This window comes from Ochrobactrum sp. SSR, assembly GCF_030067775.1.
Taxonomy (GTDB): domain Bacteria; phylum Pseudomonadota; class Alphaproteobacteria; order Rhizobiales; family Rhizobiaceae; genus Brucella; species Brucella teleogrylli.
Map to the genome: position 1 here is coordinate 2,214,835 of NZ_CP125969.1, position 56,330 is coordinate 2,271,164.

Consider the following 56,330-nt stretch of genomic DNA (forward strand, 5'->3'; position numbering starts at 1 on the left):
CCGTCATCCGCAAGCTCTTTGAAGCCGGTGCCGATGTTTTCCGCATCAATATGAGCCATGCCGACCATGACCTGATGCGCACCCTCGTGAAGCGCATCCGCAATGTGGAAAAGGCCATTGGCCGCCCGATCGGCATTCTCGCCGACCTTCAGGGGCCAAAGCTGCGCGTCGGCAAATTCAAGGACGGAAAGGTCGATCTCGTTCCCGGCCAGACCTTCACGCTCGACAATAACGAAGCGCCCGGCGACGAAACCCGCGTCTTTCTCCCGCATCCAGAAATTCTGGAAGCGGTCGAGCCGGGCCACCGCCTGCTCATCGATGACGGCAAGCTGCATCTCGTGGCTGAAGCCACCGACGGCAAGTCCATCCGCTGTAAGGTCGTTTCCGGCACCCGCATCTCCGACCGTAAGGGCGTCAGCCTGCCGGACACCACGCTCGGTGTCGGCGCACTGACTGAAAAGGACCGCAAGGACCTTGATGCCGTGTTGAAGGAAGAAATCGACTGGGTTGCGCTGTCCTTCATCCAGCGCCCGGAAGATCTGGCCGAAGTGCGCAAGGTTTCGCGCGGCAAGGTCGGCATCATGTCGAAGATCGAAAAGCCGCAGGCGGTAACACGCCTTGACGAGATCATCGAGCTTTCCGATGCCCTGATGGTCGCCCGTGGCGATCTCGGTGTGGAAATGCCGCTTGAAAGCGTTCCGGGCATTCAAAAGCAGATCACCCGCCGCGCGCGCCGCGCCGGCAAGCCGGTTGTGGTGGCCACGCAGATGCTCGAATCCATGATCACCGCGCCGGTGCCAACGCGCGCCGAAGTGTCGGACGTTGCAACGGCTGTGTTCGAAGGTGCGGACGCCATCATGCTTTCGGCTGAATCGGCATCGGGCCAATACCCGGTCGAAGCGGTCGCCACGATGAACCGCATTGCCGAACAGGTTGAGCAGGAACAGACCTATTCGACCATCATCGATGCGCAGCGCGCAGCACCTGAACCAACCGGTGCCGATGCGATTTCGCTTGCGGCCCGCCAGATTGCCGAAACGCTGAAGCTCTCGGCCATCGTGACCTACACGGCTTCCGGCACCACCGGCCTGCGTGCCGCCCGTGAGCGTCCGCGCACACCGATCATCGCGCTGTCGCCGGTCGTCGACACCGCCCGCAAGCTGTCGCTCGTCTGGGGCCTGCATTGCGTCGTAACCGCCGATGCCCACGATCTGGAAGATATGGTCGATCACGCTTGCCAGATCGTCTTCGAAGAAGACTTCGGTAAAGCCGGTTCGCGCATCATCATCACCGCCGGTGTGCCTTTCGGTACGCCGGGTGCGACCAACATGCTCCGCATCGCCTATATAGGCGCCGACGGAAAGTCCGGCGTCTAAACTGGCGATATTCGGGCTCTGGTGGCCTGCAAATGGCACGTCTTTGAGCTTCCGGTGCTCACGTACTTTATGTACGCTCCGCTCCGGGTCTCAAAGCCCCATCATTTTCGGCACACCATCATCCCGAATCTCATCCAGTTTCGGTGCTCTTGCGTATAAGTAAAAAAACGCGCTCCTTCCGGGGCGCGTTTTTTTTTATGGGATAGGTCTGTTTGCAGACCGGCATCACAAAGAATGCAACTGTAGTGTTAGGTGCGCGTGTCGGCCAGCTCATCGGCTAGATCGCTGAAATTTTTCTGGGCGTCCCGCATCATCGGATAAACAATCAGCGCCTGCTCATAAGCCTTCATGGCCTGCTCCTTGAGGCCACGGACGCGCAGAATGGCCGCCATGCCCGTCAGGGCGCCGTAATGGCGCGGCTCCAGCTCCAACGTACGATTGATGTCATACATGGCGTGAGCATAATCTTTTTGCAGGAAATAAACCGTCGCGCGGCGGTTCCATGCTTCCGCATAATCCGGATTGAGAGCGATGGCTTCGTTCAGGAAATCGAGCGCTGACGTATAGCGATGTTCCAGCATGGCGGCGTTCGCCCATTGGACCAGAAGGTCGATGGTGGCGCTGCCGGATTGCGACCAGAGCGTATTGATCTGTGATGCGATGCGTCGTGCCTTGGCTTCGTCCGTTGTTTTGCGAAGCTCGGCAAACAGCTTGTCGAGACGCTCTTCCGGCGTCTGGGGCGCTGCCGCTTTGGCGGGGGCTGTTTGCGAGGAGGAGGGCTTCTGCTCGCTGTCTGCGCCGATCTGTACAGGCGTGAGCGGAGCAGTCAGCTGGGCGTTCAACGGCGCCTTATCGGGTGCCATCTCGGCGCGTGCGCCGTGAATGGTCAAAGTCGCCGCGCTGAATGCGGCAACCGTCGCAAAAATCTTCAGACATGCAAAAACGTTCCGCATATGCATAGATTTCCCTATGCACGGCGGAACGTCAAATGCAAAATCAAAAATAAGATTAGCCCTGACGAGCCTTGTAGCGCGGAGCAGTCTTATTGATGATGTAAACGCGGCCCTTGCGGCGGACCAGCTGGCAGTCGCGATGACGGCCCTTAAGCGCTTTAAGCGAGTTCTTGATCTTCATGTCAATCACCGGTCTGGTTGGCCCATCGACATGAACACGCCGCCGGGCTTCATAAAAACAGCGCCCAAGGCGCCAATTGATTACAGACACGGTATATGTGCCTGAAGGGTTGGCCGAAATACACAAGGTTTCGGGTAAATGTCAACTCCTGCGCGGCAGATTCACGGGCGGGAGCCTGAAAATCTTGTCGCAGCGGGCGGAGTCATCGGGAATCGTCCAGATTCCCGACAAAGCCTAGCGCGCGCGGGGCTTGATATGGGTCACATGGCCCATTTTCCGGCCTTCGCGAGCTTCCTTTTTGCCATAGAGATGCAGCACGGCATTGGGTTCCGATAGAATCGCTGGCACGCGATCAATATCGTTGCCGATCAGGTTTTCCATCAGGCAATCGGAATGCCGGTCCGTATTGCCAAGCGACAGCCCGGCAACGGCGCGGATATGCTGTTCAAACTGCGAGATCGCGCAGGCGGCTTCCGTCCAGTGGCCGGAATTGTGCACACGTGGCGCAAATTCATTGGCGAGCAGCGAACCGTCCTTGAGGACGAAGAATTCGAGCCCCAGAACACCGACATAATCCAGCGCATGCAAAAGCTTCTCTGCCGCCTGCCGCGCAGCATCCGCCGTCTGTGCGGAAATGCGGGCAGGAACGGTCGATGTCGAGAGAATGCCGTCCTTATGGACGTTTTCGGCGATGTCGAAAATGGCAACATTGCCGCTGCGGTCGCGCGCGGCGATGACCGAGACTTCACGATCGAAATCGACAAACCCTTCGAGGATCGCCGGGGCCTTGTTGATGGCGGTCAGCGCGTCATGGGCAGCTGTTTCGTCCAGCGAAGTCAGGCGCACCTGTCCCTTGCCGTCATAGCCGAGGCGGCGGGTTTTCAGGATACCGCGTTCGCCAAGCGCACCAAGTGCTGCGATCAACGTTTCTTCGTCATCGACCAGACGCCAGGGGGCGGTTTCGATGCCGCTTTCATTGAGGAACTGCTTTTCGTTGAAGCGATCCTGCGAAATTTCCAGCGCCGCTGGCGGCGGCAGGACGATTGCGGTCTCGGCAAGCTTGTCTGCGGCGCTGACCGGCACGTTTTCGAATTCATAGGTAATGACGTCGGACGCTGCGGCCAGTTCGGCCAGCGCTTTCGGATCGTCATAGGCGGCGACGATCTGGCGGTTGGCAACCTGCGCCGCCGGGCAATCTGCCTGTGGCTCCAGAATGACCGTCTGGAAGCCGAGCCGCGCTGCGGCCATGGCCAGCATGCGGCCCAATTGTCCGCCGCCGATGATGCCGATCGTTGCGCCGGATGTGAGTGCGGATTTTTCCATATCAGACCTCATTGGTAGGACGTTCAGCCACGCTCTCGGTCTGGGCGCTCCGCCACTCATCGAGACGGGCAGCAAGAGCATCGTCGTGCAGCGCCAGAACGGCGGCAGCGAGCAGGGCGGCGTTGACAGCGCCGGCGCGTCCAATGGCCAGCGTGCCGACGGGAATGCCAGCCGGCATCTGCACGATGGACAGGAGCGAATCCTGGCCGGAAAGAGCTTTTGACTGAACCGGCACACCAAACACCGGCAGTGGGGTCATAGCGGCGGCCATGCCGGGAAGATGTGCGGCACCGCCTGCGCCAGCGATCACAACCTTGAAGCCGTCGGCCTTCGCACCCTTGGCAAAGGCGACCAGCCGGTCGGGCGTGCGGTGCGCGGAAACGATACGGGCGTCAAAGCCGATACCGAGCGCCTCCAGCGTATCTGCGGCATGGCGCATGGTTTCCCAATCAGACTGGCTGCCCATGATAATGGCGACGTCGGCGGTAACGCTCATTGGTCTTTCCTGCTCCGTTTCATGCTTTCGCGGATGAGATATTGTGTGGGTAAAAATGATAAAGCCGGGCGGACCCCGGCTTTGCTTTCGATATGAGGCGCGATCAGGCGATGATGTCAGGAATGACCTGATCTTCCATTTCCTGAAGCTTGTCCTTGATCGCGAGTTTTTCTTCTTCATGCGCTGGACGCGCAACTGGTCGCAGCCGACGGCAATCATCGCATTAATTGCCGCATCGAAATCCGCGTGCTCCTGTTTCAGACGTGCGACGGCCAACCTGATCTCGGCCTGTTCCTGATCGGACATGCGAACCCCATTCTGTTGAATAGTTTTACGGGCTGCGCCGAACCTCGTTCAAGGCGCTGCGCAAGCCCGTTTCGGGCGAAGCCCTTATCACATTTTTCGCGATTGGAAAATGCTACCACGACAAATTCGACTTTGCACCAAACTCATGCCAAACTGTCATGGTTCTGTCATGGATGGCGGCTGTCGAAGGCGACAAATCAAAACCGCATGCATGGCAGCCGGGACTGCGTGTTGGCCCGGATAAACAGGAGGTGTGCCGGGCGTTCATGCAGTTAAGCAGATGGAACAACAGCACCTGCCGCAATGGTTGATCTGGGGTCGGTCTGGCTGTTCCGTTATCGTGTGGAAATCAACCAAAGGAGAACTGATGATGGCTATCGAGTCCCATCTTGCCACGCTTGAAAAGAAGCACGGCGCTCTGGAGCAGGAAATTTCCGATGCTTTGGCGTCACCGGCAATGGATGATCTTCACGTTGCGTCTCTCAAGCGCAAGAAGCTTATGCTGAAGGACCAGATAGAGAAGCTTAGATCTCAGGTAACGCGTCACTGACGCAAACCCAAGGGGCATGGACAGGGAAGCCGCAAAGGCGCTTCAAGCCATTTCATATCGGACGTGGAACAGACCGGCTTAAGCCGGGTGTTGCTGCAGCCTGATATAGCGATAAGCATCTCGGCCAGAACGGTCGATGGCGGCAGCGCCTTTGAGAGCGCATCTTGAAAACCGAAAAACGGTTTTCAGAAAAGATGTGCGTTGAAATAGACAGTTAGAGCGCCGATGTGATGAATCAGATCGAACCTCGCTCTCACGGCTGCACCTTGCCCGACCTGAGTTTAATATTGGCGGCTGTGCCACAGCCGCCGAACATTTTGATTCATGTTTTTTCTATCGGCGCGGTTTCAGCGCTATCCCGCTTCTTTCAATAGACGATCAGATCAGCTTTCCGTTTCGGCTCTCGGATCGAGGTTCATCGCTTCCGGTGTCGCACCACGTTCAGATGGCATGCTCTTGAACTGATCCTTCTCTTCCTTGGGCACAGCGGCGCGTTGGCGCGAGCGGAACAGCGCGTAGCCGGTAATCGAAATATGCGCCAGCATGGTTATGGCAAAGAGCCCGGACGGCCAGAATATATCCATGGCCGCAGCGGCCAGAAGCGGGCCGAGCATGGTGCCGAAACCGTAGAGCAACAGCAGGCCGCTGGAGACTTTCACAAAGCTTTCCGCCGTTGCATGGTCGTTGGCGTGCGCCACGGCGACCGGATAAAGCGCATACGCAAGTGCGCCGTAACAGCCTGTCATAACGATGATGACCGAGCCGTTCGACGGCCCGATGATGAATGCGACGAGGCCGACAAGCGCGGCCAGTGCGGCAACGCCCGCAAGTACAAAACGGCGATCCACCAGATCGGAAATGCGCCCGATAGGGATCTGCATCAATGCGCCTGCCGCAATGGTCACGCTGACCATGAGGGCGATTTCTGTGGTCGATATGCCGGATTTTGCGCCGAAGACAGCGCCAAGCGTGCCCCATGCGCCATTGGCGATGCCGATCAATATGCAGCCGACGAAGGCAGCGGGCGAGTTGCGGTAGAGCGCCTTTAGGTCGAGTTGCACTTCGGTCAGCGGTCTTGGGCTGACGGCTGTTGAAATGGCGGTCGGAATGAGCGCCAGACAGAAGAGAATGCCGCAAATCATGAACAGATGATCGGAGCGCACGTCGCCGCCCGCGACCAGCATCTGGCCGGTCATGGTCGCCCCGTAATTGACCATCATATAGAGGCCGAAAATCTTGCCGCGCGATTCGTTGGTGGCGCGCTCATTCAGCCAGCTTTCAATGACCATGAAGGCGCCGGCCATCGAAAAGCCGGTAAATGCGCGCAGGATCACCCATATGGTCGCATCGACGAATATGCCGGAGAGAAGTGCGATGACCGCCGCCGATGCGGCAAAGCAGCCGAAGGCGCGCACATGCCCGACACGGCGCACAAGGCGCGGAGCGAAAAGACAGCCCGCCACGAAACCGCCTGCCCAGGTGGTGCCCAGCATACCGAGCGAGGTGACCGAGAAACCTTCGGCACCGCCGCGCAGGGGCAAAAGCAACCCATGCAGACCCGATGCCATCAGGAGAAAGGCTGTTCCACAGAGAAGGGACAGGACCTGAATGTAAACGCGCACAACGACATTCCTATGTGATTGCCCCGCATTGATGCCGGGGATTTATGGAAGCCGCTGGCGTGGCTTCCACTGGCATTTTTAGCGAAACAAAGCTTCTGCCGCGGCGCGACTGTCGCCTTTCTTCAGTCTCTGGGTTTTCAGACGCTCGATTTCCGATTGCAACAAGACAATGCGCTGATCGATCTCCGCGACTGAAAGCAGCGACAATTCATCTTCGCTGAGCACAGCGCTGTCGCGTGGTTTTATCGCATCTTCTTCGAAACCGCTCATGGCCTTCCTCCGTGGTCAATGATGCCATAGTTACCGAGAAAAGATTTAACACCTTGAATCTTCGCATATACATTTGGGAAAATCGATTACGATTTCTCTAACGGAATTGCGTGTGGCCAGGATCGAACCCAGATCAGACCTTTTGTGAGGTATTTCTGCGACGGTGCGAAACTGTGTATGACGCATGCGCTTCCGGCTGCGTTGGAACAGGAGTTTTGATGATGATGGCCGATTTACCTTCACGGATGACTGCAATCGAGATTTCCGAACCGGGTGGCGCGCATATGCTGCGCCCCGTGCAGCGGTCCATGCCGGAGCCGGGGGAGGGACAGGTGCTGGTGCGTGTGCGGGCTGCGGGCGTCAATCGGCCCGACGTGCTGCAAAGGCAGGGAAATTATGCGCCGCCGACGGGTGCATCCGATATTCCGGGTTTGGAAATCGCAGGCGATATCGTGGCGGTTGGTGCGGGCGTGCAGCGCTTCAAGAAGGGCGATCAGGTCGTGGCGCTGCTGCCCGGCGGCGGCTATGCCGAATATGCTGTGGTGCATGAAACCAATGCGCTGCCGCTGCCCTCGGGCTATGGCTATATCGAGGCTGCGGCCATCCCTGAGACTTTTTTCACCGTCTGGCACAATGTTTTTCAACGTGGGGGCCTGAAGGAAGGCGAGACCCTGCTGATCCATGGCGGTTCGTCGGGCATCGGCACGACTGCTATCCAATTGGGCAAGGCGTTCGGAGCGACGGTGATCGTGACCGCCGGGTCCAAGGGTAAATGCGATGCCTGCGTGAAGCTCGGCGCCGATCACGCGATCAATTATCGTGACGAGGATTTCGTTACTGCCGTGAAGGAGCTGACTGGCGGGAAGGGTGCCGATGTCATTCTCGACATGGTGGGTGGCGATTATGTCGACCGCAATTATAAGGTTGCCGCCGAAGATGGCCGCATTGTGCAGATCGCGTTTTTGAACGGCGCCAAGGCGACCGCCAATTTCGCGCTGCTGATGACCAAGCGTCTGACCCATACCGGATCGACCCTGCGCGCCCGCCCGGTTGAATTCAAGGCAGAACTCGCACGCGAGCTGGAAGCAAAAGTCTGGCCGCTTCTGGCGGAGCGTCGTGTCGCGCCGGTCATGGATATGATCTTTTCCCTGAAGGATGCCTGGCGTGCCCATGAGCGCATGGAAGAGGGGCGGCATATCGGCAAGATCGTGCTCGATATCGCCTGAGAGTTTCGGCTCGTCATAGCCGCAATCGAGAAATCACGCACAGATTGTTGTGCGGGCTTCAGCGCATTCTTGCCCTGCTGCCAAAAAACCTATATATAGGCCGTGATTTCCCGGAAATTGTGGTTTTTTCCACGTCCCGCGCCACCGGAGCGGACGAACAGAAGGATTATATCTAATGGCCACTCAGCTTCTTATGCCGAAGGCAACGGCCGTCTGGCTTGTCGATAATACGGCTCTGTCGTTTGACCAGATTGCAGCTTTCTGCAAGCTGCATCCGCTGGAAGTGAAGGCGATTGCCGATGGCGAAGCCTCTCAGGGTATCAAGGGTCTCGATCCGGTCATTACAGGACAGCTTTCGCGCGAGGAAATCGCGAAGGGCGAAAAAGACCAGTATTACCGTCTGAAGCTTGCTGACCCGAAGGTTCGCGTTCCTGAAGCCAAGCGCAAGGGCCCGCGCTATACGCCGCTGTCAAAGCGTCAGGACCGTCCGAACGCGATTCTCTGGCTGGTGCGCAATCATCCCGAGCTGAAGGATGCGCAGATTTCGCGCCTGATCGGCACGACCAAGTCGACCATCGAACAGATTCGCAATCGTTCGCATTGGAACTCGGCCAATCTGACGGCGATGGACCCGGTCACGCTCGGCCTCTGCTCGCAGATCGATCTCGACATCGAAGTCGAACGCGCAGCCCGCAACCGTCCGGCTGCACCGGAATCCGACAGCACGCTGCTGCCGGCTTCGGCAACGGAAAACTTCGATTATCGCGACGAACCAGCTGCGGAAGAAGAACTCGACGCGGACAAGGTTTTCGCGAAGCTTTCGTCCCTCAAGGGCACGAACACCGACGAAGACGAAGAATAATCGTCAGGCATCCGCCTCTCGATATCTGTCAGTTGGCGCCCGGCTTTATGCCGGGCGTTTTCGTTCAGGCCGCCTTGTGTTCGGTTTTGTCCACGGGTGTTGCGTCTATCCAGCGCTCCAGAACCTGAACGTAGCGGCTTGCCGCGCTTTCGAGCGCATCCGGTGCCAGTTTGTCTGCTACATAGACGAAGAACGGCTCTGCCCATTCCAGCCCGCACCGATTGGCTGTGGCACGCAACGGAGCCATAAGATCATTCATTGGAAACAGGTTGCGTCCGCCGGGCGTATAGGCCTCGGGCACGTTGCCAGCGGTCGCGGCGATCATGATGGGCGTTCCTTCCAGTGCCCGGCCTTCCTGTTCATAAGTCACGTAAAACATGCGGGTCAGCACGGCATCCTGCCAGGCTTTTAAAAGCGGCGGCGTTGAATACCACTGGAGCGGAAATTGCAGCACGATGCGATCCGCCGCGAGAAGGCGTTGCGCTTCACGCTCGCCATCTTTGTAAAAGTCGATCCCGGTGGGATAGGCAGTCTGCATATCGACAATGTCCACTTCCGGCAGTTGGGCGGCTGCACCTGCCAGCGTGGCATTGGCTTTTGATTGCGACAAATCGGGATGAAAAAGCAAAATCAAAGTTCTGGACATCATCTGTTCCTTTCAACGGCTCCTTATGTTGGAAGGATGATGAAATCGATGCGGTAATTATTCCAATCTATTATTTATATATGTTATTATTGATTTTATGAATTTAAGGGCGCTCGATCTCAATCTTCTGGTCATTCTGGATGCACTTCTCGACGAGGCGCATGTCAGTCGCGCGGCGGATCGTCTGCATCTGACACAGCCAGCTGTGTCCAACGCCTTGCAACGCTGTCGAGCCGTCTTCGCCGATGAGTTGCTCGAACGCGGGCGCGGTTCGATGCGGCGCACGGCGCGCGCCGAAGCCTTGCGCGCGCCGTTGAAGACCTTGCTTTCCGATGTCATGGCGCTGGTCGACCCGCCGCATGTGCCATTGGCTTCGATCCGACAGACAATCAAAATCTGCATGGCCGATTATCCGGCCATCTTTGTGATCAAGCCGTTGTTGCAGGTCCTTGCTGCGGATGCGCCGGGCATCGATATCGTGGTGCAGCCGTGGCATGGCGCGGCGGCCGCAAAAGAAGCGCTGGTGAGCGGCGCAAGTGACCTTGCACTATCGGTGTTTCCAGATGCGGACGACGATCTTCAGCGCAAGCATCTGCTGGACGAGACGTACCGTGTCGTCATGCGCCGTGATCATCCAGCGGCCAGAGGGTTTACGCTCGATCACTGGCTGGCTTATCCGCACATACTGGTGTCGGGACGCGGCGACACCAACAGCCCGGCAGACAAGATTCTCGCTGAAAAGGGTTTGAAGCGGCGCATCGGTCTCGTGGTGCCCAATTTTGGCATGGTGCCGGATCTGCTGAAAAGCACGGATATGATCGCCATGCTGCCTTCGCATTGCGTTCTGGATGCGGATAGCGACCTTGTTGCCTTCCCGCCGCCTATCACAGTCAGCGGCTTTCCGTTGCATATTGCCTGGCACAAGCGCCGACAGGAGGATCAGGCGCTTCGATATATCGTGGCACAACTCAGTGCGATTCTGACGGAGCAATGAAGAAAAAACTCCGTCGAATGCAGAACATTCGACGGAGCAGAGGCTGCAGTCTTCTTGGGTGATTTCAATCCTTGAATGCGTTGTACTCGCTCATTTCCATCAGGCGGTAGAAATCGGCCAGCGTTTTGCCGCGCTCGGCGCGAAACCGGCGGCCCGCTTCGCTTGCTTCGACAATACGGTCGGTGCGGAAGGTGCGGAACGCATTGCGCAACTCGCACCAGCCGATGACGGTCCACACCTTGCCCCAGAACCACAGGCCGAGCGGGCGAATGTCGCGTTCGCTCTCGCGCGCTTCGAGGTCGCGGTAGCGGATATTGAGCACACTGCTTTCATCCACGGCGCGCTCGACAGCATCGATGATGCGGCGCTCGTCAATGCTGATTCTGGCAGTAGGGGCGTGGATCTGCGTGCCGGTGATCCGCGCACGTTCTTCCTTGGGCAGAACGGCTTCGATCTTGACCAGCGCTTCCTCGGCGCCGCGCGCCATGGATACGCCACCCCAGGCGCGGATGAGGCGCGCTCCTGCCACCAGCGCGACGATTTCATCCCGCGTGAACATCAGGGGCGGCAGCTCGAAACCCTGCCGCAATATATAGCCGACACCGGCCTCGCCATCGATCGGAACGCCGGTTGATTGCAGGTCGGATATGTCGCGATAGATCGTTCGTTCGGAGACTTCCAGCCGTTCGGCAAGCTGGCGCGCGGTGACAAGCCTGCCACCGCGCAGGTGCTGAACGATCTGGAAAAGACGGTCTGCTCTGCGCATTCCGGTTCACTCTCCGTTGCAATATTTTGTCTTGCGCTGTTCCAGATAGCGATCCGGCCAGCCCAAATCCTTGCGCAGATCTTTCGGTAAACCGTCCAGTGCCCGCTGGGTGCGGACAAAACGGCGGCGCTCATCATGCTTGCGCCGGTATTCCTTCAAGATTGCGATCAGCGGTGCGATTGCGAGTGCCATAGTTCATCTCCCTCATCCTTAGGGAAACACTATCGCACACCCCTCCTGACAGCTTTCTGTCAGGAGCAAAGCGATATTATTATGTCGCTAATATATGCCCACTGCAACAAGGGCGCGGGGTCTGCTTATGGTTTGAAGGGCGGTTCAGCCAGATAGCTGAGCGGCAGGCGACCGCCATCGGCATAGATCGTCTGGCCGGTGATGTAGCTTGCGTCCCGCGATGCGAGGAAGGAAGCGATGGATGCGATTTCCGCCGGATCGCCAATGCGGCCAAGTGGCGTTCGCGACAGGATCGTCTTTCGCGCCTCGGCGTCCGCATTCACTGCTGACAGCATATCGGTCTGGATCGAGCCGGGGCCGATGGCGTTGACGCGAATGCCCCATTTCGCCAGCGCCACGGCCATGGTGCGTGTCAGCTGACTGAGCCCGCCCTTGGAGACGGAATAGGCAAGCTGGTCCGGCAGTCCGAAAATCGCGTTGATCGATGACATATTGATAATCGTGCCCGCTTCGCCGCCAGCTTCCACACGCGCGACCATGCGTTTGGCGACGGCTTGCCCGCACAGAAATGCGCCCTTCAGATTGACGCGCATGACGCGGTCGAAATCCTCTTCCTTGAGGTCAAGAAAATCCGTCTTGTGAACGATACCGGCATTGTTGACGAGAATATCGATCTCGCCAAGATTGGTGACGGTATAGGTCATCAGATTATGGATATCGAGCTTGTCGCCGACATCCGCCGCCATGGCGCGCGCATCGCCGAATTGTTCGAGGTCTTTGACCGCCTGCAAGGTGGCCGTGTTGTCGATATCCGACAGAACGACGCTGGCGCCGTCCATGAGGAAGCGTTTTGCGATGGCATAGCCAATACCGCGGGCAGCGCCGGTGACGATGGCTACCTTGCCTTCAAGCTGCATGGTCTGTTCTCCGTTTCGCGCGGAGAGTGGACCGGCGAAAACCGCCGGTCAATAGTTTGGCTGATGCCGCTATAAAGCTCAGGCGAAGGCCATTCCGATATGGCGCTCCCGCAAAAGAGTGCTGATTTCATCGAGAACCGCCGGGTCTTCGATGGTGGCGGGCATTTTCCATGTCTCGCCATCGGCGATCTTCTGGATGGTTGAGCGCAGGATTTTGCCCGAGCGGGTCTTGGGCAGGCGCTTCACGGTCAGGGCCAGCCGGAAGGCGGCGACCGGGCCGATGGCGTCGCGAACCATGGCCACGCATTCCTTTTCGACTTCGTGCGGATCGCGGTCGATATTAGATTTCAGCACCAGAAAACCGCAAGGCGCTTGCCCCTTTACGGGATCGGAAATGCCCAGCACCGCGCATTCCGCCACATCGGGATGACCGGAAAGGACCTCTTCCATCGCGCCGGTGGACAGGCGATGGCCCGCGACATTGATGATGTCGTCGGTCCGGCTCATGATATAGAGATAGCCGTCGCTATCCATATATCCGGCATCGGCGGTTTTATAATAGCCGGGGAACTCCGCGAGATAGGCTTTCCTGAAGCGTTCATCGGCATTCCACAGCGTCGGCAGGCAGCCGGGCGGCAGTGGCAGCTTGATCAGGATATTGCCGAGCTGGCCGCGTTCCACCTCATGGCCTTCATCATCCAGCACGCGGATATCGTAGCCCGGAAGGCAGACCGCAGGCGATCCGTATTTCGTTTCCAGAAGGCCGAGACCAAGCGGATTGGCTACCATCGGCCAGCCGCTTTCGGTCTGCCACCAATGGTCAAGCACCGGGCGTCCGATCAGGTTCTCCGCCCAGTGGATTGTGTCCGGATCGGCGCGTTCGCCTGCCAGAAACAGCGCACGGAATTTCGACAGGTCATAGTTGCGGACGAAATTCCCGTCGGCATCTTCCTTCTTGATGGCGCGCAGCGCCGTCGGCGCGGTGAACATCACCTCCACGCCATGTTCGGCGATGATGCGCCAATAGGTGCCCGCATCCGGCGTGCCAATGGGCTTGCCTTCGAACAGGATCGTCGTGGCGCCTGCGAGCAGCGGCGCATAGACGATATAGGAGTGGCCAACCACCCAACCAACATCCGAAGCGGCCCAGAAGACCTGCCCCGGCTCCACGCCGAAGACGTGTTTGAGCGACCAGGCCAGCGCCACCATGTGCCCGCCATTGTCGCGCACCACGCCCTTTGGCTCGCCGGTGGTGCCGGATGTATAGAGCACATAAAGCGGATCGGTCGCGGCGACTGGCGTGCAGGGCACGTGTCGGCCCCGCGCGGCGTCCACAGCAGCCGTGTAATCGATGTCGCGCCCTTCAACCGGGGTATGGGCATGCTGCTCGCGCTGCAGAATGATGCAATGGCCGACCTTGTGGTGGGCGGATGCAATGGCTTTGTCGAGCATGTCCTGATAAGGCACCACGCGCGTCGGCTCGATGCCGCAGGAACCGGCAATGATCATCACCGGCTTGGCATCGTCGATGCGCGTTGCAAGTTCATTGGCGGCGAAACCGCCGAAAACGACGGAATGCACAGCGCCTATGCGCGCCGATGCAAGCATGGCAACTGCCGCTTCCGGCACCATCGGCATATAGATCAGAACGCGGTCGCCCTTCTTCACGCCATTGTCCAGCATGACGGCGGAGAGCGCCTCCACTTCCTCCAGCAATTCGCTATAGGTGAACTTGCGCACCTTGCCGGTGACGGGGCTTTCATAGATCAGCGCCAGTTGATTGCCGCGCCCATTGGCGACATGGCGGTCGAGCGCATTGTAACAGGTGTTGCATTCCGCACCGGTGAACCAGCGGCCATAGACGCCTTCGTCGCCTGCAAAAACCTGATCCCAGGGCTTGAACCAGTCGATCGCCTCTGCGGCTTCCGCCCAGAACCGTTCAGGATCGGCCTGCCATGCGGCATAGGTCTCGGCATATTTCGAAGTCATGCTGTTCCTCCCAGAAACACGCACCGCGCACCGCCCGCATGACGGACGTTCCAAGGTGCGATTTTTCATCCGATGTCAGCGCGAGCGCGGCCTCCTCAGACCGGCATCCTCCCGGATTTCTCCGTGCGCTTTCATCTCCTCCATCCTTAATTTACGCCGAGCCGTGAAGCTTCGTCCATGGGACTTAAGATGAAGATTGGAATAGAACAAGAAGACTTGCAGCTCGCAAGCGCCTGCGTCACAAGGAGGGGAGAGGTGTCGCCCGTGACCAAAGTTTTGCCTGTGCTGCTTGTCCTTTTGATGGGAATGCACATCATCAAACCGCTCGGCCTGCCGGGATTGAAGCGTCGCGGCGATTTCTGGAAAATTGCCGTCATCGCCATATTCGTCATGGCGCTGGCTGTCGGTTTTCATTTCCACGAATCATGAAAAAGCCCGGCCCAAAACCGGGCTTATCCTTTCTATCGCTGCCCTGAAAAAAATCAGGCTGCCTGTTCTAGTTCTTTTTTCCAGCCGCCGGTTGCGGCAAGGCCGTTCATGCGGGCGCGGTGGGTGAAGGCACGCTGACCGGCGGCGACGTTCTCCGGCTTGCCACCCCACGCTTCGAGGGCTGCCGCCTGCAAGGCGCGTCCGTAAGAAAATGTCATTTTCCACGGCATGTCGTAAGCTTCATTCATGGCCGAGAGATGCGCTGTCGCCTCTTCGCCCGTCTGACCGCCGGACAGGAAGGCGATGCCCGGAACTGCGGCGGGAACGGTGTTGAGGAAGCAACGCACGGTCTTTTCAGCCACTTCCTCGACCGACGCCTTGCGCGCATTCTTGCCATCGAGAACCATGTTCGGCTTCAGGATCATGCCTTCCAGCTTGACGCGGGCGTCATAAAGCTCGGCAAAAACCGTCTTTAGAACCAGCTCGGTCACTTCATAGCAGCGGTCGATGCTGTGATCGCCCGGCTTGCCATCCATCAGGACTTCCGGCTCGACAATCGGCACAATTCCAGCTTCCTGACAAAGCGCAGCATAGCGCGCCAGCGCCTGTGCATTCTGCCTGACCGCGCCCCATGTCGGCAAAGCGTCGGAAATTGATATGACGCCGCGCCATTTGGCGAAACGCGCCCCCAGGCCGTGATATTCGTTCAGGCGTTCGCGCAGGCCATCCAGACCTTCGGTGATAGTCTCCCCGGGGAAACCAGCCAGAGGCTTCGCGCCCGCATCGACCTTGATGCCCGGAATCGAGCCCGCATTGCGGATGATGTCGTTGAGCGGCGTGCCGTCCTTGGCTTTCTGGTGGATGGTCTCATCGTAAAGAATGACGCCGGAAATATAGTTCTTCATCGCATCGTCGGCGCGGAACAGCATCTCGCGGTAGTCGCGGCGCGTCTCTTCCGTGGATGCCAGATTGATGGAATCGAAGCGCTTCTTGATGGTTCCGGAGCTCTCGTCAGCAGCCAGAATGCCCTTTCCGGAAGCGACCAGGGCAATCGCAATATCTTCAAGACGTTCGGTCATTCGTAAGCTCCTCTTCAGAACCGGCCGACTGGAGTTCGCCTCGGTCGGCATCGGAAATTGATGACTTATCGCCGATGGCAGAAGTGTCCGGTAAAAAAGATGGCATGCGCAACTGATTGAAACGATTGAAAATTTTTTAAACGATTTAGACTGGACATGTTTTCTTGTCGCCAGTCGAACGAGGCCGGTTCAAGGTTTTTACGGTGAGGGGTTTCATCTGGGCGACAAGACCCCATGTAACGATAACCTGCCGTTCTCATCGCCCAACGCCTCCGAGGAGAAGACATGCGCGCCGCTCATCTTAGCCTGTTATTTGCTCTCGCCGCATCGGTTACATCTATTCCGATGCAATCCGCCTGGTCCGCCAGCATCAATGCGGGCGACCGCGAAACCAAGGCCGAAGCGCCATTCACCGTCACAAGTGTTGCGGAGTTCAACACGCCGTGGGCAATTGCGTTCCTGCCCGATGGCCGTCTGGTCGTGACGGAAAAACCCGGAAAGATTTTCATTGTCACAGAGATGGGTAGAAAGTCCGAAGTTGCGGGCGTGCCCAAGGTTGCCTTTGGCGGGCAGAACGGTTTGCTCGACATAGAGGCTGCGCCGGATTTCGCGAAGAGCAAGGCGCTTTATTTCACCTATAACGAACCTGCGGACGGCGGCAGCAGCGTGGTGCTGGCGCGGGCGAGACTGGCAGAGAGCGGCGACAAGGCCACGCTTGAAGACCTGACCACGCTGTGGAAGCAGGATGTGGTCGCCAAGGGCGGTCAGCCGGGCGGAAAGATCGCCTTCGCACCGGACGGCAAGCATTTGTTTCTCACGGTCGGGGACCGTATGCAGCCTGCCACAGCGCAGGATGACAAGGCCCCGATGGGCAAGATTCTCCGCATGAATCTGGACGGGTCCGTGCCGCAAGATAATCCCAATGCGGGGGAGGGTGGCATTCGCGGCCTGACCTGGACGACCGGTCACCGCAATCCTTATGGGCTGGCCTTCGCGCCCGATGGCACGCTGTGGGAACACGAGATGGGGCCGCGCGGCGGCGACGAGTTCAATCTGATCAAACCCGGCCTCAATTATGGCTGGCCGGTGGTTTCCAATGGCGACAATTACAGCGGCAGGCCGATCCCGCGCCACAGCACGCGCCCGGAATTCGAAGCGCCGCGGGTCTACTGGAATCCGGTGATTTCGCCGGGCGGTCTGACCTTCTACAAGGGTAATTTGTTCAAGGCGTGGGACGGTTCCGCCCTGATCGCCGGTCTTTCTTCGATGGCGCTGGTGCGTGTCGCTTTCGACAGCAAGGGCCAGCCGGACGAAGCCGAGCGCTTCGATATGGGCAATCGCATCCGCGACGTGGCCGTTGGTCCAGACGGCGCGATCTGGCTGATCGAGGATGATGATCCCGGACGCCTATTAAAACTGACGCCGAAATCTTGAACTGAAAAAGGCCCCGTTTCCGGGGCCTTTGATTTGTTCTTCCGCATTGTCCTGCGCATCGAAGCGGGATCAGAAATCAGTCTAGTGGACTGATTTCCCCGCGTAGGCGCTTCGCACTTTTGCTGGAAATGCTTTATTTCTTCAACACATCGACGCCCGGAAGCGGCTTGCCTTCCATCCATTCCAGGAAAGCGCCGCCTGCGGTCGAGATATAGGTGAAGTCGTCGGCCACACCGGCATGGTTCAGCGCCGCGACCGTATCACCGCCGCCGCCGACCGAAACGAGCTTGCCAGCCTTGGTGCGGGCCGCGACATGCTTGGCGGTCTTGACCGTCGCGGTGTCGAACGGGCGCAGTTCGAATGCGCCGAGCGGGCCGTTCCAGACCAGCGTTGCCGCATCGTCGATGGCCGAGGCGATCAGATCGGTGGACAACGCACCTGCGTCGAGGATCATGCCATCGCTTGGTACAGCGTCGACGCCATAGGTCTTGTTCGGCGTATCGGCGGCAAAGTGCCAGCCCACAACCGCATCGACCGGCAGGATGATGGCGCATTTGGTGGTTTCGGCCTTGGCCATGATTTCACGCGCCGTATGGGCGAGGTCATGTTCGCAAAGCGACTTGCCGACATCGTGGCCCTGTGCCGCGAGGAACGTATTGGCCATGCCGCCACCGATCACCAGCGCATCGACTTTTTCGATAAGGTTCGAAAGAAGGTCGAGCTTGGTCGAGACCTTGGCGCCGCCGACAATGGCGACAACCGGACGGGCCGGATTACCGAGGCCCTTTTCCAGCGCTTCCAACTCGGCCTGCATGGCGCGACCGGCAAAAGCAGGCAGGACATGGGCCAGACCTTCGGTCGAGGCATGGGCGCGGTGGGCAGCCGAAAACGCGTCATTGACGTAGAGATCGCCATTGGCGGCCAGCGCCTTGACGAATTCTGGATCGTTCTTTTCCTCGCCCTTGTGGAAACGGGTGTTTTCCAGAAGCAGAACGTCACCGTCCTTCAGCGCATCGACAGCGGCCTTGGCCTTGTCACCGATGCTGTCTTCCGCGAAATGGACGCCCCGACCAGAAATATGGGGCCCGAGCACCTTGGCGAGCGGCTTCACGACATGCTTCAGCGAATTTTCGTCGGAGGCAACGCCTTTCGGGCGACCGAAATGGGCGAGCAGAATGACCTTTGCGCCCTTCTTCGACAGTTCGGCAATCGTTGGAACGATGCGCTCGATGCGGGTGAGGTCGGTCACCTGTCCGTCGGCCATTGGCACGTTGAGGTCAACGCGGACCAGAACGCGTTTGGATTTGACGTCGGCGTCGTCGAGAGTGCGGAAACCCATAAGTTTTCTCCCTGGCTTGTTCCGGCGCGTGGTGAAGCCTTATCGCTCTGACAGTTTGGCTTAACCAGGCAGACGCTGGAACAGGGTTGGATAATCGGTAACAAGCCCGTCTTCATCGACGGGTAGATCGGCGGTGAAAGAGCGGTCCGCCGCCGCGTAACGATAGAGCCTGCCTTCTTCCAGACAGCGGTAACGCTGGCTGTCGCGGAGGGGCTGAAAACTGTCGAACGGCACATAAAGCATGTCCAGCTGAACGGTGCCGCTTTCCGGTGTCAGGCCAAGCCTGCGTATTGGCAGTGTGTTGGTGAAGGGCGTTCCTGCCAGATCGATGTCGATGCAGCCGTCGAATTCCGGCAAAGGCTCGCCAGTCACCGACTGCCAATGGCCCTCGCCATCGGAGGAGAATTCCAGCTTCTGGCCGGATGTGGTTTCGATAAGGAAATGAAGAACGCGCCAGGTGCTGTCGCAGTCGATGCTGTAGCGGACACCGTAAGCATCGCCGCCGCGATTGCCGATCACCACGCTTTCGGCATGAATATTGCGGCCCGCGGGCGCAAGATTCAAATGTTCGAGCCCTTCTCCTTCCAGCGGACGCCAGCGGGCGACAGTGGGGAGAAGGGCGCGAAACATAGTCAGGCCACGGGGCTTAGATCAGCTTGCCGAGAGCGACGGCGGTGTCGCCCATACGGTTGGAGAAGCCCCATTCATTGTCGTACCACGACAGGATACGAACCATGGTGCCGTCCATGACCTTGGTCTGGTCCATGTGGAAGACCGAGGAATGCGGATCGTGGTTGAAGTCGTGCGAGACAAGCGGCTCGTCCGTGTAGCCGAGGATGCCCTTGAGGCGGCCATTGGCGGCTGCTCGGATCGCGTCGTTGATTTCCTGCACGGTGGTCGAACGCTTGGCAATGAAGGTCAGGTCAACGACCGAGACATTCGGGGTCGGGACGCGGATAGCGACGCCGTCCAGCTTGCCCTTCAGTTCCGGCAGCACGAGACCAACAGCCTTGGCTGCACCCGTCGAGGTCGGGATCATGGAGAGCGCTGCCGCGCGGGCGCGGTAGAGATCCTTGTGCATGGTGTCCAGCGTCGGCTGGTCGCCCGTATAGGAGTGGATCGTGGTCATGAAGCCCTTTTCGATGCCGATGGCATCATTGAGGACCTGTGCCACCGGCGCAAGGCAGTTGGTGGTGCACGACGCGTTGGAGATGACCTGATGCTCTTTGGTGAGCTTGTCGTGATTGACGCCATAAACGACTGTCAGGTCAGCGCCGTCGGCAGGAGCCGAAACGATGACGCGCTTGGCGCCAGCTTCCAGATGCATTGCCGCCTTGTCACGCGCGGTGAAAATGCCGGTGCATTCCAGCGCGATGTCGACGCCTTCTTCCTTCCACGGCAGTTCGGTCGGGTTGCGAACGGCGTGCACCTTGATCGGACCATAGCCGACGTCGATGCTGTCGCCAGCGACCTTCACTTCCTTGGGGAAACGGCCGTGGACGCTGTCATAGCGCAGAAGATGCGCATTGGTTTCCACCGGGCCGAGATCGTTGATCGCGACGACCTGAATGTCGGTGCGGCCCGATTCCACGATGGCGCGGAGAACATTGCGGCCAATGCGGCCAAAACCGTTGATTGCGACGCGAACTGCCATTTTCTGTAAATCTCCCGATAGGATACTGCACTTGCAGTGCTTCATAATTCAGTCAGTGCCGGGCATTCGGACAAATCCCGCGCGGCACTGACCGGAAACTTAAACGCCGGCGTTTTTGAGACGCCGGCGTTCAAAAATCATGCTGCGGCGTTGAGCTTCTTTTCCGCGGCTGCAACGGCGTGTTCTGCCGTGATGCCGAAGTGCTTGTAGAGATCGTTGATCTCACCCGAAGCGCCGAAGCCCTTCATGCCGATGAAAATGCCGTCTTCGCCGATGAAGCGCTCCCAGCCGAGCGAGATTGCCGCTTCGATGGCAAGCTTGACCGGCGCATTGCCGATGGTTGCCTGCTTGTAGGCGTCGCTCTGGCCTTCGAACAGTTCGAAGCACGGCACCGAGACCACGCGTGTGGCAATACCCTTGCCTTCGAGAAGGTCGCGGGCCTTGAGCGCGATTTCCACTTCCGAGCCCGTGGCGAAGATCGTCACCTTGGCGTCGTCGCTGGCGGTCGCCAGTTCGTAAGCGCCGTAAGCGGAGAGGTTTTCTTCGCGATGCTCGGTGCGCACGACCGGCAGGTTCTGACGGGTCAGGGCCAGCGTCGACGGGGTTTTGGTCGACTGCAGGGCGATCTGCCAGCATTCCGCCGTTTCCACAGCGTCAGCCGGACGGAAGACATTGTGGTTCGGAATGGCGCGCAGTGCTGCCAGATGTTCGACCGGCTGGTGGGTCGGGCCGTCTTCGCCCAGACCGATGGAATCATGCGTCATGACATAGATGACGCGGATGCCCATCAGCGACGACAGACGCATGGCCGGACGCGCATAATCCGAGAAGGTCAGGAAGGTGCCGGAATAAGGGATCAGGCCGCCATGCAGCGTGATACCGTTCATGGCTGCCGACATGCCGAGTTCGCGGATGCCGTAATGGACATAACGGCCGCCGTAGTTTTCCGGCGTCACTGCCTTGGTCTGGCTGGTCTTGGTGTTGTTCGAACCGGTGAGATCGGCAGAGCCGCCGATGGTTTCCGGTACGACGCCGTTGATGACTTCCAGCGCCATTTCCGAAGACTTGCGGGTGGCGACCTTCGGCTTTTCAGCAGAAAGCTTCTTCTTGTATTCGACGATGGCCGCATCGAAACCGGCAGGCAGATCGCCACGCATGCGGCGTTCGAATTCTGCGCGGGTTTCCGCGTCGGCAGCGGCGAAGCGCTTTTCCCATTCCTGGCGCTTCTTGGCGGCGTTGAGGCCAGCCACGCGCCATGCGTCCAGAACTTCAGCCGGAACGACGAAAGGTTCTGCCGACCAGCCGAGCGCCTTGCGGGTGGCTGCGATTTCTTCCGCGCCGAGCGGCGAGCCATGCACCTTGTTGGTGCCGGCCTTGTTCGGTGCGCCAAAACCAATGGTCGTCTTGCAGGCGATCAGGGTCGGCTTGTCGGAAACCTTGGCCAGTTCGATGGCCTTGGCGATGGCTTCCTGATCGTGACCGTCAACAGCCAAGGTGTTCCAGCCGGAAGCAGCGAAACGGGCTGGCTGGTTGGTGTTGTCGGCCATCGAGATCGGGCCGTCGATGGAAATGTTGTTGTCGTCCCAGAAGGCGATCAGCTTGTTGAGCTTCAGGTGACCGGCCAGCGAGATGGCTTCCTGGCTGATGCCTTCCATGAGGCAGCCGTCGCCGACAAGCACATAGGTGTAGTGGTTGACGAGGCTATCGCCGAACTGTGCGTTCAGGATGCGTTCGGAGAGCGCCATGCCAACGGCATTGGCAATGCCCTGGCCGAGCGGGCCGGTCGTCGTTTCGATGCCGGCAGCATGGCCGTATTCCGGGTGACCGGCGGTACGCGAGCCGAGCTGGCGGAAATTCTTGATTTCATCGATGGTGATGTCTTCGTAGCCCGAAAGATAGAGCAGCGAATAAAGCAGCATCGAGCCGTGACCGGCTGACAGCACGAAACGGTCGCGATCCGGCCAATGCGGGTTCTGCGGGTCGTGCGAAAGGAAACGGGTATAAAGCGTCGTCGCTATGTCAGCTGCGCCCATCGGCAGGCCGGGGTGGCCGGAATTGGCTTTCTCAACCGCGTCCATCGAGAGGAAGCGAATTGCGTTGGCCAACTGATTTTGTTTGTCGGAATTGCTCATGGTCTCAGCCGTCTTTCCATGGGAGGGTTTAACGGGGTTGCGGCGATGCCTTTTGGCTGAGCACGAATGGCGCCGAAAACCGTCCTCCGTTTTTCGGGTCCGTACTCCAGAAGGCACCGGGACACATAGCACCTGCGCATGAGGAGTCAATAAATGCGTGGCTTTTGGGCAATAAACTGTCTGCGACTAATCGATTGAGTTCTGTGGAAAGCAGCCCGATAATCGCTCAAAAGCCATTTTTGCACCGATTAACGGTGCATGAAAGCTCATATGGACACCTCATTTGTTGCTTATCCGGCGGTCGATTATTACAATCTTTTCAAAGAGGCCTGTCCGGCAGACGCGATTCGATGCCGTTGAATGGCATCAGAAAGGACATGGATGGCACCCGAAGCGACCCTCAGGCAAGTTTTGGAACGGCTGGAAAAAGCACTCAACACGCTCGAAGGCGCGGTTGATCTGCGGCTGGACAAGGAAGGCGATTTCGCCGAAGCCGAGGAAGAGGTGCAGCGCATGAATGCTGACCGCAGCCGTCTCGCTCAGGAACTCGACCAGTCCGAAGCCCGTGCAGAGCGGCTTGAAGCTGCCAACCGCGAAGTGTCGCGGCGCCTTGTCACGGCGATGGAAACCATTCGCGCCGTTCTGGATCGATAGGAGGCTATCATAGCGACCGTTACCGTAACCATCGATGGCAAGGCTTATCGCATGGCGTGCGATGAGGGGCAGGAAGAGCACCTCAGCGGACTTGCCGACCGTTTCGATCAATATGTCACGCATCTCAAATCGTCGTTCGGAGAGATCGGCGATTTGCGCCTGACCGTCATGGCCGGGATCATGGTGATGGACGAGATGGCCGAGATGCAGAAGCGCATCAATGGTCTGGAAAGCGAAGTCGAGACGCTGCGCCGCGCGCGTGATGAAGCGCTCGGGCGCGCCGACAGCAACGATGCGGCGCTAACCGGCATACTGTCGGATGTCGCGTCGCGTCTGGAACAGGTGGCGTCCCGCATTGCGCCACGCGCCAGTTCATAAGCTAAGCGCTTTCTGAATTTTCTGAAAAGATTTCGCGGTGAAAGCCTCGCAGCCTCTGGCGCAGCCCGTTGCGAGCGACTATATTCATCAGCGGCGTACTGCGCTTCCCGACAGGTGTAACAGCATCCCCGGGGCCTTATTGATCTCTAAGGGAACTGTCCCTGTGAAGGCTTGCGGGCTTTCGCATATGGTGCCCACCTACTTTGTAGGTTCCCGGGATCAATCACTACCATCGGTTGTCGTGGTCGCCGCTTTCCTTTCATCTTGCAATGCGTATGAAAATCCAGTCCTCAAGACTTGATCTGTGCTACGCATTGCCCGTAAACATGCGATAAACCTTAATTATTCGCATGTTCCGATGGAATCTCCCCAAGTTGCACCGCCCCAAAAGCCGCGCCCATTTGAAAGACTGTCGGTCGCCGTGCCGGTGGCTTTCGCCTATGGCCTGATTTTATACATGCTGATCTGGTCCGGTGCGGCTGACGATGAGATGCCGTTCTTTGCCGGGCTTATGCTGCTGCCGATGGCGGTGGCAAGCCTCGCATCCAGTCTGGCCGACCCGCGTGCCGAAAAAGACCTGTGGCGGCATGTCCGCATGGGCTGGGCCATCATAGGCGGGCTGGTCGTTGTCAGCATGGTGCTGTTCCACGAAGCGGGCATCTGCGTGGTGATCGCTGCGCCCTTCTTCGTGGTGTTCTCGACACTCGGCTCGACATTGACGCTGTGGATCATCCGCAAGCTCCGCTCGCGCCGTTCGACAATGCTGGTGGTCGCCCTGCCGCTGGCCGTCTTTCCGGCAGAGCTTCAGTTTTCCTATGCCCCGCATGACGGGTCGGTGACGACGGTGATCGATATTGCCGCACCGCCGGAAGTGGTGTGGAAGCAGACCGTCGAAATCCGCAATGTGCGCGCCGATGAACTGTCCTGGACATTCAGCCATGGTATTGTGGGCGTGCCGCAGCCGGTCGATGCGCGCATCGAAGGGGAGGGCGTGGGCGCCGTGCGCCAGTTGCAATGGACGCGCCGGGTGACTTTTCAGGAGATCGTGACGCAGTGGGAGGAAAACCGCCTGCTGGCCTGGGATTTCCGCTTCGGCCCGGGCTCCATTCCCGCAGCCGTCGAAGCCCATATCAAGGTGAACAGCAGCTATCTTCAACTGGCCAATGGCGACTACCGGCTGGAGCCTCTGCCCGATGGCCGCACCCGCCTGACGCTGACCACGCATTATCGCATCGCAACGCCGATCGACTTCTATTGCGACCTGTGGGGCAAGGTGTTTCTCAATGATTTTCATGGCGTCGTGCTGAAGGTGATCCGTGACCGGTCGGAGCGGATTGCCGACGCTGTCTGATCCATCACTTGACGGATCGTCTCATTGCGGTTCCACTGTTACAGTCGGATTATGCAAATGGAGAGGTTTTGGGGATGGCAGCAGCGGCTCCGGATGGCAGTCAGGAAAAACAGGCGCTCAGGCGTGCCGTGCTTGCCCGCCGCGATGCGCTGGAACCCCGTTACCAGTATGAAGCCTCGCTCGCGGCTGCGAAACACGGCGAAGAGGCGCTGGTCATTCCCAAGGGAACGCTCGTGGCGGGCTATTGGCCGATCCGCTCTGAAATTGATCCGCGTCCGCTTCTGTCCGTCCTGCGCGGCAAGGGCGCAAGGCTCTGCCTGCCGGTGGTGCTGGACAAGGAAACCATTGCCTTCCGCGAGTTTCTGCCCGATGCGCAGCTTGTGCAGACAGGGTTCGGCACGATGGGTCCCGATGCACGAGCGCCGCTGGTGGACCCGACCATCATGCTGATGCCACTTGCCGGTTTCGACCCGCGCGGGCATCGTCTGGGCTATGGTGCGGGACATTATGATCGCGCGCTGGCACGGTTTGCCGAACGTGGTTTGCAGCCCTTGCTCATTGGCATGGCCTATGATTGTCAGCAAGTGGAGCATGTGCCCGACGAGCCGCACGATATCGCGCTCAACCAGATACTGACGGAGAGCGGCTTGCGTTCGCTGGGCGCAGGCTTATAAGGCTCATCTCATGAGATTGCTTTTTCTTGGTGACATGGTGGGCCGGTCGGGGCGCACGGCAGTTTATGAAAAGCTGCCGGGGCTGATTTCCGATCTGAAGCTGGACTTCGTGATCGTCAACGGCGAGAACGCCGCGGGCGGTTTTGGCATTACCGAAGAGATTTTTCATGAAACGATCCGCGCTGGCGCGGATGTCGTGACCACCGGCAATCACGTCTGGGATCAGCGCGAGGCGCTCGATTTCTCCAAGCGCGAGGACCGCTTCCTACGCCCGGCCAATTTTCCGAAAGGAACGGCAGGCAAGGGCGAGGGACTTTACATCGCCAGGAACGGCGCGCGCGTGCTCGTGTCCAATGTCATGGGGCGCGTCTTCATGCATCCCGATCTGGATGATCCGTTTATCGCGGCGGAGAAGATCCTTGAAGCCTGTCCGCTGGGCGAGCAGGCCGATGCCGTGTTCTTCGATTTCCATGCGGAAGCAACCAGCGAAAAGCAGTGCTTCGGCCATTTCGTCGATGGCCGTGCGAGTGCTGTCGTCGGCACGCACACGCATGTGCCGACCGCCGATTGCCAGATCTTGCGCAATGGCACGGCCTATATGTCGGATGCGGGCATGTGCGGCGATTACGATTCGTCACTTGGTATGGACAAGGAAGAGCCGCTCAACCGCTTTCTGTCCAAGGTGCCGAAGGGGCGTTTTGAAGCAGCCAATGGTCCGGCGACCATTTGCGGTGTCGGTATTGAAATCTCCGACCGCACCGGCCTTGCCGAAAAGGCAGCACCTTTGCGCATCGGCGCGCGTCTGGAAGAAACTATCCCGGAATTCTGGCGCTAGAGCGGTTCCAGCGACGATTGAGTCGTCGCAACCGCGCTAGCTAATTGTTTTCGGCGCACATCTTATCCGAAAACCGCTTTGCACTTTTCGGGATGTGCTTTAACCGACAATCGCAAAGGAATCGCGCATCTTGCCGGAGGCCGTTCTGACCGGGCGGTGGCCAATCCATTGCACATGACGGGCGAGAATGGCGGCGGCGTGGTCGATGTCGTTCTTGCGCAGGGCATCGAGAATCGCCCGGTGATCGTGATCGGTGCGTGCTTCCCACTCCGACCGCCAGGTCGCAAACAGAAACCGCGCGCTGGCCGCATGCAGATCGTCAATGGCGGCAAGCAGGCGTGGCATCCGGCATGGTTCCAGAATGAGCCGGTGAAAGCGCCGGTTGGCGTCTTCCCAGCTTCGCACGTCCCGTGATTTGTCGCCGTCGAGCGTGGCGCGTTCGGCAGCATCAAGCGTGGCGCGGGTGATGTGCGCCGCCGCATGCCGTAAAGCCAGCACTTCGAGCGCTGCGCGCATTTCCGCCACTTCGCGAATCTCGCCAATGTCGAAGGAGGCGACGCGCACACCCCGGCGCGGCTCCGAAACGGCCAGCCCCTGCGCTTCCAGCCGCCGAAACGCCTCACGCACCGGCACATGGCTGGTCTGGAACTCTTCGGCGATGTGATCCTGCCGCAATTTGGTGCCCGGCTCGATTTCCCCTTCGATGATACGGTCAGCCAGAACCCGGCTGATACGGGCAGCGATGGTCTCGTTCGGGGCCTTCGGGGATGGGGCTTGCGGGCGTTGATTCATGATTTTATCGATAAGCTGCTTTGTCGCCCGGGTCGAGCCTTATTGAATTTTTTGACAGGTGAGGGCCTCGATCCGCGCTTTTGCTGGACGAATGAGGCTCAATTCCTTATAACGCCGCCATTCTGCACGGAAAGCATTGTGGCCGGACTTGCGGCCCCGCTTGTGTGATACTCTCTGCGTGAGATTGTCTGTTCATGCGTAACGCTTTTCCGTGCGCGACGATTAGAACAGAACAGGGGTGCCATGGCTGGCCATTCACAGTTTAAGAACATCATGCACCGCAAGGGCCGTCAGGACGCCGTGCGGTCGAAAATGTTTTCCAAGCTCGGACGCGAGATTACCGTCGCCGCCAAGCAGGGTCTGCCTGACCCGACGATGAATCCGCGCCTGCGTCTGGCGATTCAGAACGCCAAAGCGCAGTCGATGCCGAAAGATAACATTGAGCGCGCCATCAAGAAGGCCGCCGGCAATGACGGCGAAAACTATGATGAAGTGCGCTATGAGGGCCGCGGCCCCGGTGGCGTTTCGGTTATCGTTGAAGCGCTGACCGACAATCGCAACCGCACCGCGTCCAACGTCCGCGCAGCCTTCACCAAGTCTGGTGGCGCGCTGGGCGAAACCGGTTCGGTTTCCTTCATGTTCGATCGCGTTGGCGAAATCGTCTACAAGTCCTCTGTCGGCGATGCCGACAAGGTCATGGAAGCGGCTATCGAAGCTGGTGCCGAGGATGTGCAATCCGGCGAAGAAGAACACGTCATCATCTGCGCATTCGAAGATATCGGCGAAGTGTCGAAGGCGCTTGAAGCTGCTCTTGGCGAGGCCGAATCGATCAAGACGATCTGGAAGCCACAGACCAATACCGAGCTGGACGAAGAAAAGGCCCGCTCCGTTCTCAAGCTTCTCAACACGCTGGAAGACGATGACGACGTGCAGAACGTCTACACCAACTTCGAAGTCAGCGACGAAGTGATGGAAAAGCTCAGCGCCTGATTATAGCCGCTCATGCACTATCGAAGCTCCCGGTCAAAACACAAGTTTGTCCGGGAGTTTTTTATTGCCTGCTTCTGGCAAAGTGCAGGCAATAAAAAACCCCGCCGAAGCGGGGTTTTCCGAATAGGTAACCTGGTATTAGATGCCGAGGTTGCCGAAACGGTTCTTGAACTTCGTAACGCGACCGCCGCGATCGAGCAGGGTCTGCGAACCGCCAGTCCAGGCCGGATGGGTGGTCGGGTCGATATCGAGGTTCATCGTATCGCCTTCTTTGCCCCAGGTCGAACGGGTCTGGTATTCGGTGCCATCGGTCATCACGACCTTGATGGTGTGGTAGTCGGGATGGATATTGGCTTTCATCTTCTCAATCCTGATAGTCTGGCCTGAAAGTCTGGAAGAAAAGCGCAGCCTGAATGTCAAAACTGCGGCACTTTCGCCCAATGGCATTTACGAAGACCCATCACCCGCAGGTGACGGCTTCCAAAAGGGTTGCCGAGCCTATACATCAGGCGCACGGCAATAACAAGGGCACAATCTCAAGAATGGCCGATCATAATAATCCAACTGGTGTGAATCCGGAATCGAATGCAGACGAGGCGCGCAAGCGCCGCTCCCTCAAGCCTCTGCGGCGCATGGTTCCGTTCGTCGCCCGCTATAAGCTGCTGGTTATCGGCGCTCTCTTTTCGCTGGTTCTGGCCGCCGTCACGACGCTCGCAGTGCCGGTCGCGCTGCGCCGCATGATCGATCACGGCTTCACCGGCGCCAACGCCATTTTCGTAAACAATTATTTCGGGATGCTGGTGCTGCTGGCGCTGGTTCTGGCGGTTGCGTCGGGGCTGCGTTACTTCTTCGTGATCTCTCTGGGTGAACGGGTCGTGGCCGATTTGCGCAATGCGGTCTTCGCGCATGTGACAGCGCTTTCGCCGGAATTCTTCGACCGGTCGCAGTCTGGCGAAATCGTGTCGCGGCTTTCCGCCGATACGACACAGATCAAATCGGTGGTGGGTGCCACCGCGTCGGTCGCGCTGCGCAATGTCATTTTGGGTGTCGGCGCACTGGCCATGATGGTTGTCACAAGCCCGAAACTCTCCGTGCTGGTGATTGCAGCCATTCCGGTGATCGTCGTACCGCTGATCGCTTTCGGGCGTTCCGTGCGCCGCCGCTCGCGTTTGACGCAGGATATGCTCGCCAATGCCAATGCCTATGCCAGCGAGCAGATTGGCGCGATGCGCACCTTGCAGGCCTTCACCAATGAAAACATGGTGGTCGGGCGGTTTGCCCATGCCGTGGAAAACGCCTATCAGGCGGCGCGCTCGTCCATCAAGGCGCGGGCGGTGCTGACGGCCTTCGCCATCTTTCTGATTTTTTCCAGCGTGGTTGCGGTGCTGTGGTTCGGCTCGCGCGATGTTTTGTCCGGCACCATGTCGCCGGGCACGCTCGGTCAGTTCGTGCTCTATGCGGTTTTCGCGGCCAGCGCCTTCGGCGCCCTCTCGGAAGTCGGCGGTGAACTGGCGCAGGCGGCCGGTGCAACAGAGCGTCTGGCTGAAATTCTGGATGAAGACCCGGACATTTCAGCGCCTCGCAATCCGGTTTCCTTGCCGGAGCCGGCGCGTGGTGAGATCGTCTTCGATGACGTTTATTTCTCCTATCCGACGCGCCCTGATGCGCCATCGCTGAATGGCGTGAGCTTTGCGGTCAAACCCGGCGAAACGGTTGCCATTGTCGGCCCGTCCGGTGCGGGGAAGAGCACGGTGTTTTCGCTGGTGATGCGTTATTATGATCCGCAGTCCGGCAAGGTGCTGATGGATGGCGTTGCCTTGCCGGAGGCCGATCCGGCAGCCGTGCGCGGGCGCGTGGCCATGGTGCCGCAGGATGTGGCGATCTTTGCGACCTCGATCCGCGACAATATCGGCTTCGGCAGGCCGGGTGCGAGCGATGCGGAAATCGAGGCTGCAGCCAAGGCTGCACTGGCGCATGATTTCATCATGGCGCTCGCCAATGGCTATGACACGGAAGTCGGTGAGCGCGGGGTAACATTGTCTGGCGGACAGCGCCAGCGTATTGCCATTGCTCGCGCCATCCTGCGCGCCGCGCCGATCCTGTTGCTGGATGAAGCCACCTCGGCGCTCGATGCAGAAAGCGAAATGCTGGTGCAGAAGGCTCTCGACGGGCTGATGCAGGGACGCACGACGCTGGTGGTCGCGCACCGTCTTGCAACGGTGCTGAAGGCGGATCGCATTCTTGTGCTCGATAAAGGCCGGATCGTCGAAGAAGGCACCCATCAGAGCCTTGTGGAGCGCGGCGGCATCTATGCGCGTCTGGCCAAGCTGCAATTCGAAGTCGGGGCAGGGGTGTACTAAGCGGGGCTCGAAAGAAAGGGGCGCTTTATCCATACGCATTTCCGAACGCATCGAAGCAGGAACAGAAATCAGTCCGGGGGACTGATTTCCCTGCTTAGGCGCTTCGCACTTTTGCTGGAAATGCTTTTACGTCCCTTTTGTTTACCTCTCGGTCAGTTTCAACTCGATGCGGCGGTTTCGGGCGCGGGCATCAGGTGAATCCGAGGCTTCCAGCGGCTGATACTCGCCAAAGCCTGCCGCCACGAGGCGGTTGGCCGGAACGCCATTGGCGATCAGGAATTTGACGACCGCCGTCGCGCGGGCCGAAGACAGCTCCCAATTGTCTCGGAAACGTCCCGTACCGGCGAGCGGCACATTGTCGGTGTGGCCATCCACGCGCAGCACCCAATTGATATCGTCCGGGATTTCCTTGTTCAGCTCGATTACCGCGTCGGCGAGCTTCTTCATCTCCACTTCGCCAGCCGGGTTGATGTCCGACGATCCCGTCGGGAACAGCACTTCCGACTGGAAGACGAAACGGTCGCCGACAATGCGGATATTGTCCTTGTCGGAGAGAATTTCACGCAAGCGCCCGAAGAAGTCGGAGCGATAGCGGTTCAGTTCCTGCACGCGCTGGGCCAGCGCCACATTGAGGCGCTTGCCAAGGTCGGCAATCTTGGCGTTCGATTCGCGGTCGCGGCTTTCTGATGCGTTGAGCGCGTCTTCCAGTGCCGCAATCTGGCGGCGCAAGGCGGAAATCTGCTGGTTCAGCAATTCCACCTGACTGAGCGCGCGGGCGCTGACCTGTTTTTCGGCGTCAAGGCTTTCCGACAGTTCACCGGCGCGCTTTTCTGCAGCAGCACCCGCGCCGCTGCCCTCGTTCAGCAGCGTTTGCAGGCGCGAACGCTCGCTTTCGGCAGAGGAGAGCGAGGCTTGCAGATTGGCGATGGTGTCCTGCATGTCCTGCGAATTGCTCTTCTCCAGCGATAGTAGCTGGGTCAGTTCCTGAATCTGGCTGTTGAGGCGGGCCAGCACACTGTCCTTATTATTGACCTCGCGGCTGAGCAGAAACTGCGCCAGCACGAAGACTGTGAGCAGAAACATGATGGCGAGAAGCAGCGTCGTCAGCGCATCGACGAAGCCCGGCCAGTAATCGACATGTCTTTGCTGGCGGCGGTTGCGGGCAAGAGCCATGAGCCTTACTCCGCCTTATCGCTTTGATGTGTATCGTTGCGATCAGACTTGCGTTCGTGCGACGTCGCGCCAATGGCCTTGGACAGCCGGTCGAGCGTCTGGCGGATAGCCTTTTGCTCGTCAGCCTGCTTTTCCACCCAGTCACGCATGATCTGCTGTTCGCTACGCATGCTTTTCACCAGACCCTGAATACCCTCGGCCAGATTGGCGAGCGCAGCCGTCGTGCGCTGGGTGGAATCGCCGCCCTGCGTCTTCAGCCGCTCGGCCAATGCATGCAGTTCGCCTGCCTGACCATTTTCGGCGTTGAGGTCGGAACCAAGATCGGTCACGGAGGAAAGCCAGTTTTCGAGCTCGGTATAGAAACGGTTCTGGGCGCGGCCCGCCTGCAGGTCGAGGAAGCCCAGAATGAGCGAACCCGACAGACCGAACAGCGACGACGAGAAAGCGGTGCCCATGCCGGACAGCGGCGCCTGCAAACCGGCCTTCAGCGCATCTAGCACATCGCCGGTACTGCCAGAGCTTGGGTCCAGCGTCTGGATGGTGCGCCCGATGGAGCCAACCGTTTCTAGCAAGCCCCAGAACGTGCCGAGCAGGCCGAGGAAAACCAGAAGCCCGATGAGATAACGCGAGATGTCGCGGCTTTCATCAAGGCGTGTCGCGATGGAATCGAGGATCGAGCGCATTGACGTGGTCGTCAGCGCCATCGATTGCCGACGTCCGATCAGCGCGCGCATCGGCGCAAGCAGGACCGGCGGGCGGGTGGTGCCGTCGCGGTCGCCATCGCGGAAGGAATTGACCCAACGAATTTCGGGCAAAAGGCGCAGAACCTGCCCGAAAGCCAGCAATATGCCGACCAGCAGGACGCCGAGAATGAGGCCGTTTAGGCCGGGATTGGTAACGAAGAAAGTATGGATCTGCCGCATCAGCACCGCTGCCAGAAAGGCAACGATGATGAGGAAGATCACCATGGATAATATAACGATACGCGGGCTGCTCAGGCGATAGGGGTCATAATCGCGTCCCTCATCCAGACGTGTTCTCGGTTCCCTAAAGTCACTCATGCGTTCCGCTCCATCGTCGGCTGTTTGAGGGAGAGCCTACTTCATAAATTGGGGAAGCGGAATCGCCTGAGCAGGAAAAAATGAGCTGTAAAAAACTTCAGCGCGCCGGTGGCGCGCTGAATAAGGTTTCATCAGATGGAGTTTGGTCTGGATCAGATCGGCTTCTTGATCGTCTTGAGAAGTGCTGCTTGAACGGCTTCGTTCCCAGCAACAATGTTCTTCTTTTCGAACATGTTCTGTCCGCCGTCCTTATCGGAGACGAAACCGCCAGCTTCCCGGATCATCAGCATGCCTGCGCCGATATCCCATGGATTGACGCCTTCTTCCCAGAAACCATCGAGGCGACCGGCGGCGACATAAGCAAGGTCGAGTGCGGCAGCGCCCAGGCGGCGGACACCGGCTGTTTCGGCCATAACATTGCGCAGTTCGACCAGATAATGGCCATGATGGCCGCGACCAAGATGCGGGATGCCGGTGCCGATCACCGTATCGACCAGCTTGGTGCGGGCTGCAACGCGCAGACGACGATCATTGAGGAAAGCGCCACCACCGCGTTCGGCAGTGTAAAGCTCGTCCATGGCCGGATTATAGATGACGCCAGCTACGATCTGTCCCTGACGCTCAAGAGCGATGGAGACTGCGAAAACCGGGATACCGTGCAGGAAATTCGTTGTGCCGTCGAGCGGATCGATCAACCAGCGATGCTGTCCGTCCTTGGCTTCCACCTCGCCGGATTCTTCCATCAGGAAGCCGAAATCCGGGCGGGCGCGGCTCAATTCCGTATAGATGATCTGTTCCGCCTTGCGGTCCGCCTGGCTGACATAGTCGCCGGGGCCCTTGAGGGATACCTGAAGATTCTGGACTTCGCCGAAGTCGCGGGCAAGGTTACGGCCAGCTTTCATAGCGGCCTGTACCATAACGTTAAGAAGGGCTGAGCGGGCCATTTCTTTATCCTTTTTGGCAAGATCCCACGGCCATCGAAAAGGCGTGGATATGGGCGTGGATCGTGCAGTTAAACAGATCCTTGAAAATCCGAGGCGCGTGCACGCACACAGGCTTTCGAGGAATTGAGCAATCTGAGAAAGAACAGTCGCGGTACAATCGCGACAAGCTGCGATGCCCGTTGGGGCATCGCAAAAGACGGGCGCTGGATTAAGCGCGGCTGACGTAGGTCAGTTCATTGGTGTCGACGATCACGCGCTCACCGGAAGCGATGAAGGGCGGAACGAGGATACGGATGCCGTTTTCAAGCACGGCGGGCTTGTAGGACGAGGCTGCGGTCTGGCCCTTGACGACTGGATCGGCTTCGGTGATTGCCAGCGTGACCTGATCCGGCAGACGAATGCCGATCGGCTTTTCTTCGTAGAGTTCGACGGTGACCATCATGCCGTCCTGAAGGAAGGCAGCGCGGTCGCCCACGAAATCCTTCTGGAGTTCGAGCTGTTCGTAGGATTCCGTATCCATGAAAATCAGCGCTTCGCCCTGTTCATAGAGGAACGAAAAGTCCTTTTGCTCGAGGCGCACGCGCTCGACGGTTTCAGCGGCACGGAAACGCTCGTTGAGCTTGGTGCCGGTGATGAGGTTCTTCAGTTCGACCTGATTGTAGGCGCCGCCCTTGCCGGGCTTGACGGCGTTGGTCTTGACGGCAACCCAGAGCCCGCCGTCATGTTCGATGACGTTGCCGGGACGGATTTCGTTACCATTGATCTTCATGAGCTTGATCCGGAATGAATTGAAACCAATTGCGGTTCGTCACATGACAGCGAACGGGCAATCGCCCGCTTTGTCGAGAGATTGCGCAGGCGTCTATACTCGAACCGCGATAATCGCGTCTCCAAGACCACAAAACGGCGCTTTGTGCAAGCCTGAGCACGAAAAGAGAATCTTTTGGAGACGTAGAATCGTCAGAATTGCTAGCGAACTCTGAGATCGTTAGCCGTCTCGATAGCCTGTTTGATCTGATCATCGGCCAATCCGTCCATCAGATCGTTGAGGTCGGGAGAACGAAAACCGGCGCGCTGCGCAATGATATACCATGCCGCTGCCTTCACGGAATCGCCATCGGTGCCGATCCCGTCGCGATAAAGCCGGGCAAGCCAGACTTGCGCCATCACCATGCCGCGCCCGGCGGCAATCTGAATCCAGCGGAAGCCCTGTTCATAGTCCTTGTCGCCGCCACGGCCCTCCACCAGCCAGCGCCCAAGATCGAACTGGGCCGTGTCATAACCTTTGCGCGCCGCGCGGATCAGATATGTGCGGGCCTTGTTGTCGTCACGGGCGATCTTTTCGGTGCCATTGGCATAGATCTGGCTCATCGCATATTCGCCGTCGGCAAGCTTTGCCTCCGCCGCTTTCTCGAACCATGGGAAAGCAAGATCGAGGCCGGGTTTGCCTGGATGTTTCACCATCAGCATCTGGCCCCAGTTGAACTGGGCCATGGCATTGCCGCCTTCGGCTGCCTTCTGCATCAGGGCTTCGGCCTTGGCCTGATCCTTCTTGACGTAAGTGCCCTGTAGCAGCAGCGCCGCATAGCGGAACTGCGCCTCGGTGATGCCCTTTTCGGCGGCTTTGCCATACCATTCGGCTGCGAGCTTCTGGTCGGCAGGGATGCCCATGCCGCGCGCATACATTTCGGCAATCAGCGTCTGCGAAGCCGGATCGCCTTTTTCGGCCTGCGGTTTCGCCAGATTGAAGGCGGTCAGATAAAGCCCGCGCTGAAAAGCGCCGAAGGCCTCGTCGGCAGGCTTGTCGCCGAAGCGGCTCAGATCGATGGCGGGCATCGGGTCCGTCGTCGCGGGCTGTGGCAGCATCACCGGCTGCTTCGCGGGCTTGTCGCTTTTCTTGTCCTTGTGAGTACCCTTGGCACTATCGCTCTGGCTTTTCGCAGGCTCGCCTGCAGCGGCAGCCGGCAGGGCAGGCAGCGCGAATGTCAAAGCGGCAGCGAGAAGAAGTTTGCTCTTCGTGGGCATCAACAAGACCTTGGGAATGGAATGCGTTGGCTTAGTTTTCAAAACGCGGCGCGTGTTCATCGAGAAGGCGGTTTGCTTCCGCAACCGCTTTCGCCGGATCTTCCGCCTCGAACACGGCGCGACCGAGCGCCACGAAATCCGCGCCAGTCTCGGCTGCCGGGATGATGCTTTCAAGCGTGTTGCCAGCCTGCGCAATGGAGGGGATTTCGACCATTTGCGCCCACCATTCGGCTAGCGCAAGATTACGCGGATGTGCGTCCGGCTTGTTGTCCGCGCCGATCTTGCCGAAGAAAATATAGTCCGGCTGCAATTCGCCGATTTCCATCGCGCCATGACGGTCGCGCAGATTGCCGGTGCCCACGATCATTTTCGGCGTGTGCTTTTCGATGGCGTCTGCAAGCTCAGCCGCTTTGCCTTCAATATGCACGCCATCGGCGCCGACACGGCCAGCAATGCGCGTATCGTTCAAGATGAGGGCGGCTGCACCCTTTTCCTGGATGATCGGCACTGCCTTTGCGGCGACGGCCTGAAAGGTTGCTTCATCCAGATCGCCGGTGTCGAGAATCACACTTGCGACATCGCCGCCGGAAAGCGCTTCCGTCAAAAGTCTGGCCAAAACCGCGCTATCGGCAGTCGGCGGGGCGACCAGCACGATGCGGCAGCGTTCGGGTTCTGTCTTGGGAGCGGACTTGTTCATGGGGCGAAGCCTAACGAGAAAAACATGATGGAATTCGGGCAAGAGTGAAGTTCTGTTTATCCGAAACGGATGCAGCGCTCTATCTATTTGTTTTGGCGCAAATAGGCGCCTGGCTAATTGTCCTGATGCGTGTATGCGATCCAACGGGCCAAGAGCAAGCGCTGCGCGCGCGTCGTGGCAGCCCTGCCGGAGAAATCCGATAGCCGCTTAGCATTATGTTATCCACTGGAACGAAAGTTGATCGGAACCAACCCCGTTCTGCCGGGATTAATGGGTATATAAGGCCCATCAAACGTCGGGCAATAAACGCCCCGATGAAGCATGTGGCTTTCATCCGATCTCCCATTCGGAGAGCTGCAACTTGAGATATTGGAGAGCGTCGCGGTCCCAAGCGCCGGTGCTTTCCAGCAGAGACAGACAGGCTGGTAAATGACGATTGCGACCGCTAGAGAAGCGATGCCCGCGCCGACCGCGAAGGTGCGCGACACGCGCATTGACGTGTTTCGTGCACTTGCCCTGCTGACCATTTTCATCAACCACGTGCCGGGCACCATCTACGAGCATTTCACGCACAAGAATCTCGGCTTCTCCGATTCTGCGGAAGCCTTTGTGCTGATTTCCGGCATGGCCGTGGCGCTGGCCTATGGCGGCAAGTTCGGCCCCGGTAGCCGCCTTCTGCTGACATTGAAGATGTGGCGTCGTGCGGGTGTGCTTTATACGGCCCACATCATGACGACCATGGCGACGATCGCCATCTTTGCTTCCGCTGCGATTTTCCTGAAGCGCGCCGAGCTGCTCAAGGAAATCAATATCGAGCCGTTGCTCAAGCACCCGGTGGAATCGCTGTTCGGTCTCGTAACGCTGGGCCATCAGCTGGGCTACAACAACATCCTGTCGATGTATGCCGTCATGCTGGTCCTGACGCCGATCCTGCTACTGCTGGCGCGCATCAGCCTGCCCCTGATGCTGGGTGTCTCGGGCGTAGTGTGGTTCCTGTCGGGACTTTATAACGTCGCGCCGATCAATTATCCGACGGAAGGCGTCTGGTTCTTGAATCCGCTTTCCTGGCAGTTCCTGTTTGCCATCGGCATTGCAGGCGTGATGCATGTGCGCCGCGGCGGCCAGTTGCCCAACCATCCGGCGCTGATCGCCCTTGCCGTTGGCTATCTGGTGCTGGCGCTGGCCTGGGTCCGCATTCCGCTTTGGGGGATCGATGCCTCGATGGGCCTGCCGATGGTCATCACCGGTTTCGACAAGACTTTCCTGTCGGGCCCCCGTCTGCTGCACATTCTGGCGATGGCTTATCTCATTGCCGTTGTGCCGACGCTGAACAATATTGCCCGCACCGCGCCGGATAATCCGCTCGCCATCCTCGGCAAGCATTCGCTGCCGGTGTTCATCGCAGGCACGCTGCTTGCCATGGTGGCGCAGGTGATGAAGCTCGTGAACCCGGGTGGTCTGCCTTACGACACGCTGCTGATCGCAACCGGTATCGTGATGCAGTTCGCGCTGGCCTATTATCTGGAGTGGCTGCCGACAATTGGCTGGGGCAAGAACGGTGCGGCTGCCAAATCTGGCAAGCCTGTTGTGCCTGCCGCCGAGCCGGTGAAGATGCAGTCAGGACCGAAGCCGCAGCCAGCGCTGCAGCGCTATTGATAAAAAGCCGCCTTCGGGCGGCTTTTTCTTTCTGCGCGGCCGTCCCGCTGGCATTTTCCACAGGTCCAACTCAAAATTAACCATTCATTAATCTTAAGAGGGTTTAATCATTTACATCCAGTTCGGCTGGATTCTTACCGAGTGGTTTTGCCACTCTGTTTGACGCCTCCCTGTTAAACTCCTGAGAGCCGCCATTGCGGCTCTTTTTTTGTGCCTGCAAGGCTCTAGCCGCCAGCGTTTAAACGCATGAGGGGAACCGGAAACCGGTTCGACCCGTTCTGCTTGCAGGGATAGTTAACTACCCCTTGAAAATGTTAACCGAACGTTAAACATAATCTTGCGCGACCGTGCATGAAGGTGCAGTTTATCGTGGACTTGTTTGTCATGACAGTTCCGTCCGAACGTCCTGCGTGATCGAAAGACGGTTCAGCAATTTTCAGTCGCGTCCATTTTTCGGATGGATGCGGGCAACGGAATGGGCCGCCGATGCAGGCGGTCACGCAAGGTGGCAGAGCAGTGATTAGCGAACAGAGACAGATGCCGAGCAATATGATCAGCCTCGCGGAGCGCATGGTCTTCTCGGATTCGTTCAAGCCGATCTACAGCCAGGGCATGGATATGGTCGAGGAAGCGGCGAGCTATCTCGACGGTGAAGGCCGTGAAGAAGCGCGCAACCTGTCCCGGATTGCTGCAACCCTCTATGCCGCCAGAATCAATGCGCCTCACCACCCGTCTCATGCAGATCGCTTCCTGGCTGCTGCTCCAGCGCGCCGCCCGCAACGGTGAAATGAACCGCCAGCAGGTGTCTGCCGAAAAGGCCAAGGTGCGTCTCGACACGCCATCGGCTGGAGAGGGCGCGCCGGGCTGGAACGAGTTGCCTGCAGCTTTTGCCGAACTCGTGGAGCGCTCGATGCGCTTGCAGGCGCGGGTGCGCCGCATGGACCGAGAAGTCTATGGAGATGTGGTTTCCTTGCAGACCAATCCGCACGACAACCCGGTTTCCGAACAGATTGTGTTGCTGAAGACGGCTTTCGGCGCGTCTTGAGGGACAGCTGATATTTCGGCTTTGACGGCCTGCTAATGGCGTTGTTTTCCGCTTCAGGTGCTCACGTACCTTATGTGCGCTGCGCTCCGGTTCTCAAAGCCCACCATTTTCGGGTCGTCATAACCGAAATCTGCGCTGCCCCGACCGTGCTCTCGGCGCATGTTTCTCTTTTGTTCACTTTTCTGCTGTCAAGTGAATCCGTCTGAGGATAGGGTTCGCTTATGAAAGAAACGATTCGCATTATTGGCATCGATCCGGGCCTGCGCCGCACGGGGTGGGGCATTGTCGAATCGCTTGGCAATTCGCTGCACTTCATCGGCTCGGGCACGGTGACGTCGAATGCCGAGATGGATCTCGCCTCGCGTCTTTGCCAGTTGCATGAGGGGCTTTCCAAGGTCCTGCATGAATTCATGCCGCATGAAGCTGCGGTCGAACATACTTTCGTCAACAAGGATGCGACCGCAACGCTCAAGCTTGGCCAGGCGCGCGGCATCGCGCTGCTGGCACCGGCCCAGGCAGGTCTACCGGTGGCGGAATACGCGCCGAATGCGGTCAAAAAAGCGGTGATCGGCGTCGGTCACGGCGAAAAGCAACAGATTCACATGATGGTCAAAGTACTGATGCCGCGTGCGTCGTTCGATACGAGCGATGCCGCCGATGCGTTGGCTATTGCCATTTGCCATGCCCATCATCGTCAGAGCATTGTAAGCGCCCGCCGGATGCAGGCGTTGTTAGCGGGGTAGAACCGGAATGATCGGCAAGCTTAAGGGCGTGATCGATGAAATTGCCGAGGATCATGCCGTCATCGACGTGCATGGCGTCGGCTATGTGGCGTTTTGTTCGGCGCGCACGCTGGGCAATCTCGGCGGAGCGGGCGAGGCGGCCATTTTGTTCATCGAAACCTATGTCCGCGAGGACATGATCCGCCTTTACGGTTTCGCCAATCAGCTTGAGCGTGAGTGGTTCCGCCTGCTGCAAAATGTGCAGGGCGTCGGCGCCAAGGTGGCTCTGGCCGTGCTTGGCACATTGTCGCCGTCGGAACTCGCCAATGCGATTGCGCTGCGAGACATCGCCATGGTGTCGCGTGCGCCGGGCGTCGGCAAGAAAGTGGCGGAGCGCATCGTCACCGAATTGAAGAACAAGGCCCCGGCTTTCGCTGGTGAGGCGAGCGGCACCATCGGGCTCAAGCAGGAGCTTGGAGCCGGTGCGGCCCCGGCCCCCGTCGCGGATGCCGTGTCGGCGCTTTCCAATCTCGGTTATTCGCGCGATCAGGCGGCGAATGCCGTCGCGGCTGCGCTGAAAGAAGCGGGCGAGGATGCCGATTCGGCAAAGCTCATCCGGCTTGGTTTGAAGGAATTGTCGCGGTGATTAGCTTGTGTCGGCGATATGTTCATGCGAGGAGGAAGGCATGAGCGACCGCAACCCTCTCATCGATGCCGACAAACGCGTGGACGAAGACAATACGCTGCGCCCGCAGACGCTTGACGATTTCGTGGGGCAGGCAACGGCGCGCGCCAATCTCAAGGTCTTCATCGAAGCGGCCAAGGTGCGCGGCGAAGCGCTGGATCATGTGCTGTTCGTCGGACCTCCCGGTCTCGGCAAGACGACGCTGGCGCAGATCATGGCTAAGGAGTTGGGCGTCAATTTCCGCTCCACCTCCGGCCCGGTCATCGCCAAGGCTGGCGACTTGGCGGCTCTGCTGACCAATCTCGAAGAGCGCGACGTGCTCTTCATCGATGAAATTCATCGTCTGAGCCCCGCTGTGGAAGAAATTCTCTATCCGGCGATGGAAGATTTCCAGCTCGATCTGATCATTGGTGAAGGCCCAGCAGCGCGCTCGGTAAAGATCGATCTTGCCAAATTCACGCTGGTTGCGGCGACGACGCGTCTTGGTCTCCTGACCACGCCGTTGCGTGACCGCTTCGGCATTCCGGTACGGCTCAATTTCTATACCGTCGACGAACTCGAATATATCGTGCGCCGTGGCGCGCGCATCATGCAGATGGGCATTTCGCCGGATGGTGCGCTGGAAGTCGCACGCCGCTCGCGAGGCACGCCGCGCATCGCCGGACGCCTGCTGCGCCGTGTGCGCGATTTCGCGCTGGTCGCCGGTAGCGACGTCATCGACCGCAAGATTGCCGATGAAGCGCTGTCGCGGCTTGAAGTGGATAATCGCGGCCTCGACCAGCTCGACCGGCGTTACCTCAATATCATTGCACGCAATTTCGGCGGTGGTCCAGTCGGGATCGAAACCATCGCGGCGGGGCTTTCCGAACCGCGCGATGCGATTGAAGACATTATTGAACCCTATCTCATCCAGCAGGGCTTTCTGCAGCGCACGCCGCGCGGTCGCGTTCTGACGGCGATTGCGTGGCAGCATCTGGGATTGCCTGCGCCCGCCGAAATCATCCAGCAGGCGCAATTCGGCCTCTTCATGGAAGACAATGACTAAGACAACCGGGACTGATCGAAACGACCATGCGGCGCTTGAAGGCGTATCGGGTGCGCTGAAAGACGGGGCGCATCACCTTTATGCGCGCATCTATTATGCCGACACGGATTTTTCAGGTTTTGTCTATCACGGGCGCTATCTGGAATTTTACGAGCGCGGACGCACCGACTTCTTGCGCTTGCAGGACGTGCACCATATCGAGCTTGCCGAAGGTGCGCTTGGTGAAGAAATGGTCTGGGTCGTGCGGCGCATGGAGATCGATTACAAGTCTCCGGCCCGGATGGACGATCTGATCCTGATTGAAACGCGTGTCAGCGAAATACGCGGCGCGCGGGTCATCATGGCGCAGACAATCACCTGCGAAGGGCGCCTGCTTTCGGAAGCGAAAGTGGAAGCGGTGATGATCACCAAGGAAGGCCACCCGCGCCGGATACCGGACGAGTGGCGCGAAGCGTTTACCAAGGGACGCTGATTTTCTGCCGCCCTCCCAAGAATTGAGGGTGCGCCTATCGCGTTTATTTTTAAAGCGCTGGCTTATTTGATGACCGAATTTGGCATCCTGGGCCGTTATTGGTGTAAATGCTAACGCATCTTTAACCATAATCTCCGATTAATCATCCTGACGGAATCGGTTGAAGGGCAGGCGGCAAGCGCAGCGCCTTCCTTTCACCAAAATTAACCGTAACAAGCGCCGTAGGGATTTAAAGTTGTAAATCCGGCATGTGTGCTTTGGGGCGGTTGCGATGCGAATGTCTGCATGTCCTGCCTGGATGTGCGAACAGCGCTTGAAGCAGTTTCGGGAAAAGTGCCGAGCGTTTTTCCTGATCCAACTGCATCGAACAAGACGTAAAGCTGCGCAGATTTGGATCACCCGCATCAATGGGCGATCCGTGACGATTTGCGATGCCGCCCGGTCCCGTGCCGGGCGTTTGGATTCAAAAACAGGATATTTCCAGCAGAAGTACGAAACAGCTCTGCGGATGGAAATGCCTAAAGACAGAGAAGGTTGGGGTCTGCGGTCCGGGTGTCGGACCGGCAAGAACCTCGAAACGGTGGATCGATGGAAAATGTTGCGTTAGCGGCCCCCGCCGCCGATGTTACCCTCTGGGGCCTGTTCATGCAGGCAAACTGGGTGGTCAAGCTGGTCATGCTGGGCTTGCTTGGCGCTTCGGTCTGGACCTGGGCTATCGTCGTGGACAAGGTGATCGCCTATAGCCGCGCACGCCGCGCCATCGACCGCTTCGAACAGGCTTTCTGGTCGGGCCAGTCTCTGGAAGAACTCTATCGCAATCTGGGCGAACGCCGCACCACCGGCATGGCGTCGATCTTCATGGCCGCCATGCGCGAATGGAAGAAATCCTTCGAGAAGGGCGCACGTTCCCCCATCGGCCTTCAGATGCGTATCGACAAGGCGATGGATGTCGCGTTGGCGCGTGAAAGCGAAAAGATGGAATCGCGTCTCGGCTTCCTTGCCACCATCGGTTCCGCGGCGCCGTTTATCGGTCTGTTCGGTACGGTTGTCGGCATCATGACCTCGTTCCAGGCCATCGCGGCCTCCAAGAATACCAGCCTTGCGGTTGTGGCGCCGGGTATCGCCGAAGCCCTTCTCGCGACGGCCATCGGTCTTCTTGCCGCTATCCCGGCCGTTATCGCCTACAACAAGCTCTCGTCCGATGCGGGCAAGATCGGCGGACGACTTGAGGGTTTTGCGGATGAGTTCTCCGCCATACTGTCGCGCCAAATTGATGAGAAGCTGACGCCGCGCAGCTAAGCGCCTTCCAGCGAATACGGCAAATCGAGCTTTCGGGAATTTTGCAATGGGCATGTCGGTCGGAAATGGAATGCAGTCGGGCGGACGCCGCAGGCGCGGTCGCAGACAAGCATTGATGAGTGAAATCAACGTTACGCCGTTCGTCGACGTAATGCTGGTGCTGCTCATCATCTTCATGGTCTCTGCGCCGCTTTTGACGGTTGGCGTGCCGATTGACCTGCCGGATACGCAGGCCAAGGCGATGAACGCCGATACGCAGCCGATCACGGTTTCGGTCAGCAATGAGGGCAAGATCTACTTGCAGGAAACCGAAATTCCGATCGAAGAGGTTGTGCCGAAGCTTCAGGCCATTTCCAAGACGGGGTATGACGAGCGCATTTTCGTGCGCGGTGACAAGGCTGCCGATTACGGCACCGTCATGAAGGTCATGGCCCGCATTTCCGCCGCCGGTTTCAAGAATATCGGCCTTGTGACTCTCCAGGAGCAGGATAGCTGACGCCATCATGAAGGCTGGCCTGACATCTTCTGTAGCGCTCCATACCATCGTCATTGCGCTGGGGCTCTTTTCCTTTTCCTCGCCGAAGGCTTTCGACGTGCAGGATTCGGAATCGTTCCCGGTCGACATCGTGCCGATTGAATCCATCACGCAAATTCAGCAGGGCGAAAAGACGGCACCCATGAAGGAGAAGTCTGCGCCGATCCCGACCACCAAGCCGCAGACCGTTCCCGATGCCCAGAATGTCGGCGATCAGGACGTAGACACCACGACCCCGCCGAAGCCCGATACCAAGGCAAAGCCTATCGAGGCGGCGGAAGAGCCCAAAGCCCAGCCGGAACCGGTGAAAAAGCCGGAACCGAAGCCGGAGCCAAAACCCGAACCAAAGCCGGAAGAAAAGCCGACGCCGGTTCCCGCAACAGAAATGCAGGCCAAGCCTGAACCGAAGCAGGAAGTGAAGCCTGATCCGGTGGCGGAGGCCATCGAAAAGCAGGCCGAAACGCCGGATGCGAACACGCCGAAGCTGCCGGACAATGTTCCCGCGCCGCAGTCCAAGCCGAAGCCGCCCCAGGCGCAGACCGCCAAGACGCCGGATCGCAAGCCGACGGAAGAAAAGAAGCCGACGCAGTCCGCATCGCAGACCTCGCAGTCGAAGAAGGATGCGATTGCCGATGAGGTTGCAGCCCTTCTCAACAAGCAGAAGGCTTCCGGTGGTGGCGCGAAACGTTCGACCGATCAGGCTTCGCTCGGCGGCAAGAAGAATACCGGCGGCTCGAAGCTGAGCCAGAGTGAAATGGATGCGCTGCGCGGTGCGATTTCCAAGTGCTGGAACGTGCCTGCCGGTGTGGCCGATGCGCCGGGGCTGGTTGTGACCGTGAAGATGAAGCTGAACCAGGACGGATCTATTCAGGGCGTCCCGGAAGTGACATCCGGCGGCGGCGGCGACGGCGTTGGTCGCGCGGCGGCGGAAAGCGCCAAGCGCGCGGTTGCACGCTGCGCCCCGTATAATCTGCCCGTCGACAAATATGATTCATGGTCGGAAGTGATCGTCAACTTCGACCCGAGCGAAATGTTCTGATCGGGGTTTCCCGGTCGCCAGACTAAATGAAGCCCAGTAGGGGCAAAGGACAAAAGAGGTCCCAGAAGATATGAAAACCGGCATCATGAAAACAAAGATCCGGACAGTCCTCTCGGCTTTCGCCTGCATGATTGCCGCAAGTCTTGTCTGCACCATGCCAGCGCGCGCCGTGGTGGAAATCAACATCAACAAGGGTGTGATCGAGCCTCTGCCGATCGCCATCACGGATTTCCTGTCCGCGGACCAGCTTGGTCCGAACATCACGTCGGTCATCGCTGCCGATCTTGAGCGGTCCGGCCTATTTGCGCCCATCGACAAGGGTGCCTTCATTGAAAAGATTTCCAATCCCGATGCCGCGCCGCGCTTCGAGGACTGGAAGGTCATCAATGCGCAGGCACTGGTCACCGGTCGCATCACCAAGCAGCCGGATGGCAGGCTAAAGGCTGAATTCCGTCTCTGGGATACGTTTGGCGGTCAGCAGATGATTGGCCAGCAGTTCTTCACCTCGCCGGATAACTGGCGTCGTGTCGCCCATATCATCGCCGACGCCATCTATGAGCGCCTGACGGGTGAAAAGGGCTATTTCGATACGCGCATCGTTTTCGTCGATGAATCCGGCCCGGCCCAGAAGCGCATCAAGCGCCTCGCCATCATGGATCAGGACGGCGCGAATATCCGTTATCTATCCGATGGTCGCGACATGGCGCTGACCCCGCGCTTCTCGCCGAACCGTCAGGAAGTCACCTATATGTCGTTCGCTGGCGGTCAGCCAAAGGTTTACCTGCTGCAGCTCGAAACGGGCCAGCGTGAACTGGTCGGCAATTTCCCAGGCATGACCATCGCGCCGCGCTTCTCGCCGGATGGCCAGAAGGTCGTCATGAGCCTGCTTCAGGACGACGGCAGCGCCAATGTCTACGCAATGGATCTGCGCTCGCGCACCACGACCCGTCTGACCAACAGCCAGGCGATCGATACCAGCGCTTCCTATTCGCCGGATGGTTCTCAGGTTGTGTTCGCATCCGACCGCGGCGGTCGCCCGCAGCTCTATATCGCCGGTGCCGATGGCTCCAATCCGCGCCGCCTGTCGATGGGCGACGGCAGTTATTCCACACCGGTCTGGTCGCCGCGTGGCGATCTCATCGCCTTCACCAAGCAGTCGCAGGGTCAGTTCTCGATTGGCGTGATGAAGACCGACGGTTCGGGCGAACGCCTTCTGACATCGGGCTTCCACAATGAAGGTCCGACCTGGGCACCGAACGGTCGCGTGCTGATGTTCTTCCGCAAGGCGGCAGGCGCGGGCGGTCCAAAACTGTTCACCATCGATCTGACAGGTCGTAACGAACGTCAGATCCAGACGCCGAATTTCGCGTCCGATCCGGCCTGGTCGCCGCTGCTCGAATAGGCTGACGGTCGGAGAATCATAAAAAGATTAAGGCGCGGGATTTTGGTTCCGCGCCTTTTTCATTGGTCCTTATCGAGCGATATGCGATGTTTTTGGCCTACATTTAAGGCGATTGCCATAATCCGCCCCAAAAGCCCTGTTTCTGCCGCATTTTGCCATCAAGGCCTAAAAGCAGAATTGCAGTCGGAAACGCCGGTTGCATTTGGTCTCAAGACAATATTAACCATACTTCTTGAGCCTGCATTAACCTCGATATGATTATTGGTTGGTTACGCAGGAACATCAAATCTTAAGGAGCCTCGGCCCATGCGCCGCATCCAGTCGATTGCACGTAGCCCGATCGCTATTGCCCTATTCATGTCGCTCGCCGTCGCCGGTTGCGCATCCAAGAAGAATCTCCCGAACAATGCCGGTGATCTCGGCCTCGGCGGTGCAGGCGCGGCAACGCCCGGCTCGGCGCAGGACTTCACGGTCAATGTCGGCGACCGCATCTTCTTCGATCTCGACTCGTCGCTGATCCGCGGAGACGCACAGCAGACGCTTTCGAAGCAGGCCCAGTGGCTGCAGCGTTACCCGCAATATTCGATCACCGTCGAAGGTCATGCTGACGAACGCGGCACGCGCGAATACAACCTCGCTCTCGGCCAGCGTCGCGCAGCCGCCACCCGCGACTTCCTCGCTTCGCGTGGCGTGCCGACCAACCGTATGCGCACCATCTCTTATGGTAACGAACGTCCGGTCGCAGTTTGCGATGCCGACTCGTGCTGGTCGCAGAACCGCCGCGCAGTCACCGTTCTCAACGGTGCCGGCAGCTAAAATTTGCAAACGCACAACAGCGTTGCAGGAAAAGCGGCCTTCGGGCCGCTTTTTTTGTTTTCATGCCAATGGATCAGGCGTTTCGACAAACTTTGGCCGAAGTCACGCCTGTCATAGTGAACCGAGATCAGGGAAAGCATCTTTGCTTTTCGCGGATTTGCTCTAAAAGCGGAACTGGCCGTGCGGTATGGCGTGTTCAGCAAGCATTCAGGCGCGGCACTCGATCATCCTGTTCATTGTAAACTCGCAGGGGCAATAGGGAATGAGGACAACAATGAGGAAAGTGACACTGGCAATCGCCATGCTGCCGCTTTTGGCGAGTGCTCCGGTTTTGGCGCAGACTGGCGATCCGGGTGCAAACCAGTATTCGCAGCAGGTGTGCAATCTCGCGCATCAGAACGCGCAATCCTACAGCAAAATCCTGCAGCTCCGCGACAGAATCGTGAAAATCCATCGCGATAACGAAGCCCGTTTTCAGGCGCTCGAAAAGGGCAAAGGCGGCGGACAGAATCGCGTCAGCGTTGGCTCGACCGCTATTCTCGATGACGCCATGCGTGGCGGCGGTGCATCCGCACAGAATGGCGGCTACCAGAGCCCCGGCATGTTACAGGAACTGGTGCGTAACCTGACCGGCAAGATTGAGGATGTGGACGCGCAGATCGCCTTCACCGACAATCAGCTGCAAAAAACGCAGGAAGACAACGAATTCCGGTTCGAGGAACTCGAAAAGAAGAACGGCATCACCTCACCGGCTTCGAGTGTGGCGGGTCAGTCGGCTGCAGCCGCACCGGCCCCGGGCGCCGATCTTTGTGCGCAGGGCGGAGGCGATGCGGTCAGCATGGCCGATACGCTGGGCATGCGCGCTGAGGCCATGAACTTCCAGATCCTCGAAATGCAGGATCAGATGCAGAAAATGCAGGAAGAATATGAGCAGCGCTTCCAGTTTCTTGAAACGGGCAAGCGCGCCGAAACCGGTGAGCGGTTGGGCAATGGCGGCGGTTCCAGCGATGGTAGCGCTCTCGCCAGCAGCGGTGCCGCCGGAAACCCTGATGCCGGGGTTTCCGCAAGTGCCGGTCAGGACGGTTCGATTTCGGACCGGACACCAGCTCTGGATGCACCGCAGACCGCACAATCGGGCGCAGTCGGCGCCGATTCTCTTGCTACTGGTACAACCGGTTCGGGCGCGATGGCGCAGGGCGGCCCCCAGCGCGGCGAGCCGCCGCAGACATTGGGGTCTATCCGGTTCGATTCCAGTGGCAATGTAATCGGCGATTCGTTGAGTGCTACACCACGCCCCGTCGAACAGGGCGGTCTGCCTGCTGGCCAGGGTTCCGCTGGGAATGGCGGCGCGCAGGACGGCACGGCGGTTGCTTCGCTGCCAATGGGCGATAATCCGAACACGCTCTATCAGGCGTCGTATCAGTATCTGATGTCGGGTGACTACAAAGCTGCCGAATCGGGTTTCCGCCAGCATGTGAAGCGCTATCCGGCTGATCCACAGACGGCGGAAGCGCGCTTCTGGCTGGGAGAGTCGTTGTACGGTCAGGGACGTTATCCAGAGGCTGCGACCGTGTTCATCGACACGCAGCGCGACTATCCCGATTCCCGCCGTGCGCCGGAAAACATGTTCAAGCTCGGCATGACGCTTGAGAAAATGGACAATCACGACGTTGCCTGCGCGACTTTCGAGCAGATTCCGCAACGTTATCCCAAAGCGGCTCCCGCCATTTTGAAGCGCGTTGCCGAAGAACGCACACGCGTAAAGTGCTGATTGCGGAGTTGTTTCGTGGGGCTTTCCCCGACTGATATTTTTAAATCTTTTCATCTGGATCAGGCAAAGACTGTTATTGCGGCCGTTTCCGGTGGCAGCGATTCGCTGGCAATGCTGTTCCTGCTTAAGGATTATTTGGCGACACTGGTTCACTGCCCGGCATTGCTGGCGGTGACTGTTGATCATCGCTTGCGTCCCGAATCAGCCGAAGAGGCTGAAAATGTCGGGGTGCTGTGCCGCGAGCATGGTATCGCGCACCGCATTCTGGCATGGGACGATCCCAAGCCGACGCAGGGGCTGGCCGCAGCCGCGCGCAGCGCGCGCTACCGGCTTCTGGTGCAGGCGGCGCATGAAGCGGGCGCGAGTGTGATCGTGACCGGCCATACGCAGGATGACCAGATCGAGACTTTCCTGATGCGCAAGGAGCGCAGCCACCATGCGGAGGCGAGGGGCTTGCCGCCATGGCCGCTCAATCGTGGCTGGAAGGGTCTGTCGAACTGATCCGACCGTTGCTTTCCGTTTCGCGGCAGGCATTGCGGGACGAACTGACAGCGAAAGGTCTCCGCTGGGTTGATGATCCGAGCAATGCCAATCCGGATTACGAGCGCCCGCGTGTTCGCCAGGGCGCTGCTGCTGATGCCGATCCGCAGATTGTTCTGGCGCAAGTGGCTTTGGCCAGCGCGGCGCGCAAGCGCGACAACGCCGCTCTCGTTGCGGCCTTGGCTGATCCCGCGAGTTTGCATGTGGACGCTTGCGACCGGATGGAAATCAACCCGGTTATTTATACCTCCTTGCCCGAAACCGTGCGGCGGCTCTTTTCCGGCCTCGTGGCTTCACTGGCTGGCGGGCGGCGTTTCCTGCCGGGCGACGCCGAGCGGGTGCGTATTGAACGCATCCTGTTGGGCGAACACGAAAGCCAAAAACACGAAAGATTGACCATTTTTGGCGCGTTGATCGAGCGGGGAGCCAAAGGGCAGCCGCATCGCTTTCGCCGCGAGCGGCGCAATTTGCCGTCCGTGCCGTTGCCCGCCGGGGGTAGTTGCATCTGGGATGGGCGCTTCCGCTTTTTCAATACAGGTGACCGCGATTTTGAAATCGCCGCGCCGGGACGACAGGCGCTGATCGATTTTCTGACCGATTCTCCAGTGTCCCTCCCGGAAAATCCTTCAGAAACAAATACGCGATGGCGCGAAGCGCTTCTGGTGCTGCCCGCGGTCTATGTGGATGGAAAGATTGTCTCTCTGCCGTTCCTTCCGGGGCAGAATCTCCCGGCGGAAGTTCGTATGGAGCGGCATTTCGCTTTGTTCGATCATGTGTTGCCGGGATATGATTTTGCACTTGCCCAGGCGATCGAGAAGCGGATTGGCCGTCAAACTTCGCTAAACTCCTAATTTTTATAAACCAGAGTGGGAAGAATCTCCCATGCGGCGTGATACGCGCCTTGGCAACGCCTTCCTTCGATCCTATGTTAGATCGAAACATCGTTCCGCGGTTGCGGAATGGCCGTGGTATCGATTGGACCCGATATGAATCCGAACTATCGCAACTTCGCCCTCTGGGCGATCATTGCTCTTCTTTTGATCGCGCTGTTCAACCTGTTCCAGAGCCCTGGTCAGCGCACGAATTCCCGTGAAGTTTCCTATTCGCAATTTATTGACGACGTATCCAATGGTCGGGTGAAATCGGTCACGATTACCGGCGAGCGCATTACCGGCACCTTTGCCGACAATGGCTCGACGTTCCAGACCTATTCGCCTGGCGATACGGGCCTCGTCGCGCGGCTTGAAAGCAAGGATGTTGCGATCACTGCCCGTCCCGAAAGCGACGGCTCCAGTTCGCTGATTGGCATTCTCCTGTCGTGGCTGCCGATGATCCTGATCCTTGGCGTGTGGATTTTCTTCATGCGCCAGATGCAGGGTGGCTCGCGCGGTGCGATGGGCTTCGGCAAGTCGAAGGCGAAGCTTTTGACCGAAGCGCATGGTCGCGTCACCTTCCAGGATGTGGCTGGCGTCGACGAAGCCAAGCAGGACCTTGAAGAAATCGTCGAATTCCTGCGCGATCCGCAGAAGTTCCAGCGTCTCGGCGGCAAGATTCCGCGCGGCGTGCTGCTCGTTGGCCCTCCCGGAACCGGTAAGACCCTTCTGGCGCGCTCGGTTGCGGGCGAAGCCAATGTGCCGTTCTTCACCATTTCCGGTTCGGATTTCGTTGAAATGTTCGTCGGTGTTGGCGCAAGCCGCGTCCGCGACATGTTCGAACAGGCCAAGAAGAATGCGCCTTGCATCATCTTCATCGACGAAATCGACGCTGTCGGTCGTCATCGTGGCGCCGGTCTCGGCGGCGGTAATGACGAACGCGAACAGACCCTCAACCAGTTGCTGGTCGAGATGGACGGTTTCGAAGCCAACGAGATCGATCATTCTGATTGCCGCGACCAACCGTCCGGACGTTCTTGACCCGGCATTGCTGCGTCCGGGCCGTTTCGACCGTCAGGTCGTGGTGCCGAACCCGGATATCGTCGGCCGCGAACAGATCCTCAAGGTGCACGTGCGCAACGTGCCGCTTGCACCCAATGTCGATCTCAAGGTCGTCGCACGCGGTACGCCGGGCTTCTCCGGCGCGGATCTGATGAACCTCGTCAACGAAGCCGCCCTGATGGCAGCGCGCCGCAACAAGCGTCTCGTCACCATGCAGGAATTCGAAGACGCCAAGGACAAGATCATGATGGGTGCGGAACGCCGCTCCGCCATGACGCCGGAAGAAAAGGCCAACACGGCCTATCACGAGGCAGGTCACGCCATCGTGGCGCTCAACGTGCCTGCCGCTGATCCGGTCCATAAGGCGACCATCATTCCGCGCGGTCGTGCGCTGGGCATGGTCATGCAGCTTCCGGAAGGCGACCGTTATTCGGCCACTTATACCTGGATGGTGTCGCGTCTTGCCATCATGATGGGCGGTCGCGTGGCAGAAGAGCTGAAATTCGGCAAGGAAAATATCACGTCTGGTGCTTCCTCCGATATTCAGCAGGCAACCAAGCTCGCCCGGTCCATGGTCACCCAGTGGGGTTACTCCGACAAGCTCGGTCGTGTGGCTTACGGTGACAATCAGGAAGAAGTCTTCCTCGGTCACTCGGTCTCGCGCACGCAGAATATTTCGGAAGAAACCGCGCAGATCATCGATGCCGAAGTGCGTCGCCTCATCGACGAAGCCTATGCCGAAGCGACCCGCATCCTGACCAAGAAAAAGAAGGACTGGATCGCGCTCGCCGAGGGTCTTCTGGAATATGAAACGCTGTCGGGCGATGAAATCAAGGAACTGATCGCGGGCAACAAGCCGTCGCGCGATCAGGGCAATGATACGCCGTCGCGCGGTTCCGGTGTTCCGAAGGCGGGTAGCCCGCGCAAGCGCAAGAGCAGCGGCGAACCGGGTAATGAACCCGGCATGGAGCCGCAGCCGCAATAAGTTGCTTATGGCAAACAGACAAAGAAAGCCGGGTTTCGCCCGGCTTTTTTTTTGATTATATATCCAGGACAGCTGCCAAGCCCTGCAAAGGCTCGGTTAACGATTTCGGTGCATCATCTTTTGAGGGATACGCCTTTAGCGACCGGCATCGCTTTGGACGCTGCCAAAGACGAAATTGCATAGAACAGGCATTTTAGGATATTAACCCAGAAATTCGCTGTCAGAGTTGCGGGCCTGCGCGACTATTGCGCTCCGTTTGAAAGGAGCGGCATATATCGACGGCGCCGGGATGGCGAAGTGGCTCAACGCAAGGCTAAACATATGACACGGAAATACTTCGGAACTGATGGCATTCGCGGACAGGCGAACAGTTTCCCCATGACGCCAGATGTGGCCATGAAGGTCGGCATGGCGGTGGGCCATATTTTCCGCCGTTCAGGTCAGGTTTCGCGGGTGGTGATCGGCAAGGATACGCGCCGTTCGGGCTATATGCTGGAAAACGCGCTGGTTGCCGGTTTCACTGCGGCGGGCATGGATGTGTTCCTGCTGGGGCCGATCCCGACACCGGCTGTCGCCATGCTCTGCCGTTCGCTGCGCGCAGATATCGGCGTGATGATTTCGGCTTCGCACAATCCCTATTACGACAACGGCATCAAGCTGTTCGGTCCCGATGGCTTCAAGCTGTCAGACGAGATTGAGCTTCAGATCGAAAAGCTGATCGAGGGCGATCTGTCGTCGCTGCTGGCAAGCCATGGGGCCATCGGCAAGGCCAAGCGCGTCGACGGCGACATCTATCGCTATATCGAATTTGCCAAGCGCACCATGCCGCGCAACATCGCGCTCAACGGCCTGCGTGTGGTGATCGATTGCGCCAACGGTGCTGGCTATAAGGTGGCTCCGGCAGCGCTCTGGGAGCTTGGCGCGGAAGTCATCACTATCAATGACGAGCCGAACGGCATCAATATTAACGAGGATTGCGGTTCGACCCATCCGATCGGCCTGATGAAGAAGGTGCAGGAACTGCGCGCCGATGTCGGCATTGCGCTGGATGGCGACGCGGATCGCGTGCTGCTCGTCGATGAAACCGGATCGGTAATCGACGGTGACCAGCTGATGGCGGTGATTGCCGGATCATGGGCCAATAGCGACCGGCTGACCGGCGGCGGCATTGTCGCGACCATCATGTCCAATCTCGGACTGGAGCGTTTCCTGACCGATCACAATCTGACGCTCGCCCGCACCAAGGTGGGCGACCGCTATGTGGTCGAGCATATGCGCGAACATGGCTTCAATGTGGGTGGCGAACAGTCCGGCCACATCGTCCTGTCGGATTTCGCGACGACCGGGGACGGACTGATCTCCGCCTTGCAGATATTGGCTGTCATGCAGGAAGCGGAAAAGCCGCTCAGCGACATCTGCCGCAAGTTTGAACCCGTGCCGCAATTGCTCAAGAATGTGCGCACTGCCGGTGGCAAGCCGCTGGAAAATAAGAATGTAAAACACGCCATCGATGAAGCGCGCGAGCGTCTTGGCGTGCAGGGCCGCCTCGTGATCCGCCCATCGGGAACCGAACCACTGATCCGCGTGATGGCCGAAGGCGATGATCGCGTTCTGGTTGAGAAAGTGGTCAACGATATTGTCGATGTCATCTCGTCGGTGGGCAACGCGGCTTAACTTAATAATAAAAATTTGAATGATTGAAACGGCGCGTCTCTACGCGCCGTTTTTATTTTAGCTGCGTCTAAGATTTATTAAAAAGGATCGTTAAAAAACAAGGTTAAGTTGTAATTAACCTTTCAAAATTATGTTCCCTACAGAAAGCGAGGATGACGCTCTGGCGTCATGATATTTCAATGGGGCAGATGATGAACGGTCTTGTGAAAACTCTTTTCGGCGGCTTGGCTGCATCTGTCGCCATGATGGCTACGGGCGCTTTGGCGGCCGATATGATCGAACCGCCGGTGGTTCCGGAAGTTGTTGTAGCGCCGCCTGCCGTTGGCGGCTGGTATCTGCGCGGCGATCTCGGCTATTCCAAGCCGAAATTCAAGGATGCGGATTACTCAACGATCGACAATTGCGATTGCGGTCCGTCGACATTCGGCAGCAACACGCTTTATGGCGACTTGAAAGGCTCTTTCCTGATCGGCGGCGGCGTCGGCTACCAGCTGACGGATTACTTCCGTACCGATCTGACGATCGATTACATGACCCGCGCAAAGTTCGAGGGCAATACATTCGGTGAAGCCTGCAACGGCGATCTGAATTGCGCTTCCGATGAACGCGCCCATTTCTCGGCGCTGTCGATCCTGGCTAATGCCTATGTCGATCTCGGCAACTTCAGCGGCTTCACGCCTTATGTCGGCGCCGGTATCGGTGGAACGCGCGTCAGATGGAGCGATCTGGACGATGTGCGCTATGGCGGCTCCATGGAAGGCACGGCCAACTGGCGCTTCACCTACGCCCTCATGGCCGGTGCTTCGGTTGATCTGACGCAGAACCTCAAGCTCGATGCCGGTTATCGCTATCGCCATATCAATGGCGGTAAGATGTTTGAAGGCAACCAGTATATTGGCGACGGTTACGACAAGGGCATGGACATTCATGACTTCCGTGTCGGCCTGCGCTACATGTTCGGCGGAACGAATGCGCCTTATGCTCCACAGCAGGTTTCGACCATTGTGGACGGCCCGGTCTACAAGTAAGCGAACACAGAGATATCTGATTGTTGAGGGCCCGGGAAACCGGGCCTTTTTCTTTGCGGCTTCGCTTGAATGACCCCCCAATTTTTATCGGGCGTTAACCATAGGTGTTCATAATTGAGATAATTCTTATGAGCGGGGTTCTCATCATGTTTGCGAAGTGGCGTGCTCTCGATCTGTCGGCCATTGTTCTGGCGGGTTTCAGCGTTGTATCCGTTGCCTCGGCGGCCGATCTCGATGCCGTCGGCTATGAGCCAATTGTCGAAGCGCAGCCGGTTGAAGTCGGCTCCGGCTGGTATTTGCGCGGCGATCTCGGTTACAATATCTCTTCCAAAACCGGCCTTTCGGCCCGCGATCAGTTCGGGAACAGCATTTCCGAAAGCTTCGATCTGGATAAGAATTTCGTGCCTTCGGTCGGTATAGGTTATCAGTTCACTGATTATCTGCGCGCCGATGTGACGGGCAGCTATTCCAAGCAGGATATGGAAGACTTCCCCGCCGAAGCGCGTATCTGGGACATGATGGCCAACGCCTATGTGGACCTCGGCAATTTCGCTGGCTTCACGCCTTATCTCGGCGGGGGACTTGGCTTCGCCAATGTGCGCTATACATTCGATACTGGCGTTGGCGATCTGAAGTCCGACGATGACTATCGGTTCGCCTGGGCGCTGATGGCTGGTGTCGGCATCGATGTTGCCTCGAACATCAAGCTCGATCTCGGCTATCGTTACGGCGTCATCAGCAGCGGTGATGTCGTCAGTGGCAACGGCATCACAATCAGCGATCAGGATATCAAGTCGCATCAGTTGCGCGCCGGTATCCGTTTCACGACCTGGTAGTCAGTGCGATTGAAAGCAGACTGGAAACAGGGCCCTTGCGGGCCCTTTTTTGTTGCGACCACACTGTTCTACGAATTTTGATATCGTGCGGCAGTTAAGAGCAAAATATTCCTGAAAAGCCCCGTTGTGGAAAAATGCGCTTTCCGCTATTCCCATCAGTGGGCCACGTCTCCCCA

General features: G+C 58.6%; 52 protein-coding genes, 1 other RNA gene and 4 pseudogenes (1 of these 57 running past the window's edge). 32 read left to right on the forward strand and 25 right to left on the reverse strand.

Annotated elements, in window-relative coordinates; genetic code table 11:
• Window positions 1-1,376 carry the 3' portion of a pyruvate kinase gene (gene pyk, locus QLQ11_RS10430; protein ID WP_109369778.1) on the forward strand. The gene continues 61 nt to the left of window position 1, outside the view, so the window shows 1,376 of its 1,437 coding nt (coding positions 62-1,437); its start codon lies off the left edge, out of view; its stop codon occupies window positions 1,374-1,376.
• A 248-nt stretch (window positions 1,377-1,624) separates the two neighbouring features.
• Here the strand turns inward: pyk and QLQ11_RS10435 are convergent, their stop codons facing one another.
• The 5 genes and pseudogenes from QLQ11_RS10435 to QLQ11_RS10455 form a co-directional block, all read right to left on the reverse strand.
• Window positions 1,625-2,347 carry a tetratricopeptide repeat protein gene (locus QLQ11_RS10435; RefSeq protein ID WP_109369777.1) on the reverse strand — a complete coding sequence of 241 codons (723 nt, stop codon included), beginning with the start codon at window positions 2,345-2,347 and terminating at the stop codon, window positions 1,625-1,627.
• Window positions 2,348-2,384: 37 nt separating this feature from the next.
• Entirely contained in the window at window positions 2,385-2,510 is a 126-nt protein-coding gene (gene ykgO, locus QLQ11_RS10440; protein WP_010661422.1) for a type B 50S ribosomal protein L36, read from the reverse strand.
• Window positions 2,511-2,744: 234 nt separating this feature from the next.
• Window positions 2,745-3,833 carry a 5-(carboxyamino)imidazole ribonucleotide synthase gene (locus QLQ11_RS10445; protein WP_109369776.1) on the reverse strand — a complete coding sequence of 363 codons (1,089 nt, stop codon included), beginning with the start codon at window positions 3,831-3,833 and terminating at the stop codon, window positions 2,745-2,747.
• 1 nt (window position 3,834) lies between these two features.
• Window positions 3,835-4,329: a 5-(carboxyamino)imidazole ribonucleotide mutase gene (purE, locus tag QLQ11_RS10450; protein ID WP_109369775.1), complete on the reverse strand. Its 495-nt coding sequence runs from the start codon at window positions 4,327-4,329 to the stop codon at window positions 3,835-3,837.
• Window positions 4,330-4,432: 103 nt separating this feature from the next.
• Window positions 4,433-4,635, reverse strand: a pseudogene (locus QLQ11_RS10455) (YdcH family protein).
• A 367-nt stretch (window positions 4,636-5,002) separates the two neighbouring features.
• Between QLQ11_RS10455 and QLQ11_RS10460 the strand changes: the two are divergent.
• Window positions 5,003-5,185: a YdcH family protein gene (locus tag QLQ11_RS10460; protein WP_171058804.1), complete on the forward strand. Its 183-nt coding sequence runs from the start codon at window positions 5,003-5,005 to the stop codon at window positions 5,183-5,185.
• Window positions 5,186-5,568: 383 nt separating this feature from the next.
• Here QLQ11_RS10460 and QLQ11_RS10465 read toward each other — a convergent pair whose 3' ends face one another.
• Together QLQ11_RS10465 and QLQ11_RS10470 are read right to left on the reverse strand one after the other, a co-directional pair.
• On the reverse strand, window positions 5,569-6,807 hold the full coding sequence (locus tag QLQ11_RS10465) for an MFS transporter (protein ID WP_109369774.1): 1,239 nt from the start codon (window positions 6,805-6,807) through the stop codon (window positions 5,569-5,571).
• Between the two features lie 78 nt (window positions 6,808-6,885).
• Window positions 6,886-7,077: a DUF1192 domain-containing protein gene (locus tag QLQ11_RS10470; RefSeq protein ID WP_078339509.1), complete on the reverse strand. Its 192-nt coding sequence runs from the start codon at window positions 7,075-7,077 to the stop codon at window positions 6,886-6,888.
• A 221-nt stretch (window positions 7,078-7,298) separates the two neighbouring features.
• Between QLQ11_RS10470 and QLQ11_RS10475 the strand changes: the two genes are divergently transcribed.
• On the forward strand, window positions 7,299-8,303 hold the full coding sequence (locus QLQ11_RS10475; RefSeq protein ID WP_109370314.1) for an NAD(P)H-quinone oxidoreductase: 1,005 nt from the start codon (window positions 7,299-7,301) through the stop codon (window positions 8,301-8,303).
• 175 nt (window positions 8,304-8,478) lie between these two features.
• A complete protein-coding gene (locus tag QLQ11_RS10480) occupies window positions 8,479-9,165 on the forward strand; it encodes a DUF1013 domain-containing protein (protein ID WP_078339508.1) in 687 nt (228 codons plus the stop codon).
• Between the two features lie 64 nt (window positions 9,166-9,229).
• Here QLQ11_RS10480 and QLQ11_RS10485 read toward each other — a convergent pair whose 3' ends face one another.
• Window positions 9,230-9,814, reverse strand: coding sequence for an NAD(P)H-dependent oxidoreductase (locus QLQ11_RS10485; protein ID WP_244597178.1), 585 nt, complete (start codon window positions 9,812-9,814; stop codon window positions 9,230-9,232).
• Between the two features lie 94 nt (window positions 9,815-9,908).
• On the opposite strand from QLQ11_RS10485, the gene QLQ11_RS10490 reads away from it, so the two are divergent.
• Window positions 9,909-10,805, forward strand: a complete 897-nt coding sequence (locus QLQ11_RS10490; RefSeq protein WP_109369773.1) for a LysR family transcriptional regulator — start codon at window positions 9,909-9,911, stop codon at window positions 10,803-10,805.
• Window positions 10,806-10,869: 64 nt separating this feature from the next.
• On the opposite strand, the gene QLQ11_RS10495 is transcribed toward QLQ11_RS10490, so the two are convergent.
• From QLQ11_RS10495 to QLQ11_RS10510, 4 genes are all read right to left on the reverse strand, one after another.
• Window positions 10,870-11,571 carry a YafY family protein gene (locus tag QLQ11_RS10495; protein ID WP_078339507.1) on the reverse strand — a complete coding sequence of 234 codons (702 nt, stop codon included), beginning with the start codon at window positions 11,569-11,571 and terminating at the stop codon, window positions 10,870-10,872.
• A gap of 6 nt (window positions 11,572-11,577) precedes the next feature.
• A complete protein-coding gene (locus tag QLQ11_RS10500) occupies window positions 11,578-11,763 on the reverse strand; it encodes a hypothetical protein (RefSeq protein WP_109369772.1) in 186 nt (61 codons plus the stop codon).
• A 125-nt stretch (window positions 11,764-11,888) separates the two neighbouring features.
• Complete coding sequence (locus QLQ11_RS10505) at window positions 11,889-12,680, reverse strand: SDR family NAD(P)-dependent oxidoreductase (protein WP_109369771.1); 792 nt, start codon at window positions 12,678-12,680, stop codon at window positions 11,889-11,891.
• 78 nt (window positions 12,681-12,758) lie between these two features.
• On the reverse strand, window positions 12,759-14,669 hold the full coding sequence (locus tag QLQ11_RS10510) for a propionyl-CoA synthetase (protein ID WP_124915887.1): 1,911 nt from the start codon (window positions 14,667-14,669) through the stop codon (window positions 12,759-12,761).
• A gap of 264 nt (window positions 14,670-14,933) precedes the next feature.
• Here QLQ11_RS10510 and QLQ11_RS10515 point away from each other — a divergent pair, with 264 nt between their 5' ends.
• Window positions 14,934-15,098 (forward strand): hypothetical protein, encoded by a 165-nt coding sequence (locus QLQ11_RS10515; protein WP_167836096.1) that lies wholly within the window; start codon window positions 14,934-14,936, stop codon window positions 15,096-15,098.
• Window positions 15,099-15,151: 53 nt separating this feature from the next.
• On the opposite strand, the gene QLQ11_RS10520 is transcribed toward QLQ11_RS10515, so the two are convergent.
• Complete coding sequence (locus QLQ11_RS10520; RefSeq protein ID WP_124915886.1) at window positions 15,152-16,177, reverse strand: class I fructose-bisphosphate aldolase; 1,026 nt, start codon at window positions 16,175-16,177, stop codon at window positions 15,152-15,154.
• 285 nt (window positions 16,178-16,462) lie between these two features.
• Here QLQ11_RS10520 and QLQ11_RS10525 point away from each other — a divergent pair, with 285 nt between their 5' ends.
• On the forward strand, window positions 16,463-17,611 hold the full coding sequence (locus QLQ11_RS10525; RefSeq protein WP_124915884.1) for a PQQ-dependent sugar dehydrogenase: 1,149 nt from the start codon (window positions 16,463-16,465) through the stop codon (window positions 17,609-17,611).
• Window positions 17,612-17,744: 133 nt separating this feature from the next.
• Here the strand turns inward: QLQ11_RS10525 and pgk are convergent, their stop codons facing one another.
• The 4 genes from pgk to tkt all read right to left on the reverse strand — a co-directional run bounded on the left by pgk (window position 17,745) and on the right by tkt (window position 22,736).
• Window positions 17,745-18,950, reverse strand: coding sequence for a phosphoglycerate kinase (pgk, locus tag QLQ11_RS10530; protein WP_109369767.1), 1,206 nt, complete (start codon window positions 18,948-18,950; stop codon window positions 17,745-17,747).
• A 60-nt stretch (window positions 18,951-19,010) separates the two neighbouring features.
• Entirely contained in the window at window positions 19,011-19,580 is a 570-nt protein-coding gene (locus QLQ11_RS10535; protein ID WP_109369766.1) for a putative glycolipid-binding domain-containing protein, read from the reverse strand.
• A gap of 16 nt (window positions 19,581-19,596) precedes the next feature.
• Complete coding sequence (gene gap / locus QLQ11_RS10540) at window positions 19,597-20,604, reverse strand: type I glyceraldehyde-3-phosphate dehydrogenase (RefSeq protein WP_109369765.1); 1,008 nt, start codon at window positions 20,602-20,604, stop codon at window positions 19,597-19,599.
• 137 nt (window positions 20,605-20,741) lie between these two features.
• Window positions 20,742-22,736, reverse strand: coding sequence for a transketolase (gene tkt, locus QLQ11_RS10545; RefSeq protein ID WP_109369764.1), 1,995 nt, complete (start codon window positions 22,734-22,736; stop codon window positions 20,742-20,744).
• Window positions 22,737-23,117: 381 nt separating this feature from the next.
• On the opposite strand from tkt, the gene QLQ11_RS10550 reads away from it, so the two are divergent.
• The 6 genes from QLQ11_RS10550 to QLQ11_RS10575 all read left to right on the forward strand — a co-directional run bounded on the left by QLQ11_RS10550 (window position 23,118) and on the right by QLQ11_RS10575 (window position 26,628).
• A complete protein-coding gene (locus tag QLQ11_RS10550; protein WP_109369763.1) occupies window positions 23,118-23,390 on the forward strand; it encodes a DUF4164 domain-containing protein in 273 nt (90 codons plus the stop codon).
• 9 nt (window positions 23,391-23,399) lie between these two features.
• Complete coding sequence (locus QLQ11_RS10555) at window positions 23,400-23,768, forward strand: cell division protein ZapA (protein WP_109369762.1); 369 nt, start codon at window positions 23,400-23,402, stop codon at window positions 23,766-23,768.
• A gap of 92 nt (window positions 23,769-23,860) precedes the next feature.
• A non-coding RNA gene (gene ssrS / locus QLQ11_RS10560) (6S RNA) lies at window positions 23,861-24,019 on the forward strand.
• Window positions 24,020-24,126: 107 nt separating this feature from the next.
• Complete coding sequence (locus QLQ11_RS10565) at window positions 24,127-25,119, forward strand: SRPBCC family protein (RefSeq protein ID WP_283735949.1); 993 nt, start codon at window positions 24,127-24,129, stop codon at window positions 25,117-25,119.
• 74 nt (window positions 25,120-25,193) lie between these two features.
• Window positions 25,194-25,793 (forward strand): 5-formyltetrahydrofolate cyclo-ligase, encoded by a 600-nt coding sequence (locus QLQ11_RS10570; protein WP_109369760.1) that lies wholly within the window; start codon window positions 25,194-25,196, stop codon window positions 25,791-25,793.
• 10 nt (window positions 25,794-25,803) lie between these two features.
• Complete coding sequence (locus QLQ11_RS10575; RefSeq protein ID WP_109369759.1) at window positions 25,804-26,628, forward strand: TIGR00282 family metallophosphoesterase; 825 nt, start codon at window positions 25,804-25,806, stop codon at window positions 26,626-26,628.
• A 99-nt stretch (window positions 26,629-26,727) separates the two neighbouring features.
• Here the strand turns inward: QLQ11_RS10575 and QLQ11_RS10580 are convergent, their stop codons facing one another.
• On the reverse strand, window positions 26,728-27,420 hold the full coding sequence (locus QLQ11_RS10580; RefSeq protein WP_109369758.1) for a GntR family transcriptional regulator: 693 nt from the start codon (window positions 27,418-27,420) through the stop codon (window positions 26,728-26,730).
• 243 nt (window positions 27,421-27,663) lie between these two features.
• On the opposite strand from QLQ11_RS10580, the gene QLQ11_RS10585 reads away from it, so the two are divergent.
• Window positions 27,664-28,410 carry a YebC/PmpR family DNA-binding transcriptional regulator gene (locus QLQ11_RS10585; protein ID WP_078339492.1) on the forward strand — a complete coding sequence of 249 codons (747 nt, stop codon included), beginning with the start codon at window positions 27,664-27,666 and terminating at the stop codon, window positions 28,408-28,410.
• 138 nt (window positions 28,411-28,548) lie between these two features.
• On the opposite strand, the gene rpmE is transcribed toward QLQ11_RS10585, so the two are convergent.
• Window positions 28,549-28,770, reverse strand: a complete 222-nt coding sequence (gene rpmE, locus QLQ11_RS10590) for a 50S ribosomal protein L31 (RefSeq protein WP_078339491.1) — start codon at window positions 28,768-28,770, stop codon at window positions 28,549-28,551.
• Between the two features lie 80 nt (window positions 28,771-28,850).
• Between rpmE and QLQ11_RS10595 the strand changes: the two genes are divergently transcribed.
• Window positions 28,851-30,770, forward strand: a complete 1,920-nt coding sequence (locus QLQ11_RS10595; protein WP_109369757.1) for an ABC transporter transmembrane domain-containing protein — start codon at window positions 28,851-28,853, stop codon at window positions 30,768-30,770.
• A 141-nt stretch (window positions 30,771-30,911) separates the two neighbouring features.
• Here the strand turns inward: QLQ11_RS10595 and QLQ11_RS10600 are convergent, their stop codons facing one another.
• The 6 genes from QLQ11_RS10600 to QLQ11_RS10625 form a co-directional block, all read right to left on the reverse strand.
• Window positions 30,912-31,943, reverse strand: a complete 1,032-nt coding sequence (locus QLQ11_RS10600; protein ID WP_109369756.1) for a peptidoglycan -binding protein — start codon at window positions 31,941-31,943, stop codon at window positions 30,912-30,914.
• A 5-nt stretch (window positions 31,944-31,948) separates the two neighbouring features.
• On the reverse strand, window positions 31,949-33,004 hold the full coding sequence (locus QLQ11_RS10605; protein WP_109369755.1) for a MotA/TolQ/ExbB proton channel family protein: 1,056 nt from the start codon (window positions 33,002-33,004) through the stop codon (window positions 31,949-31,951).
• A gap of 152 nt (window positions 33,005-33,156) precedes the next feature.
• A complete protein-coding gene (locus tag QLQ11_RS10610; protein WP_109369754.1) occupies window positions 33,157-33,948 on the reverse strand; it encodes an inositol monophosphatase family protein in 792 nt (263 codons plus the stop codon).
• 208 nt (window positions 33,949-34,156) lie between these two features.
• Window positions 34,157-34,717, reverse strand: a complete 561-nt coding sequence (gene efp / locus QLQ11_RS10615) for an elongation factor P (RefSeq protein WP_109369753.1) — start codon at window positions 34,715-34,717, stop codon at window positions 34,157-34,159.
• A 200-nt stretch (window positions 34,718-34,917) separates the two neighbouring features.
• Complete coding sequence (locus QLQ11_RS10620; RefSeq protein WP_109370312.1) at window positions 34,918-35,973, reverse strand: tetratricopeptide repeat protein; 1,056 nt, start codon at window positions 35,971-35,973, stop codon at window positions 34,918-34,920.
• Window positions 35,974-36,004: 31 nt separating this feature from the next.
• A complete protein-coding gene (locus QLQ11_RS10625) occupies window positions 36,005-36,670 on the reverse strand; it encodes a thiamine phosphate synthase (protein WP_109369752.1) in 666 nt (221 codons plus the stop codon).
• A 456-nt stretch (window positions 36,671-37,126) separates the two neighbouring features.
• On the opposite strand from QLQ11_RS10625, the gene QLQ11_RS10630 reads away from it, so the two are divergent.
• From QLQ11_RS10630 to QLQ11_RS10710, 17 genes and pseudogenes are all read left to right on the forward strand, one after another.
• Window positions 37,127-38,326, forward strand: a complete 1,200-nt coding sequence (locus QLQ11_RS10630; RefSeq protein WP_109370311.1) for an OpgC family protein — start codon at window positions 37,127-37,129, stop codon at window positions 38,324-38,326.
• Between the two features lie 537 nt (window positions 38,327-38,863).
• Window positions 38,864-39,371, forward strand: a pseudogene (locus QLQ11_RS10635) (DUF1465 family protein).
• Window positions 39,372-39,592: 221 nt separating this feature from the next.
• Window positions 39,593-40,114: a crossover junction endodeoxyribonuclease RuvC gene (gene ruvC / locus QLQ11_RS10640; RefSeq protein ID WP_002964793.1), complete on the forward strand. Its 522-nt coding sequence runs from the start codon at window positions 39,593-39,595 to the stop codon at window positions 40,112-40,114.
• 7 nt (window positions 40,115-40,121) lie between these two features.
• Window positions 40,122-40,739: a Holliday junction branch migration protein RuvA gene (gene ruvA, locus QLQ11_RS10645; RefSeq protein WP_109369751.1), complete on the forward strand. Its 618-nt coding sequence runs from the start codon at window positions 40,122-40,124 to the stop codon at window positions 40,737-40,739.
• Between the two features lie 40 nt (window positions 40,740-40,779).
• Entirely contained in the window at window positions 40,780-41,823 is a 1,044-nt protein-coding gene (gene ruvB / locus QLQ11_RS10650; RefSeq protein WP_121538564.1) for a Holliday junction branch migration DNA helicase RuvB, read from the forward strand.
• Window positions 41,816-42,295, forward strand: a complete 480-nt coding sequence (locus tag QLQ11_RS10655; protein ID WP_109369749.1) for a YbgC/FadM family acyl-CoA thioesterase — start codon at window positions 41,816-41,818, stop codon at window positions 42,293-42,295. Before ruvB ends, QLQ11_RS10655 begins: the two co-directional genes overlap by 8 nt.
• Before the next feature lie 588 nt (window positions 42,296-42,883).
• Window positions 42,884-43,594, forward strand: coding sequence for a protein TolQ (gene tolQ / locus QLQ11_RS10660; protein WP_078339480.1), 711 nt, complete (start codon window positions 42,884-42,886; stop codon window positions 43,592-43,594).
• Between the two features lie 46 nt (window positions 43,595-43,640).
• Complete coding sequence (tolR, locus tag QLQ11_RS10665; protein WP_109369748.1) at window positions 43,641-44,090, forward strand: protein TolR; 450 nt, start codon at window positions 43,641-43,643, stop codon at window positions 44,088-44,090.
• 7 nt (window positions 44,091-44,097) lie between these two features.
• Window positions 44,098-45,168: a cell envelope integrity protein TolA gene (locus QLQ11_RS10670; protein ID WP_109369747.1), complete on the forward strand. Its 1,071-nt coding sequence runs from the start codon at window positions 44,098-44,100 to the stop codon at window positions 45,166-45,168.
• Window positions 45,169-45,238: 70 nt separating this feature from the next.
• The gene (gene tolB, locus QLQ11_RS10675) at window positions 45,239-46,570 is read left to right on the forward strand and encodes a Tol-Pal system beta propeller repeat protein TolB (protein ID WP_109369746.1); all 1,332 of its coding nucleotides are present in this window, start codon (window positions 45,239-45,241) and stop codon (window positions 46,568-46,570) included.
• Between the two features lie 306 nt (window positions 46,571-46,876).
• On the forward strand, window positions 46,877-47,386 hold the full coding sequence (gene pal / locus QLQ11_RS10680; protein WP_078339475.1) for a peptidoglycan-associated lipoprotein Pal: 510 nt from the start codon (window positions 46,877-46,879) through the stop codon (window positions 47,384-47,386).
• 262 nt (window positions 47,387-47,648) lie between these two features.
• Window positions 47,649-49,157, forward strand: a complete 1,509-nt coding sequence (ybgF, locus tag QLQ11_RS10685; RefSeq protein WP_121538562.1) for a tol-pal system protein YbgF — start codon at window positions 47,649-47,651, stop codon at window positions 49,155-49,157.
• A 15-nt stretch (window positions 49,158-49,172) separates the two neighbouring features.
• A pseudogene (tilS, locus tag QLQ11_RS10690) lies at window positions 49,173-50,548 on the forward strand (tRNA lysidine(34) synthetase TilS).
• 135 nt (window positions 50,549-50,683) lie between these two features.
• Window positions 50,684-52,616: pseudogene (gene ftsH / locus QLQ11_RS10695) on the forward strand (ATP-dependent zinc metalloprotease FtsH).
• A gap of 321 nt (window positions 52,617-52,937) precedes the next feature.
• A complete protein-coding gene (gene glmM, locus QLQ11_RS10700; RefSeq protein ID WP_371835873.1) occupies window positions 52,938-54,290 on the forward strand; it encodes a phosphoglucosamine mutase in 1,353 nt (450 codons plus the stop codon).
• A gap of 191 nt (window positions 54,291-54,481) precedes the next feature.
• Window positions 54,482-55,318 (forward strand): outer membrane protein, encoded by an 837-nt coding sequence (locus QLQ11_RS10705; RefSeq protein WP_109370309.1) that lies wholly within the window; start codon window positions 54,482-54,484, stop codon window positions 55,316-55,318.
• Between the two features lie 146 nt (window positions 55,319-55,464).
• Window positions 55,465-56,154: an outer membrane protein gene (locus QLQ11_RS10710; protein ID WP_109370308.1), complete on the forward strand. Its 690-nt coding sequence runs from the start codon at window positions 55,465-55,467 to the stop codon at window positions 56,152-56,154.
• Window positions 56,155-56,330 lie beyond the last annotated feature (176 nt).

What these genes read in the sequence shown, in the direction of transcription:
- ykgO (WP_010661422.1), bottom strand. Translation starts at nt 2,510, where the DNA reads ATGAAGATCAAGAACTCGCTTAAAGCGCTTAAGGGCCGTCATCGCGAC.
- QLQ11_RS10445 (WP_109369776.1), bottom strand. Translation starts at nt 3,833, where the DNA reads ATGGAAAAATCCGCACTCACATCCGGCGCAACGATCGGCATCATCGGC.
- purE (WP_109369775.1), bottom strand. Translation starts at nt 4,329, where the DNA reads ATGAGCGTTACCGCCGACGTCGCCATTATCATGGGCAGCCAGTCTGAT.
- QLQ11_RS10460 (WP_171058804.1), top strand. Translation starts at nt 5,003, where the DNA reads ATGATGGCTATCGAGTCCCATCTTGCCACGCTTGAAAAGAAGCACGGC.
- QLQ11_RS10470 (WP_078339509.1), bottom strand. Translation starts at nt 7,077, where the DNA reads ATGAGCGGTTTCGAAGAAGATGCGATAAAACCACGCGACAGCGCTGTG.
- QLQ11_RS10475 (WP_109370314.1), top strand. Translation starts at nt 7,299, where the DNA reads ATGATGGCCGATTTACCTTCACGGATGACTGCAATCGAGATTTCCGAA.
- QLQ11_RS10480 (WP_078339508.1), top strand. Translation starts at nt 8,479, where the DNA reads ATGGCCACTCAGCTTCTTATGCCGAAGGCAACGGCCGTCTGGCTTGTC.
- QLQ11_RS10485 (WP_244597178.1), bottom strand. Translation starts at nt 9,814, where the DNA reads ATGATGTCCAGAACTTTGATTTTGCTTTTTCATCCCGATTTGTCGCAA.
- QLQ11_RS10490 (WP_109369773.1), top strand. Translation starts at nt 9,909, where the DNA reads ATGAATTTAAGGGCGCTCGATCTCAATCTTCTGGTCATTCTGGATGCA.
- QLQ11_RS10495 (WP_078339507.1), bottom strand. Translation starts at nt 11,571, where the DNA reads ATGCGCAGAGCAGACCGTCTTTTCCAGATCGTTCAGCACCTGCGCGGT.
- QLQ11_RS10500 (WP_109369772.1), bottom strand. Translation starts at nt 11,763, where the DNA reads ATGGCACTCGCAATCGCACCGCTGATCGCAATCTTGAAGGAATACCGG.
- QLQ11_RS10505 (WP_109369771.1), bottom strand. Translation starts at nt 12,680, where the DNA reads ATGCAGCTTGAAGGCAAGGTAGCCATCGTCACCGGCGCTGCCCGCGGT.
- QLQ11_RS10510 (WP_124915887.1), bottom strand. Translation starts at nt 14,669, where the DNA reads ATGACTTCGAAATATGCCGAGACCTATGCCGCATGGCAGGCCGATCCT.
- QLQ11_RS10520 (WP_124915886.1), bottom strand. Translation starts at nt 16,177, where the DNA reads ATGACCGAACGTCTTGAAGATATTGCGATTGCCCTGGTCGCTTCCGGA.
- QLQ11_RS10525 (WP_124915884.1), top strand. Translation starts at nt 16,463, where the DNA reads ATGCGCGCCGCTCATCTTAGCCTGTTATTTGCTCTCGCCGCATCGGTT.
- pgk (WP_109369767.1), bottom strand. Translation starts at nt 18,950, where the DNA reads ATGGGTTTCCGCACTCTCGACGACGCCGACGTCAAATCCAAACGCGTT.
- QLQ11_RS10535 (WP_109369766.1), bottom strand. Translation starts at nt 19,580, where the DNA reads ATGTTTCGCGCCCTTCTCCCCACTGTCGCCCGCTGGCGTCCGCTGGAA.
- gap (WP_109369765.1), bottom strand. Translation starts at nt 20,604, where the DNA reads ATGGCAGTTCGCGTCGCAATCAACGGTTTTGGCCGCATTGGCCGCAAT.
- tkt (WP_109369764.1), bottom strand. Translation starts at nt 22,736, where the DNA reads ATGAGCAATTCCGACAAACAAAATCAGTTGGCCAACGCAATTCGCTTC.
- QLQ11_RS10550 (WP_109369763.1), top strand. Translation starts at nt 23,118, where the DNA reads ATGGCACCCGAAGCGACCCTCAGGCAAGTTTTGGAACGGCTGGAAAAA.
- QLQ11_RS10565 (WP_283735949.1), top strand. Translation starts at nt 24,127, where the DNA reads ATGGAATCTCCCCAAGTTGCACCGCCCCAAAAGCCGCGCCCATTTGAA.
- QLQ11_RS10570 (WP_109369760.1), top strand. Translation starts at nt 25,194, where the DNA reads ATGGCAGCAGCGGCTCCGGATGGCAGTCAGGAAAAACAGGCGCTCAGG.
- QLQ11_RS10575 (WP_109369759.1), top strand. Translation starts at nt 25,804, where the DNA reads ATGAGATTGCTTTTTCTTGGTGACATGGTGGGCCGGTCGGGGCGCACG.
- QLQ11_RS10580 (WP_109369758.1), bottom strand. Translation starts at nt 27,420, where the DNA reads ATGAATCAACGCCCGCAAGCCCCATCCCCGAAGGCCCCGAACGAGACC.
- QLQ11_RS10585 (WP_078339492.1), top strand. Translation starts at nt 27,664, where the DNA reads ATGGCTGGCCATTCACAGTTTAAGAACATCATGCACCGCAAGGGCCGT.
- rpmE (WP_078339491.1), bottom strand. Translation starts at nt 28,770, where the DNA reads ATGAAAGCCAATATCCATCCCGACTACCACACCATCAAGGTCGTGATG.
- QLQ11_RS10595 (WP_109369757.1), top strand. Translation starts at nt 28,851, where the DNA reads ATGGCATTTACGAAGACCCATCACCCGCAGGTGACGGCTTCCAAAAGG.
- QLQ11_RS10600 (WP_109369756.1), bottom strand. Translation starts at nt 31,943, where the DNA reads ATGGCTCTTGCCCGCAACCGCCGCCAGCAAAGACATGTCGATTACTGG.
- QLQ11_RS10605 (WP_109369755.1), bottom strand. Translation starts at nt 33,004, where the DNA reads ATGAGTGACTTTAGGGAACCGAGAACACGTCTGGATGAGGGACGCGAT.
- QLQ11_RS10610 (WP_109369754.1), bottom strand. Translation starts at nt 33,948, where the DNA reads ATGGCCCGCTCAGCCCTTCTTAACGTTATGGTACAGGCCGCTATGAAA.
- efp (WP_109369753.1), bottom strand. Translation starts at nt 34,717, where the DNA reads ATGAAGATCAATGGTAACGAAATCCGTCCCGGCAACGTCATCGAACAT.
- QLQ11_RS10620 (WP_109370312.1), bottom strand. Translation starts at nt 35,973, where the DNA reads ATGCCCACGAAGAGCAAACTTCTTCTCGCTGCCGCTTTGACATTCGCG.
- QLQ11_RS10625 (WP_109369752.1), bottom strand. Translation starts at nt 36,670, where the DNA reads ATGAACAAGTCCGCTCCCAAGACAGAACCCGAACGCTGCCGCATCGTG.
- QLQ11_RS10630 (WP_109370311.1), top strand. Translation starts at nt 37,127, where the DNA reads ATGCCCGCGCCGACCGCGAAGGTGCGCGACACGCGCATTGACGTGTTT.
- ruvC (WP_002964793.1), top strand. Translation starts at nt 39,593, where the DNA reads ATGAAAGAAACGATTCGCATTATTGGCATCGATCCGGGCCTGCGCCGC.
- ruvA (WP_109369751.1), top strand. Translation starts at nt 40,122, where the DNA reads ATGATCGGCAAGCTTAAGGGCGTGATCGATGAAATTGCCGAGGATCAT.
- ruvB (WP_121538564.1), top strand. Translation starts at nt 40,780, where the DNA reads ATGAGCGACCGCAACCCTCTCATCGATGCCGACAAACGCGTGGACGAA.
- QLQ11_RS10655 (WP_109369749.1), top strand. Translation starts at nt 41,816, where the DNA reads ATGACTAAGACAACCGGGACTGATCGAAACGACCATGCGGCGCTTGAA.
- tolQ (WP_078339480.1), top strand. Translation starts at nt 42,884, where the DNA reads ATGGAAAATGTTGCGTTAGCGGCCCCCGCCGCCGATGTTACCCTCTGG.
- tolR (WP_109369748.1), top strand. Translation starts at nt 43,641, where the DNA reads ATGGGCATGTCGGTCGGAAATGGAATGCAGTCGGGCGGACGCCGCAGG.
- QLQ11_RS10670 (WP_109369747.1), top strand. Translation starts at nt 44,098, where the DNA reads ATGAAGGCTGGCCTGACATCTTCTGTAGCGCTCCATACCATCGTCATT.
- tolB (WP_109369746.1), top strand. Translation starts at nt 45,239, where the DNA reads ATGAAAACCGGCATCATGAAAACAAAGATCCGGACAGTCCTCTCGGCT.
- pal (WP_078339475.1), top strand. Translation starts at nt 46,877, where the DNA reads ATGCGCCGCATCCAGTCGATTGCACGTAGCCCGATCGCTATTGCCCTA.
- ybgF (WP_121538562.1), top strand. Translation starts at nt 47,649, where the DNA reads ATGAGGACAACAATGAGGAAAGTGACACTGGCAATCGCCATGCTGCCG.
- glmM (WP_371835873.1), top strand. Translation starts at nt 52,938, where the DNA reads ATGACACGGAAATACTTCGGAACTGATGGCATTCGCGGACAGGCGAAC.
- QLQ11_RS10705 (WP_109370309.1), top strand. Translation starts at nt 54,482, where the DNA reads ATGAACGGTCTTGTGAAAACTCTTTTCGGCGGCTTGGCTGCATCTGTC.
- QLQ11_RS10710 (WP_109370308.1), top strand. Translation starts at nt 55,465, where the DNA reads ATGTTTGCGAAGTGGCGTGCTCTCGATCTGTCGGCCATTGTTCTGGCG.